Source organism: Rhizobium sp. RM, assembly GCF_013390595.1.
In the GTDB taxonomy this organism is placed as follows: Bacteria; Pseudomonadota; Alphaproteobacteria; order Rhizobiales; family Rhizobiaceae; genus Agrobacterium.
Window position 1 is genome coordinate 1 of sequence record NZ_JACAWV010000026.1, and the last position, 57,365, is coordinate 57,365.

Sequence of the window (57,365 nt, forward strand, 5' to 3'; positions counted from 1 at the left end):
AAATCTTCTCATCACATAAGGGCCTCAAGCCCATAACAGAGGCCGCACATCGCGGCCTTTTTTGTTATAATATCAACTTCTCAGCAGACAAATCTGCTGAATGAGACTTCGCCAAAGGCAAAGTCATTGCGATATTTTGCCGTCGGCAAAAATCGGAGAACGCAAACACATCGTGTTTGCTCTGTCGCGACAAATCCTCTGGATTTGCGCTGGTTCGGACGACGCAAGCGTCGCCTAGATAACGCGGGGTGGAGCAGCCCGGTAGCTCGTCAGGCTCATAACCTGAAGGCCGCAGGTTCAAATCCTGCCCCCGCAACCAATATCCCCACAAAGCACAAAATACCCTCCCAGAATAACTACAAACAAAACGTCTCGAAAGCACCCGCAAGGGGACTCCAATAACGCGGGATCAGCCTTCGATTAATGTAGAAATATAGGTTTTGGGCCGAACGGCAGAGGGCGGCAACGCCAAGTCCAAGGCGCCGGAGTGCTCACATCCTCAGATATGACGATGGCGAGCGCCCGATACAGCCTCGGTTCTGCGGCCTGACGGGTCTCGGTGTTGCCGTTTTGGCAATTCAAATCACGAATTATTGTTCTTTATTAGAACGCATGTTTCGGTCAACATCCCCTTAATCAAAATAGAAATGACGATCGTCATTCAATAAGGGGAACTACCATGCCGGATTTTACGATGAGCCGTCGCTCATTCATGAAGAATACCGCCATCGTCGGCGGCCTTGCTTCAACATCGAGCTTTATTGACATCAGAGCCGGGAAAGCTTCGGATATTGCCGAGGTCCGTATGCAATTGGGTTGGCTCGCCTCCAACGGACTTCTCGGAGAGATTGTCGCCAGGAAGAAGGGTTTCTTTCAGGAGCAGGGTATCGAACTAACCGTTGTTCCAGGTGGTCCGAGTGTTGACGGCGTGACCGGGGTTGCCGCAGGCCAATCCCTCATCGGACAGACGTCCTCAAGCCCATCGGTCATGCTGGCGCGAGGTGCAGGTGCGCCGATTAAGGCATTCCTGGCCGGTTATCACAAACACCCCTTCACCTACTATTCTCTCAACAAGTCTCCGATCCGAGACCCGAAGGATATGATCGGCAAGACGATCGCCACCCAGCCGACGGCGTTCATTCTCCTGCGCGCGCTTCTCGCCAAGAATGGCATTCCGGAGGACCAGGTAAAAATGGTCAACATGGGGTCGGACATGAACCAGCTTCTGACCGGGCAGGCGGACGCCGTAACGGGCTGGTCCACAAATGTGAACGCCCTGAAGGTTCTGGGTGCCGATCGCGTTGATCTGATGCTCTGGGACGCAGGTTTGCAGCTTTACGCAAACGTCTATTACGCCACCGACAAGGCACTGGGCGAACAGGCGGATGTTCTCACGCGTTTCACAAATGCAGCGGCGAAAGGCTGGGGCTATGTGAAGGATAATCCGCAGGAAGCCGTCGATATCCTTGTGGAGGAATACCCCAATTTCGACAAGGCGAGCGAACTTGAGGCGGTCAAACCAGCGATCGAATTCTCGTTCGGAGATGCGACCAGGCAAAACGGCTGGGGCGGGATGACCCGTGAGAACTGGGAAGCTCAGATCAAGGCCTATGCCGATCTCGGACAATTCAAAGACAAGGTTCCGACCGTCGACGAAGTCGTTTCCTTCGACATTCTTGAGGCCAGCGCTGCTGCTCGCAAACAGGTTGGATAACGGTCATGATCAGCGCAGCAAAAATTTTGCCGCCGGACCCGCTTGAAAGCGGGGCCGAGGCTGCGGTTTCCATCAAGAACCTCGATATCCGATTTGGAGACAGGAACAACGAATTTACAGCCCTTTCGAACGTTACACTCGACATTCCTGAAGGGTCATTCGTAACGATGCTCGGTCCGTCAGGGTGTGGAAAATCCACTCTTCTGCGCTGCATTGCAGACCTTGTGCACATCAGTTCCGGGTCGATATCGGTTTTCGGCCGCACCCCTAAAGAGGCACGTGAAAACCGCGATTTCGCCTTCGTGTTTCAGGACGCAACGCTGCTTCCCTGGCGCAACGCGATCGACAATGTCAGGCTGCCGATCGAGGTTGGGAAGCACGACAAATCGTCCTATGCCGACCCGGCCGAACTATTGGCACTGGTGGGTTTGAAAGGGCGTGAAAATGCCATGCCGCACGAGCTTTCCGGCGGAATGCGTCAGCGCGTCGCAATTGCCCGAGCACTTGTCACTCGCCCACGCATCCTGTTGATGGACGAGCCGTTTGGTGCGCTGGATGAAATCACGCGCGACAAGCTCAACGAAGAGCTTTTGCGGGTCTGGCAGGAAACCGGCACGACGGTCCTGTTCGTAACACACTCCATTCCTGAAGCAGCTTTCCTGGGCCAGAAAGTCCTGATGCTTCAGGCGCATCCGGGCCGCGTCAAGGAATTCATCAACATCGACATTCCATATCCTCGTTCGCTGGCGATGCGCGACACAGTGGAGTTCATCAAGGTCACAGCGCATTTGCGTGCAATGCTGGAGGAGTGCCTATGAGCGACGTAGCCCAGTCTCAAAGACAAGACCGCGCATCTGCCTCCCAGCGGCGTCTGGCCGTTCTAGATGGAGTGGCTGACGGAATTTCTTCCCGTTTGCCGGCCATTCTTGCGGGCGCGGCCTGCATCGCGGTCTGGCAACTTGTCGTCTGGTTTTTCGAAGTACCGACGTTCATGGCTCCAAGCCCGGTCGACGTGTTTCACGCCTTCGGTGAAAACGCACCGATCCTGATGAAAAATCTGTTGCCGACACTGATGGAAGCCTTGCTGGGCTTCATCTTCGGCAACCTGGTCGCGGTTCTGCTTGCCATTTGGTTCGTGCACAGCTCGATGGCCGAAAAGGCGTTTTACCCGATCGCGGTCTTCATCAAGGCTATTCCGATCATCGCGCTTGCACCGATCCTCGTTCTGATCTTCGGAAACGGCATCGCGCCCAAGATCATCATTGCAGGTTTGATCTGCTTCTTCCCTACACTGGTCAACATGGTGCAGGGTTTGAGGTCCGCAAGTCCTGCGATGCTGGATCTGATGCGGGTTTTGTCAGCGAGCAATACGGAAATTCTCTGGAAGGTTCGTATTCCAAGTTCGCTGCCGTTTCTGTTTGCTGCCCTCAAGATTGCCGCCACAAGCAGCGTGATGGGAGCGATCGTTGCAGAGTGGATCGGCTCAACATTCGGCCTCGGCGCGCTGATCATCGAGGCGACCTATAATTTCCGCTCGCCGTTGCTCTACGCCACGGTCGTGATCGCTGCTTTGCTCGCAGTTGTCCTGTTTTCTATCGTCTCGGTGATTGAGGCGAAAGTCATCCGTTGGAAACCGGCCGGACAGCACTAGGCTTTTCAAAAAAGGAAAATGATTATGAACCAGGTCATTAACGTGCCTGCGCGCACGATAGCCGTTGTCGATCGTTCGGACGTTGTCGTGGTTGGTGGCGGGCCTGCCGGCATTTCCGCAGCCGTCTCGGCTGCACGCAATGGCGCCACAGTCACGCTCATTGAACGTTATCCCTATCTTGGTGGGCTCGCATCTGGCGGCATGGTGCTGGTGCTGGACGACATGGTCAACGAGCTTGAGATCACCGTCAAAGGTATCTGCTTCGAAATGATCGAGCGGATGAAACGTTGGGACCTCTGCGTTACGCCCACGGACCGGGACCGCCTGATTGAATTTCGTGATACACCGGAGGCATGGCAACGCTGGGCGCGCTGGGGTCTCTTTGATTTTCATACCCAGTCGATGCCGCATCCTATCTGCTATTCAGCAGCCTTCGATCCTGATGGGTTTAAACGTGCTGCCTATGACATGATGGCTGAGGCCAAGGTGAAGCTTCGCCTGCATAGCTGGTTTTCTTCCGCGATCGTCGAGGACGGCAAGATCACCGGGGTCGTTTGCCAGACCAAGGATGGCATGCAGGCCATCATGGGCGACGTCATCATCGATACGACGGGTGATCTCGACGTGGCAGCGAGTGCCGGGGCCTCACACGTCAAGTCCGACTTCATCCTCACGACGGTATCTCGTTGGGGTGGCGTTGACACAGATGCTGCCGAGCGTTTCGAGCAGGAAGACCCGGAGGCTTTCAAGCGTCTCGACCACGAGGCCAAGCGCCTGATTGGAGGATGCTGGTCCTTCTGGTGGCTGAAAACGCCACTGCCCGGTGTGATCTGGCTCAATTGCCCGCATATGCCCACACTCAGCGGCCTTAAAGTCGAAGACCTGACCAAGGCAGAAATAGAAGGCCGCAGCCGTATCGCAAGGCTCCTCGATTTTGCGCGCGAGAAAATGCCTGGCTTCGAAAATGCCTATGTAGTGGATTTCGCACCGCAGACCGGCGTGCGGCAGACCCGTCTCCTGGAAGGCTCCTATGTCGTGACGAAGGACGACGTCATGGATCGCCGCCACTTTTTCGATACGGTTTGCCGCGGTCGGGACTATTACACACCCTATCGGGCGATGCTTCCAAGGGAAGTGGACAATCTTATCGTCGCCGGGCGCCATTACTCAGCCACTCCACAGGCTCAGAAATCGAGCCGGGAAATCCCGCCTTGCATGGCAATGGGGGAGGCCGCCGGTGTCGCGGCAACCGTCGCCCTTAACGCCGGTGTCGTTGCGCGAAAGGCGGATATCGCCACCATTCAAAAAACACTACGTTCGCAGGGCGCTGATCCAGGTGACATCCCCTCCGCCAATGCAACCTATCTGGAGGCCGCAGAATGACAAGTCTTCCACTGGATGGCGTACGCGTCATCGACTTTACTCAGGTGATGCTCGGACCCTGCTGCACGCAGATGCTGGCTGATTACGGTGCTGATGTCATCAAGATCGAAAAAACCAGGATTGGCGATCTTTCGCGCTGGTCCGTCGGTTCTGACCCCGACGGCCTCAATAATCCGGTATTTACCTCACTCAATCGCAACAAGCGTAGCCTGGCTCTTGATCTGAAGGACAAGGATGCGTGCAGCGCGGTGCGGGAACTTCTGCGCAATGCCGATGTCGTCGTCAACAATTTCCGCCCCGGCGTGATGGAGCGCATGGGCTTCGGTTATGAGGACCTCAAAAAAATCAACCCGCGCATCATCTATGCTGTCGGAACGGGGTTCGGTGTTGAGGGTCCTTATCGCCACAAGGGGGGCCAAGATACACTCGCGCAAGCGATGACCGGTGTGATGCAAAGAAAATCCGACTACACGCATCCAACGGCAATCTATTCCACAACGATAGCCGACTACTCCGCCGGCATGCATCTGGTCCAGGGTATCCTTCTGGCACTGCTGCATCGCCAGAAGACGGGGGAAGGACAGGAAGTTGCTGTCAGTCTGTACAGTTCCCTGATCGCCGCCCAGATGCAGGAAGGCACCATGCATATGATGCGTGGCAAGGAGCTGAACTGGTCATCCTTCCCGCTGAGCGGGGTGTTTGACACGTCTGATGGCGCACTGGTCATGGTAGGGGCCTTCAAGGCAAACCCGCTGCGGGACATCTGCACCGCCCTTGAGATTGAAGACCTTTCAGCAAAGGCGGAACATGCAGACTTCGACGCTCAGGCTACCACCCGGCCGCAACTCCATGCCATCTTCCGGGCTCGTTACCTCACGAATACCACGGCATACTGGTTGGGACGTCTGGAGGAGGTGGACATCCTGTGCGCACCTGTCCGCTCGTTGCCCGAAGCGCTGGAAGATGAGCAGACGATCATCAACAATCTCATACTTGATGCAGGTGAAACGCCTGCCGGCCCGGTCCGTGTCATCGGATCGCCGATCGAGATGTCGAGGGCTCCTGTTTCGGTTCGTCTGAAGCCTCCGACGCTTGGTCAGCACAACGAAGAGATATTGCGGTCGATTGCCGAGTTGCAGGGAGATGCGGCGTGACCGTTCTATTCTCTGTCGAAAACCGTGTCGCGCGGATCACCCTCAACAGGCCCGACCGGTTGAACGCGGTCGATGCCGAGACAGAAAGTACCCTCGACGCCATCTGGTCGGATATTGAGCGGAGGGACGACATCAGTTGTGTTGTCGTCACGGGGGCAGGTGAAAAGGCATTTTGTGCCGGCGCCGATCTCAAAGGCGGAAGTGGGGCCTCCGGACTGGAATATTGGGCCCAAACCCGAACAAACGGGTTTGGTGGCCTGGCGTTTCGAAAGACACTTGATGTCCCTGTTATCGCAAGGGTGAATGGTTATGCACTGGGCGGTGGTTTCGAAATGGTGCTTGGCTGCGATATCGTCATTGCAGCTGAGACGGCCAGTTTCGGTCTGCCCGAGGCGCGGGTCGGACGTATGCCGCTCGACGGGGGTATGGTGCTGTTACAGCGCAAGATCCCTTTCAATCAGGCCATGGGCGTCATGCTGACGGGACGCCGATTCAGTGCTGCCGAGATGCAGAATTTCGGTATCGTCAATGAGATCGTCCCGGCCGCGGAACTCGATGCTGCCGTCGATCGCTGGGTGGCGGAAATCGTCGCCTGCGCCCCGCTGTCTCTTAAGGCGATCAAGCAGACGGTCAACCGGACCGGACATCTCAATGTCGCGGAAGCACAGGCACTCCGCACCCCGGCGCTTATCCGGGCATTGCAGAGCGAGGATGCGCAGGAAGGTGTCGTCGCTTTCCGAGAAAAGCGTGCTCCTGTTTGGCAGGGCCGTTGACCGTGCTATGCCATCAGCATTGACCGGATCAATGGCTGGAGGTGCGGTGTGCATGCAAATATTCTGAGGTATTTCACCGAAGTCGCGCGTTATGGCTCTATCCGTCGTGCCTCGGAAGAGCTGCATGTCGCGACCTCTGCTGTCAGCCGTCAGATCAAGAAGCTCGAAGACGAACTCGGGACGCCGCTTTTCGAGAGGTTTTCGAATGGATTGCGGCTCACTCCGTCCGGTGAGATCGTGCTGCGCCATGCCGTGGGCACGCTGCAACAGTTCGAGATCATGCGATCGGATATCGGGGATCTGAAAGGCAAGAGCATTGGCCGGGTCCACATAGCGATGCTTGACAGCCTGTCGATCCAGTTCATGCCGGATTTCGTGATGGGCTTTCACAGGAAGCATCCCGGCGTCGATTTCCGCATCCGCAACGACAGCTACACCAATATTTTCCGGCTTCTCAACGATGGCGACGTCGATGTCGGTATCACCTTCGATCTGTCGCGACCGCATGACATCAGGCTGGTCTCCGGCATTCACATGCCGCTGATGGCGATCGTCGCTGGCAGCCATCCACTGGCACGCCAGAAATCGGTCACGCTTCAGGAATGCGCCCAGTTCAACCTGTTGCTGCAACTGGACAATGAAGTGATCAGCTCGATGATTGCCGTCGAGCTCGCTGCTCTGAACAAATTTGCCCGAACCATGGTTGCCACGAACAACCAGATGATGCTGAAGCCGCTGATCATGGCAGGCGAAGGCGTGGCCTTCTTCACGCCGCTTGGTCTGGTCCGCGAACTGGAATCTGGAGAAATCGCTGCAATCCCTCTGGCGGGCTCGCAGCTCCAGAACCTTCAGGTTGGCATCGTGGTGCCGCGATATCGCAAATTGACGCGCGCCACGGAAGTCGTCGTTGAGGCACTGGTATCGGACTTGCAGCGCTTCGAGGAAAAAATCCGCTCTATCCTGGACAGGTGACAGAGGATATCAAGCCTCCCAACGTATGGAGTGCTCTAATCTGGTCGCGGCCCGCTTTCGCAGGCTGCGAGAAGCGGTGATGTATCAGGCCGCAGCGACCGAGACGGGCGCAACGTCTTTCAACTGTGTCTGGCGGTGTTTATCGGTAATCGCCAGATTTGGTGCGAGAACCCGGTTCCAGCGCTCATTTCCAGATCGCAGACCAACGAGATATTTTACAGCCGAGATCAATGGATGGGCGGTTATGGCGCTCCTCAGGCGAGTGACATGCGCAAGAGCCGCCGCATCCTCCTGATGGTTCCAAAGGTGTTGGGAGGCGGCTGGATCGATGTTGACGGTCGCGGAGATACACCCAGCGAAATTGTCGCGTGCGGCGTCGGCAAGAGAGGCCTCGTTGCTCGGAAATACGGCGAAATTATCAATATGCGCCAGTTGGCGAGCATAGGCGAGGTTGCCGCTGCTGTCCTTGGCCCCCTTGATGCGGTCGGGAAAAGCTTCAATCAGCCGTTTGGCCAGCGCCGGCGAGAATTCGATGCCGGTGAGTTGGGGGAAGTTATAAAGGTAAATCGCGATCGGGCTTGCAGCGGTCCGCGTGACAACCTGTTCAAAATAGGCAAACAACCCGTCCTCCTCGACCGGCTTGTAATAAAACGGCGGAAGGACAAGAGCTGCAGCATAACCGAGAGAATGAGCGAGTGTCGTCAGTCGTACGGTTGTCTCGATATCTGGCGTACCCGTTCCCACCATCAGCTTGTTTGGATCAAGGCGGCTTGCCGCCTGCTGCATGAGGGTGACGCGCTCATCGGCTGAGAACCCGTTCGCTTCCCCTGTCGTCCCCAGGACATTGAGGAAATCGCAGCCGTTCGACAGACAGAACGTGCAATGCTCAACGAAAGCATCGAGATCGATTTCCCCATTAACATTCAAGGGTGTCGGAACGGCGGCTATGACGCCATAGATATCTGTGCTTTTCATTGGTTCCTCCCGTTGTTGATCGGCATTCACGACGGCATCTTCTGATAGGCAGCCACATAGGGGTGGTCGTTTGCCAAGCTCTGCGACTTGTCCCATCCACCCGGCGAACCGAGCCCGGTTACCGCAACGCCAAAAAAGTCGCGGTTGACAGCGAGATACGAAGACTTTTCATCGGGCACTTCCTGATCCCACATGATGGCATCGACGGGACAGATCGACAGGCAAAGCCCGCAGTTGATGCACTCGTCAGGGTGAATGTAAAACATCCGGCCACCCTCGTAGATACAGTCAACCGGGCAGGCGACAGTGCAGGCGCCATCCTTAACATCGATGCAGGGATCGGTAATGATATAGGCCATCGGCGGTTTCCCGTGCTTGTTGACGGGACCATAATGTCTACGGCTGTTGTTCGAATAAAGTACCGATTTTCGCTTTATCAATTGCCGTTTTGGCAACGCTATAGGGGTCAAGTGGGTGGCAAGTTTGGCGGGAGTTTCCCAGATGGATGCGTGCGACCCCGCTTAAACTCAAGCCAAACCTTTATGCCCGCCACAGAGTTATGCAACCGGCCCTCTGGGAACATCTCCAGTGACGCGCCTGAAGACAGGTGAAATTAATTCGCCGCTGTTTTGTCAGTGTGAGAGCCTCGATCTGGCCCCACAAATAGCTTGGGATAGTTGCGATCAGACCAACGCCAGAACGCGTGCAGGCCCACCTGTTCCGCCACGGTGTTTCGGGGCGCCGACGATAATCGTTGCGCCCTTGACTGGCAGGGCTTCCAGATTGTTCAAACCTTCGATCCCGTAGCGGCCTGCGGGCAGCCAGGAATTATGGACTGCAAAATCGGCAGAGTTGCCCGGATCGAGGGACAGAGTATCGACACCGATCGCGACGGTATCAAGCTTGAGCAGCAAATCGGTCGCCGACTTCCCGAAACCGGGGAACGCAAATTTTCCGGCGTCGTCATTCCTGAAAGCCGGTTCTTTGACCTTCGTCGCCCAACCGGATCGCAGAGCGACCACCGCGCCTGCCGGAATATCGCCATTAGCACTGATCCAGCCTTCGATGTCGGCTGCTTCGATCGTTGCGTTTGCTTCATCTTTGGCGCGGTCCGTGATGTCGATGATAACAAGCGGTGCCACAAGTTTTTGCGGCTCGAGTTCGTCGACACTTGCCCCGTCGGCGCTGAAGTGGAGCGGCGCGTCGATATGGGTTCCCGTATGTTCAAAGATGGTCAGCTTATGAAGCTGATAGCCGTCCTTGGCGATTTCTGCCGCCCACTCGAATTCGATCCCGGGCTTGCCATCAAATGTTGGAAAGGTGGAATCGTAAGCGTGGGTAAGATCAACGACCTGTTTTGCCGTCTGGGCGAGAACGGGTGTCATCAAACCGCCGGCTGCCAACGCGACGCCTGCCGCAGCAGCGCCTTTGAACAACAGACGCCGAGAAAGCATATTGCGCTTGACGCCTTCCATCACGCAGTGATTGCACATGCCTGCTTTCCCTCCGTTGAAATCCCTCTCCCAACCGTAACCTAAAGCTGAAATCGCGCAAGTGCGTGCGGTGTATGACCGTCAACGGCTCGGGCGCTTCATTGCGTTATTCGGCCTCCTAGCAGGCTGTAGGAGGGAAGGGTACGATTTGCAAACACGCCACGGCGCAGGATCAGCCGGTCAGCGTGGGGGCGGGCGATGACCTGGTCGATGCTCCACGCCTCCAGGATCATCAGATCTGCCGGTCGTCCGAAGCCAATGATACCGGCCTCGATACCCATGATTCTTGCTGGTTCTGGCCCGGCAAGAGCTGCAGCGTCACCATAAGGGTGATCGAGATGCAGGATACGGACAGATTGACGCCATGTGTCCAGCATGTCGTGATCACCGTATGCAAAAAACGGGTCGCGACAGTTGTCTCCCGCCGTTGCAACGGTGATCCCTGCCGCCCGCAACTCCTTGACCGGTGTGACGCCGCGCCAGCGAGGTGTCCGTCCCGGTTCGCGGTCCTGCAGATACATATTGACCGTCGGCAATGTGATAATCGAAATACCTGCATCGGCGATCAACGCGATCCGGTCGCGCAGGACGTCGTCACTCAAAAGTGCGAGCGAGCAGCAATGGCCGCAGGTAACGCGCCCTTCGTATCCATGGCGGATCGTGGCACGTGCCACATGCGGCAAGGCGTCTGCTTGCGCCGCTTCATCGACATGAAGATCGATATCGAGCCCCCGTTCGCCGGCGAGAACGAACATCCGGTCAAGCAGTGCATCGATATCATCAAGACCGGAACCATGGGTGCCGCCAGAGGCACGGGTGACGCCTCCGAGAAGGCCACCGTGGCCGGCAATAATATCAGCGAGGCGTGTCCCGTGCTCTTCACGGTAGGCATCAAGCGGCACAAGGCCGGCGGCCTGCAGCGTGATGCGATCTTTCCAGCGTTCCCTCATTTGCGCGAAAGCGTTCCAGGTGATTTCCGCCTGTCCTTCGTGACTGTCGAGGTGGGTGCGGATAGCTGAAACACCATGGGCATCCGCCGTCGAAAGCGCGAACTCCATACGGCGCAAAAGGTCGTGCGTATTCCAGTGGGCAAGGCGATCGGCAGTTGTTGCCGCCCGGGCGCCCGGATGTGTACCCCCCGACTCCGGCGCGCGTCCCATCGTATGCCCCTTGTCGAGGTGAGCATGGGCGTCGACCAGCAGCGGCCACACGTGGCGCCCATCCAGCGAAATCGCATCGTCGTTCCTGCCTGACGAGGAAGGTGTGACAGCGGTGATCCTGCCGCCCTCGATCATGATATCGACAAGGACCGAACCGTCCCGGTCAATTTCGGCGAAAGCAGGCGTCTCGCTTCCCAGGAGTGATTGCGGTACGCGGGCCTCGGCTAGCGTAAATCGACCCGGTCTCGCCAGACGGGCGGCAAGGCCGTTTAACAGGGGGAAATCGTTCATGGATGATGGTCTCTGACGAATGGTCGGGATGAAGTCACTGCTCACCAAGTGAGGTAGCCAGACGCTCTTGTGCGAATTGCATGAAATGGCTTCCTGCAGGAGAAAGCGATCCGCGTGCGCGGTGGAGTATGTTGAGTTTCTGAAGCGAACCGGTGCCGGTCAGCGGGATGAAGACGAGATCACCGGTTGCCATTTCGCGGTCGATGTCCAGCCGATTGAGGAAGGTGATATGCGGCGCCGTTCGAGCAAGCCGCTTCATCAGTTCCATCGAGTTGGTTTCGACGACAGGGGAGAGTGTGGCGCGGGCCGGGACCGTTGCTTCGACCACCTCCCGAAGTGAAAGCGACCGGTCCGCCAGCACCAGAGGATAAAGCAGGCATTCCGACATTCGTACGCTCTTTCGAACGGAAAGCGGATGATCGGGCGCGACAACGGCTCCAAACACATGGCGGAATTCGGCTGCGCGCTGAAGGCGGGAATCATCAGGCAGATTGTAGGCGATAGCCATATCTGCCTGACCGAGGGCGACCATTTCGGTCACGCCCGCCCTGTCACCGACCATGATCCGCAGTCGCACCTGCGGGTGTTTTTCACGATAGGCGGAAACGATATCGGCAATGCAGCCGGCTGCAAGGGTTGCCATGGTTGCAAGCACAACCTCACCCCGATGCAAACCCTTCAGGGACTGGATCTGAGCCCGCATTCGCTGGTGTGCCTGCAGGGTTTCGCGAATGTGCTGGATCAGGATTTCGCCCGAGCTCGTCAGTTTCAGACCACGGGGCAGGCGCTCGAATATCGGCGCCTGAAATTCCTCTTCCAGCTCAAGTATGTAGCGGTTCACCGCGGAGGCGGCGACATGCAGTGTCTTCGCCGCCTTGCGGATGGAGCCCTGCCGGGCCACTTCGTCGATGTAGCGCAATGCGCGGCCATGAAGCATGATCGGTCCGTTGCCTGACGGGATTCGGGTTGTCGGTTCCAAATTGTCACCGCAGCGGACCATCTTCAACGTCACTTTTTGGCGAAGTTGGCGTTAATGCGGCGTGTGAGATACTCGCCGGCGGTGATCGCTTCATATTTTCCAAGCGGGCCTTGCATGACCGCGTCGCGGTTTGCCTGGCAAAAGAACGGCAGCGAAAGCCTGCGTCCCATATATTCGCCCGCGTTCGGCATGCGCACGCGGTGCAGCGTCGATTGTAACTGGTCGTCCGACCAGCGCATCAGCATGTCGCCAATGTTGCAGGTAATGTAACCGTTGCGCGGAGGAACATCGGTCCACTCCTTCAGGGCAGCATCCTTACCCGGGCAAACCTGGAGTCCGCCTTCACCTTCTTTCTGGTGGAGGATCGTCAGGCAATCAAAATCCGAATGGGCTCCGGCGCGCCAGGACTGGAAGTCTTCCGGTTTGGCATCTTCCATCGACATGTAGTGGATCAGTCGAAGTGTCGACTGATACTGATCTGAAGATGGATCATGGGCTGTTGTGAAGAAGTCTTCAGCAAACCCCATCTTCAAAGCGAAGCACGAAAGAATGCGCATGCCGAGTTCCCAGTTCTGCCGCTCGAACCGCAACATCTTCTCGCGAAAACCTGGGAGGTCTTCTTCGCTCGGCCAAAGATCAAGGCGGATCATGTCCGGACGGGTGATCTGGAAACTTTCCTTGTTATCCGGTGTACCGGTCGAGGGCCTTACCTGCGCCTTGAATTCCCAACCCGCATTGGTGCCCTTCGGCATCGGGGTTTTCGCTTTAACCTCGGCCGGAAGTTCGAAGAACGTCCAGGCCGTGTCGAATGCCGCGTCGATATCGTCCTGGGCGATACCGTGATTGTAGACTTGGAAAAAGCCGATATCGACAGAGGCCTGCCACAGCGCATCTGCAATCTCATGCTTGCGATTTTCGAAGTCGGACAGATCGATCACGGGGATTTCCCTGTCGACGGTTGTTCCCATACCACCGATCGTCGCTTCCTTGGCGAGTTCGGCAAGGTTATCTGCTTTCATATTCATTGGCATTCTCCTTGATGAAGGCCGGCTCACCGGCGGTTGAGGAGCAATGTCCGGGCTTGGCCCGACTGCTTCTACTCCGGAAGGGTTCTAGTGGTTTTTCGGCAGGCTCCAGGGAAACAGGAACCTCTGGGTCCAGACCACGATCTGGAAGAGCAGGAGGGACATGGCTGCGAGGACAAAAAGCCCCGCCCAGGCCTGCGGAAGCTTGAAGAGCGAGGTCGATAACTGAATGAAAAAGCCAACGCCCGCTTCAGAGGCGCAAAATTCCGCCACCACGGCCCCGATAACGGCCAGCGTGATCGAGATTTTCAATGCCGAGAAGATGTACGGGACGGCAAATGGCAGACGGATCTGGGTGATTTCCCGAAAGCCGGAGGCACGCAAGCTGCGTGACAGCTCGATCAGTTCCGGCGGCGTTGCCGCAAGCCCGGTGGCGGTTGATACCACGAGGGGAAAGAACGTGATGAGACAGGTGATGACGATACGTGGCGCATCGCCTGCACCCAGTACCACGATGATGATCGGTGCGATCGCCACCACCGGCGTTGACTGCACGACGATCAGCAAGGGATAGAGTGTTTTGGAGAGAAAGGGCGAGCGCATCATGACAACGGCGAGCGGAATGGCAATGACGATGGACAGGGCGTAACCGCTCAATGCCACCCGCAGTGTCGCAACGATATGCCCTGTCCAGCGCTCGAAACCGATAGAGGAAAACGATCCCAGGATCGCGCTGGGCGGCGGAAGAAGATAGGCCGGGATCGACAAAACCCGGGCGAACGCTTCCCAGACCAGCATTGCTCCAATCAAGGCCGCGGCCGTGGTGACGCCCGGTCTGCCAAGAGCCGCCTTGATACGGGAGACACCGGTGGAGGAGGCCATGGTCTTATGCCGCGTGGCGTTTGAGGAGGAGATCGCGGAGGTAGTCGGAGAGCTCATGGATCGCCTTGTCCTTTACAGTTTCGGGGTTGCGCGGGCGCCCGACGGGAACGTCAACTTCGGTCAAGATGGAGCCCGGCCTTCCGGTCATCACTAGGACGCGGTCGGACAGGATTGCCGCCTCGCTCACCGAGTGGGTGATGAACACGACGGTCTTGGGCCGTTCGGCAAAAATGCGGAGTAGATCAAAACCCATCACCTCGCGTGTCAGGGCATCAAGGGCTGAGAAAGGTTCGTCCATCAGCAGGATGTCCGGGTCCATCAGCAATGCACGTGCAATTCCGACGCGCTGCTGCATACCGCCGGACAGTTCGTCCGGCAGCCGTTGTTCAAAGCCTGAAAGCCCGACCATGGCCAGAAGCTCGCCTGCGCGTTCTCGCTCTTGGGCGGTTATGCGGCCGCTCTTATGGCGTGCGGGAAAAAGCACGTTGTCTAAAACGGTCGCCCACGGAAGCAGAGTCGGTTTTTGAAACACGATGCCGATGTCATCGCGAGGTCCCTCGACAGGCAGACCGAAGACGTCGACCGAGCCGGATGTCGGTTTCAGCAGACCTGCAATCATCCTGAGAAGGGTCGACTTTCCGCATCCTGACGGGCCAAGAATGGAGACGAATTCGTGCCGTCCGACTTCGAAACTGACATCGCGGAGGGCTTCGGTCCGTCCGGAAGCAGTTTCAAACACCTGGCCCAATCTCCTGAAACAGATTGCTGGCGTCGTCATGAAATTACTCCGTCACGGCGAAGGTACGGTTGACGATGGTTTCCGGATCGAGTTTCGCCGGATCAATTGCCTGCGCTTGTGAGACACGGCGCCAGGTTTCCGCCAGACGAGCCTTGTCAAAGACACCGAGACCATCCTTCTCCGTCACCTCGTTGAAGATCAGTGGCAGTGCGTCTTTCAGCGATCCCTCGACATCCTCGGCACCGAGTTCGGCCACCATGGCGGTTACGGCTGCTGCGGCTTTCTGCGGGTTCAGCCTGGAGAACTCCACGGACTTTCGGTAGGCGGCGACAAAGCGTGCGGCGACCTGGGGACGTTTGGCAAGGAAATCATCGCTTGCTATCAGCGACGCGGAGTAAAGCTCGAGACCGGCCGATGACCAGGGCAATGCAATGATGTCCTTGCCTGCTTCCTTGCCCTGGCTGCTGTAGCGCGTCAGGTCGGTCATCCAGGCGATGATCCCGTCGGCGTTGCCCGTCATCAGCATTGGACCGAGCGCACCAGGATCAGCTTTGACAAGTTTGATATCGGCCATATCGATACCGGCGTCCTTGAGGACGAGCGGAAGATAGACGTTGGATGATGTGAATGGCGAAGTCGCGATCGTTTTTCCCTTGACGTCGGCGACGCTTGCGATCGATCCGCCCTTGGCAACATAAAATGCATGTGGGCCCTTGTTGAAAAGGGACATGACAGCGGTCACCTTGACACCTTCGTTGGCACGGGCGGCCATCAGTGCGCCGATATCGGAAACCCCGATGTCTGACGATGCGGCCGCAAGGCGGGATATGGCGTCTGTAGAACCGCGGCCCGAGGCGATCTCGACCTCGATGCCAGCCTCAGAACAGAAGCCTTCCTGGACGCATACGTAAATCGGCGCCTTGTCTCCGCCTGGAAGCCAGTCGAGCTGAAAGACAACCTTGTCAGCGGCCGTTGCGGTGCCGGCGGCAAGGGCTGCGGAAAGCGCATAGATAGCAAGCTTGGTGCGGGACATGGGACTGCCTTTCACAACAGGTGTTCGGATTTTAAGGACGGATGGAGGAAGTCAATCGGGCCAGGTGCCAGTCCGCCTTCAGCGAGCCTGGCAAGAGCACAGGCGCGCTTTGAGACACTTTTCCCGATCAGGCACGCAAAGCATGGATGGTCGCGAAGCTGCTCGAGCTCATGATCAACTTGAATGGATGCTGGCGAATTATTGTGATTATTTCCCTGCACTTAGACGCCTCCCCGACAGAATTATCCGTCGAGCAATGTCCAGAACTCAGGGTTCAGACCGCTTCTACTCGGTGCTTTCTTGTCGCACGAGAAATTGCGTTCTTGCAAGTTTTTTAGTTCGAGAATGGGTGTGATGGAAAAACAGGCATCTGTAATGGCGGCGCACTGAGGTTTCTGAGGCTAAAGGTCTTAGTGCCATGATTTATAATAATAAAAGACTGAAGTTTTTGGGAGACGTGGCGCCTGAATTTTACGCGCTCTAATAATTAGAACGCCATATCCATAATTCTATGGCATTTGCGACGCGCACAGAGCGGGGTTTGGCCTGTGATGCGTGTTCAAATTCTGGTGTCGACATTCCCGGAAAATGGAAACGCTGCGTCCAGCTCCCATGGGCCATCGAGGTATTTCCAGAGATCAATGCCGGTGATCTCGATGCTGCACGGGCAAAAGCCGGCGCGCAAGTCCTTGTACAATGCGTCTGCGGCAGCCTTTGGTGCACGGTTCTGGATGGTGATGTGGGGGCGCCAGGGCTGCATGTCCTGCGAACCGAGCCACTGGATGAAGAGGGATTTGAGCTCGTTTCGGGCTGCCGCAAGCGGTGCGCTCTCCAACGAGAATGCGACACCGGCACCGAGATGTCGAACACCGGTTATGTCGGCAGTCATCGTGTGGTGTACTGCGGTGATGGTTTCGAGCGCAGCAAGAATGATGTCGCGATGCTCTCCGGGCAGACGATAAAACATCGTCAGGTGTGCATTCAGGAAGTTCCTGTCTGGCGGGAAATGTCGTTTTCGCAGGAGATCAAAGGGTTCGAGGTCGCTTTCCGCAATTCGTGCCGTGACGATCAGGGGAGAGCGTGTCTTCAAGTAAATGTCCTTTCATGCCCGACCCATAGGACGTGTTGCGGAGCCGGTGAATTTCGCCGTGCAGGTGTAACCGGCAAGGAAACTATAAAACGCACTGATCGGTTCGTCTCGCATCAAAAGATTGGCCGCACCTGATCGGTGCGGCCATGATGTCACGATTGCCGATGGGGAGGTTCTATCGTCAAAAATCGAACGATGCCGAGAGCATGAAGGTTCGCGGAGCTCCCGCAGCAAGGAAGCCGCGCGCAGACGAGGCCCAGTAATTCTCGTTGAAGACATTCTCGATGTTTGCCCGGATTTCAACGGCCTTGCCGTTTTCACGGGTGAACTTGTAGCGACCGCCAAGGTCGACACGCGTCCAGTCATCGATCTTTTGCGTGTTGGCCTGATCGTAGAGTGTGCTTCCGCTGTAGAGAACGCGACCTGTCATGGTAAGTCCCTCAACCCAGGGCAGGTCATATTCGCCGTAGAGGCTGATCATCGTTTTCGGAACACCCGGCACACGGTTGCCGTCAACTCTTGCTGTGCTTGTTCGGGCGAGTTCGGCATCGATGAAGGTCACACCGCCCAAAAGACGAAAGCCGTTGACCGGCTCGCCGAATACCGAGAGTTCAACACCGCGATTGATCTGCAAACCGTCAACCGCATAGGTGTTCGTTGCCGGGTTGGTGTAGGCGCTTTCCTGCCTGATCTCGAAAAGGGCCGCACTGACGGCAAAGGAGCCAAGATCATATTTGGCGCCGATCTCCTTCTGATCGTGGACGAAAGGAGGGAAGATTTCGTTGGCATTCGCCACGGTTGCGGGTGCGATCGCGCCCTCGGACAACGCTTCAACATAGTTGGCGTAGACCGATAGATTTTCCGTTACGCTGAAGTTGGCAGCGACAGCAGGGCTGAACCGCGACTCTTCGTAGAAGTAGTTCTGCTGACCGATCGGCGTCGCGCCGGGCCGTGTGTTGAAGCTGCGTGAGCGTACTTCCTGATAACGGCCACCGACCGTGAGGTCGAGGCGGTCGTCGAAGAAGGAAAGTGTATCGGAGATCGCCACGCTGGTAGAAAGAAGGTCGGCAAACAGCGGCAGGTTGTTGGAGCGCGGCAAAGCGCCGGTGTTGACTGAGCCATCAGGCAGGAAAACCGGATTGTAGATGTTGGTTGCATAAGAGCCCGGAAGACCGAGTGCGCCGGGAAGGAAGCCACCTCTATAGTTTTCGTTCAGGCTCTTCTGTAGCGAGACATTGAGCTGGTGGCCAACCGGGCCTGTATCAAACTCCGATCGGAAACCGATTTCACCCGAAAAGCCCTGGATCTGTTGTGGTTGTATCGCGAGTGTCGATTTCGCGTCGCCGTTCGAGTTCTCGATTGTATAGGATGAGGTCAGAAAGTCTTCGCGATAGCGGCTGGCGCCAGCGGCGGCATAGATCGTTGTATTGTCGAGGATATCGTACTCGATGCGGGCAGCCGCCATGTTGTGGGTGCTGTCATGATATTCGAACGGGCTGGCGGCATTGATCGTGCCGTCCGGCGCACTCGGTATAACGATTCCCGACTTTGCCGCGTTAAAGAGCGATGTTGGCGCATCGATATTCTGCGTCGAATGGTTGAGGTCGAGCGATGCTCGCACGTCTTCTCCGCGATAATCGATCCCGAGAGATGCGACACCCACCTTGATCTCATTGTGATCCATCCCGGTGTCGCCGAACCGGTAGGAACCATTGGCGCGGATGCCCCACTCGCCAGCCGGGCCGAAACGGCGACCGATATCGGCGTGGTTCCAGAGTTGACTATCGCTGATGTAGCTGGTGGTCAGTCGTGTCAGCGGTTCGTCGGCTGCGCGCTTTGGAATGAGGTTGATCGTACCGCCAACGCGGCCCATGCCGCCGTTCACGAACGCTGTCGGTCCTTTGAGAATCTCGACCCGCTCGATCCCTTCAAGGAAGCTACGACGCGGATTGGCGATATAGGGCAGGCCATCATAGAGGACGTCGAGATTGACCACCGAGAAGCCGCGAATGAAGAAGGAATCGCGTTCACTGTAAACAGGCGCATCCTGGCGCACGGAGGGATCGTTGAGTGTCAGATCGGCAACCGTTTTCGCCTGCTGATCGCGGATCAGCCTTGCCGTGTAGGCGGTGACGCTGAAGGGTGTTTTCATGATGGATCGATTGCCCAGTGCGCCAAGGCGTGCACCTTTCGCAACCTGGTTTCCGGCATAAGGCTCGGCGGGCTGGCCGATCGTGCCAGTCGCTGGCGGACGGCCCTCGGATGTACCGGTAACAACGATGGTTTCAAGCCTGGTATCGGAACCGTTAGCCGCTCGTGCGGTGCTGCCTGCTTCCTGGCCATGCGCGAGAACCGACGACATTGTCAGCATTGATACGCCCGACAGAATGGCCAGGCTGCGTCTACGCAAGCCCGTGTTGAAATTGCCCCTCAGCATATTTGGTATTAACCCCCTGTTAGATGGAATGGATCGTGTTGAGTTTCAGGATTGAGCGGATGCCTCTGTCAGCGATTGCCATCGCAAGGCATCGATGGCTTCTCGAAACGCGAACTGGATAAGATGTCGTTCGACCACCGACTTCGTTTCGCGCAGTTGCGCCTCGTCAGGCGACATGACGCTGATCCGCAGTTCGCGGTCGTCGGCGTCCAGGATGGCGGTCCCGCAGATGAAGCGGCATTCGCCGTGATTGCCATCAACAGAGACGTCGACCTTGTGAGCAAAATGCTTGCAAAGCTGCGTCAGGTACTTGGCCGCATGCTCCGTCTCAACAATTGCCAGTGCTTTTTTCATTGTTCCCCCGTTTCCGTTCAAAACGTCGCCCTGGCCGCGATCAGGAAGGAGCGTCCAGCTTCCAGAAGTGGCGTGACATTGCCGAATTCCTGGCCGTAGGTTGCGCGTTGTGCGTAGGTCTCATTGAAGAGGTTTCTGACCTCGGCCCGTAACGTGATGTTGTTCAGCTTTTCCGGCTTCCACTCGGCGAAGGCATTGACGACCGTATAGGCTGCGTAGGGCGTACGGACCCCTGCTGCATTTTCGACGACGTGATCGTATTCGGGGGCGATTTCTATATCCCCGCCGATCGTCAGGTTCAGCTCGTCAAAGGTGCGTGCTGCTGTGATCGTGACGATGTCGCCGACTGGGCTCGCAAGGTAGTTGCCACTGTCAGAGCTTGCAGGGCGTCCATCCACATCCACGTCGATATGGACGTATTTTGCCTTCACATAACCACTCGCCGTCTCGTAGCCGAGACCTATCTCGAAGCCCCGGGAGCGAAGGTCGCGCTGCCGCAGCGCCCCTCCAGTGGCAAGACTGTAGAGAGGTACGCGGGCATTGGAGATATCCGTTCCAAACAGGCTGGCCTCAGCGGTGAAACCGTCGTGCTGCGCCGAAAGGCCGACCATGTAGTTTCTGGACGTGACGGAGGCTGGCCCATCGCTGCCGTAATCCCATTTCGGGTTGATGATAAAATTTTCCGTCAATGGCACGCCGGCCGAAATGCGGGAAAACCCGGCTTTGGCGGTTATGATGTCGGTGAGATCATATTCGCCCGAGACATTCCCGCTGAGGCCCGTGGTGTTGAAACTGCGGCCATCGACACCGGTGAAACGCTGGCGGTCAACCCGACCTCCGATGGACAGTCTTGTGCTGTCGAATGGCTCAAGGCGAGCCTGGGTGTAGAGCCCTCTGTTAAAGGCCTTTTCTGCGCCACCCTCATAGGGGTCGTCGAGTTCTGCCTTGTCGCTGTAAAAATCGATGCCGGAAACGACATTGCCGAAATCGAATGAAAACCTGTTTTCGAACTTGCCGTTGAGGCTCGAGGTCTTGCCAGTGTCGTCATAAAGCCGGCCCGTTGCACCATAGATCGGGATGGTCACGTCGGTCGCGCCATAAGCCAGCAGCAGCTTCGGGTCCCACCATTCCTCCGGCGTCTCGTCGGTATAGGTCAGGACCGTATTTTGCCGGTCGAGCCGGTAGTCGCGCAGGCGCGGCTCCCAGGGGCGCGGAGTTGCAACAAAACCGGAATTGGCCCGGTATGGGCGCGGTGCATCATCGATGATGCGATCATGACTGAGTTCAATCCTATCGCCGCTTTCGAACTCGTAACCGATCTTGCCAAGGCCGCTCAAGAGATTGGTCTTTGTACCCTCGACCCGTTGTCCGTTGCCGTCATCGAACTCGTTGCCCCTGCCCAGAGTGACGTAGCCGAGGAAATCCAGCCTGTCCTTCCGGCCGTAGCCGGAGATCCCGGAGATCGTCGTTCGGCTGTTGAAGTCGTAAGTAGATGTTACAAGACCACCAAAACTCCTGCCGTCCTCGAGAAGATCAGACACTTTCTTGGTCTCGTAACGGATCGATCCGGCAAGTGCGCCGGGTCCCGCATCTGCAGGCGCGATACCGGAATCCACGTCAACTGCGCTCAGGATCGAAGGGTCGATGAGAGTGGTTGCGTTGTGGTGGAAGACCTTGTTGTTCTGGCGGGCACCGTCGATGCTGATTGCCAGATTGGTTTCCTCGATGCCGTTGACATAGACCTTCTGCGACATCGGCAGTGAGCTTCCCACCTGCACGCCGGCCTGCTGCCGAAATACGTCGGCAATGCTGATCGGATTGAGTTGCTCCAGTTGATCCGGACCAATCACGGTTTCAGCGACATCACCCTGTCCAATATTCTGAGATTGAACGACGATCGGCGCCAGAACATGACCTTCGTCGCCTGTCTCATTAAGACCGCTCTCTATGCCAATGATGGCGGTGCCGTTGGATATGCTGTAGGAAATCCCCGTGCCTTCGAGCAATTGACCCAAGGCGTCCTGCGGCGACATCAAACCGGAAACTGAACGTGATGTGACACCTTGCGAGGTGGTAGCAGCCAGCGTGACCTGAAGGCCGGATTGCCGTCCAAAAGCATTCAGAGCGGATGCGAGCGGTTGGGCGGCAATGTTGAAGCGGTGCTGCGTGGTCTGTGCCATAGTGGACGTCGGGGTGAAAAACGGGAGAGTGGCGATCGCCACCGATGCCAGCAGCCGAAGCGCGAATGCCTGTGCGCAAGCCGGGCCTTTCTGCCGTTTCCCATTCACCAGAAGCGTCATGACGCTCCAACTCCAATTCGTCTTAATCGACAGGCCGCTTGCCTGTGTTCAGGGGTAAAGACGATCAGGGTCGGAGCATTTTTCAGCGCAATGTGAAAATTTTTTTGAAAATGCGTTGGAACGCAAGCGGCCTAGAAAAGTGCAAGGACGCGCAGATAAGGCGAAACGCGGTGCACTTTGCCGCCAAAGGGGCTGACGAGCGCTTCAAGGGCACGATCAGGGTCTGAAAGATCGTAGAGGCCGGTCACACGTCGATCACCAAGCTCAAGGCTTGCGAGCTGGATCCAGGACTGGTGGTATCTCTGTAACTCGGCAATCACGGCAGATATCGGAACGTCCTGCACAAAGAGCTTGCGGTCGCGCCAGGACGCTATGGCATCCACGTCAACAGTCGCACGCTTGAGGCGTCGGCTTGAGCGATCAAGCGTTACGGTGTCGCCGGCCGCCATTCTGAGGGTCTCCGTGCCATTGACGTCGGACAGATTGACCGCTCCGTGCGCGAGCTGCACCGTCTCAGTTTCAGACGTGATATTGACGTCGAACGCTGTGCCAACAACCGTTACATCAAGTTCGTCGGTCTTGACTGTGAAAGGGCGACTGGCATCGGGACGAACATCGAAAAAGGCCTGTCCTGAAAGAAGCCTGACCTGACGTCTTCCCGACGAAAAATCCACAGCCAGAGCACTCGCAGCCGAAAGCTCGACCGTCGATCCGTCTTCGAGCGTGATCTTTCGGACCTCTGCCGTCGCCGTCGTGTAATCGGCATTGCTTCGTGTCAGGATCTCGGGTGCCGTCACAACCGCAACAAGACAGGCGGCGAGCGCTGCGACTGCGATTGAAATGTTTCGTGCGCGCGCTGTTTTGCGCACGCGTCCGGTGTCGGGCGAGCGGCGGCGCTCAAAGGCAGGCGCGTTCTGCATGAGCGATGGGTGGGACGGTGCGGTGGCACCCATGACCTCCCAAGTCCTGATGGCCTTTGCCCAGGCCTGCCGGTTCTCAGCAGAGCCGCTCAGCCAGAGGGCGAAAGCTTTTTCGTCATCAGCGGTGCGTACAGGTTCGTTGAGGCGCAGGAACCAATCCATCGCCTCTTCCAGCCGCTCTTCACTTGTCTGCTCTTCCCGCGTCACATCATACCTGCTTCGAATGTCGAGAGGTTTTAACCGAATTTTCCTGCTGACAGTAGAAACGATTAGCGCGGGGATATTTTTCGTTGAGAATGGGCAGTTCAGGCATTTTTTCTATCGAGCGCGATCGCAATTTTTACCATCGCTGTTTTGACGTGCCGGTGTGCCGTGGCAACAGACACACCGAGATGCTGGGCGACCACTTCCAAAGTCTGTCCGCCATGACGGTGCATTTCGACGGCAATCTGGATGTCTTCGGGCAGGGAGGCGAGCACGTCCTGGGCAATGCGCACTTCATCACAGAACATCGTCGTCTGCTCCGGCGTTTCGGATGGACGCGGAATGATCCAGAATGGTGGATCTTGCGATTGTGCACGCTGTTCGATCTTGCGGCGTTTGACAATGTCGAGGGAAAGATTACGAACGATCCGGTAGAGATAGGTCAATCCCTGACGCGCCGTTTCACCTGCAGAAACCTCGGGCGCGAAGCGCAGATAGGCTTCCTGAACCACATCTTCTGCGGCATCCCTCGATCCAAGTATCCGCGCAGAATAGCTTATCAGTGCGGCTCGATGCCCCCGGAACAATTTTTCAGCTTCGAGGCTCATGTCGAGGCGTTCCTGTTGCTCCGGCTGTCTATCGTGCACGCTGTCTTCCGAAAGCTTTCCGATTGAACTGCATTGATTTGGATAGGTATTTGCAAGGTCGGCTTATCTAACAGCAAAAACATGACTTAGAAAGTCATATTCAGCTTGCCTGCAGCAATTGTGAAGTCCTCTCCTGTTGTACTGTTCGAAAAGCCTGGCGTCGGCGTCTGTCGACGCCAGGCTCTGCCAGCGTGGTTGTGACACCGAGGCGGCGTTGTTGCCGCCTCGTTTCTGGGAAATGCCTTAAAACGTTTTGGTGATCGACAGTTTGAAGTAACGGCCAGGCTCGGAATAATAAGACCGGTTTGTCGAGGTTACCGAAGTGACATCCTTGGTTTCCAGCGCGTCGTAATATTCCTTGTCGAAGAGATTGTAGACGCCGGCCTGAATGCGCAAGCCGTTCAGCTTTTCAGGTGCCCACCATCCGGTGAGATTAAAGATGCCGTAGCCGGGAGCCTTGAAGTTCGCCGTCGAGTTTTCCGAAACGCCCTTGACGCCGATCCAGTCGAGATTGGTGCCCCATGTTTCCTGCGAATATCCGACACCGATGATGGCTTTGAGCGGTGCTACCGAGGCGAGTTGTTCACCGGTTTCGAGATCTTCACCCTTGGCGTAAGCGATCGATGAATGAATCTCAAAACCATTGTCGAAAGCCTTGTGGCCACGTGCTTCGAGGCCGTAGATCCTCACCCGGTCGCGATTGTAATAGCGGTAGGTTCCAATCCTGTAGCCAGTTTCCGAAACCGTTTCTGTGTCGATGAAATTGCGGTATTTGTTGTAGAAACCGGTGATCCTGCCGCCGAGGCTCTCGTCGCCGAGATTTGCGCCAATCTCGAAGCCGTTGCCGAACTCCGATTCGAGATCTGCGTTACCGACCTGTCGGTAGAGAGGGGCATTATCATAGTTGCCATAAAGCTGGTCGGTCGTCGGAGCCTTGAAGCTCATCGCCCACTGCGCAAACAGGGTCACCTGTGGCTGGATTTCCCATTCTGCCCGCAGCTTTGGAGAGAACGCGGAATCACTGACGGTATCAGGTAATCCGTCATACCCGGAATTTGCCTCATACTGCGGCGAAGATTGCGGTTTGTAATTGAAGTAGTCGAAGCGAATGCCGGGCGTCAACGAAACGTTGCTGTTGCCGATCTCGATGCGGTCATCGATGAAAACACCGAACTTCGTGCCATCGACATCGGGCGTGTTGGCCTGATTGGTGTGGTAGTAGGCGCATGCGGACACGTAGGTCGTCGCGCAGCTATCGACGCCGTTGAGGTATTGTTCCGTCGAGAATACGGAAATATCGGTACCGAGCGTTACCTCGTGTTTCAGCGCGCCGGTATCGAAGTTGCCGGTGATTGCGCCGACGAACCCGACAGAATTGTTGGTCGTTTCACTGATGCGGCTGTAATCGCCAAGCGGTGCTGTCGTGCTGCGGTAGGCGTTGTAGCCTTCGAGGCGTTCCAGTTTCTGATAATAAAGTGACGCCCATGCGCTTTGGACAAGGGCGTCTTCAGCAATGGCGTCATATTTGTAGTCAAGCGAGATGCGGTTGCGCCTCGTCTCGGCCAGCGTGTCATATCTCGTGTAGTTGCTGGTATAGGAGCTCTTGGCATCAGTGTCCTTGTCGGTGGTGAAGCGCTCCGCCGTTATGCCGATCTGGTGCCCGCCTTCCAGTTCGTGGCGCAGTTTGAAGAGAAGATTGGTGTTGTGGTAGTCCGCCGGATCGGCGACCGTGCGCGCGCTACCCGTGACATTGTTTGAGCCGTTGGTTTCCTTCTCGTGGCCTTTCTTGTAGCTGCCCTGGAAAAGAACTGACGTGTTGCCGATCTTGCGGGCGACGCCGAGCGAGCCGATGATCGAGTTGTCGGAACCGTCATAAATCGTTTTGGCGAAGCCTCCCCAGTCTTTCCCGGGCTCGATCAGGTCTTCGGGCTCCAGTGTGCGCAGCAGGACTGCGCCGCCCATTGCCCCCGAACCGGCACGGCTGGAATCAGAGCCACGCAGGATGGAGACGGAGGCGAGGGAGGTGAAGTCATAGCTGTCTGCCGCTCCTCCATAGGCACTCCAGACGAAGTCTGAGAGATATGGAATGGCGATGCCATCGATCGTGGTAAGGACGCGATCGTCTTCCAGTCCTCTGATGTTGACGCTCTTGGATGCAGACACAAGGCTGACGCCCGGTTCTGTTGTATCGCCCAGGTTATCGAGGTTCTGGATATCTTTTTTCGCGATGGTCGCTTTGTCCGTTTCTGTCGCAAGCGGCGTATCAGCGACGGTGCCTTTCACCCGCTTGCCTTTGACCACGATCTTTTCGAGCGTGGTCGCATTGTCTGGGGTTGCCGGCTCCTGCGCACCGGCTGTTCCAACGACAGCAAGCAGTGCAATTGCAGTGCACGCCTGCAAACGGGAGCGGTATTTGGGAATGGCCATTTTATTCCTTTCGAGCGTCTGGGCCTGAAATTTTTCAGAGGCTTCATTTGCGACGCCGGCACATTCCGGGAATGCGGAGACGGTCGAGAATGCTCGCCTGCCGCACACCTATTAAAATCTGAGTAATTCACTCAAGATAGATTTTTCACGAGAAAAATTAGGAAATATTTCTCTGATCAACCTGTTGCGATGCAGCAACAGCCTGTCCATCAGGATCGATATTGGCCGGTTTTATGAAGCATCGTTTCGAGAATGCTCGGTCTACAAAGGGACAAAGAAAAAGCCGCGATGTGTGATCGCGGCGTTTTTTGGTATCCGGATTTGGCATGTGGGAGTCAGGCTCGCCTCACCTTCGCGCGGAAATTCAGCCGTTCCCAACGAGCGCGCAGTATGATCAGCGGATTTTGTCAGGAGGCCCAATAAGGCTGGAGAGGATTGCAGTCCTCCGACGACCTCAGGACTTTGCCAATGTGCCGTATCCGGGGCGCTTATATAGGGCGTCTTCGTTCGCGGCGATCTCTGGTGAGTAGACGTCGGCGTCCCAGTCTGCTGGCTGAACTTCAGTGATGGCAATCGACAGGGACGCATCACTTGAGCCGAACACCGTCTTGGCGGCTTCAACCACCTTTGCAGCGAACTCCTGTTTCTGTTCCTCTGTCCGGCCAGGAAACATTTTTACGGCGATATGCGGCATTTTGATTCCAATCGTCTGGTGCTTGGTGACTGAGTGATTGAATACGCAAGAACGGGGTCATCGACAATCGACGTCAACGTAGACCTGGACCCGCAGTGATAAGATGGCAAGTGGCGTGCTCCGGCGGTCTTCAGCCGATGTGGAAGACCTCGGCATTGTCCTGGTGTTCCCGCAACCCCTTGTAGGATGCATGGCGAAGTTTTCCGTCTTCAGTCCAGGCCCGGAACTCGATCTCGGCGATCAGCGTCGGCTCGACCCAGATGATGTCTGTCTCTTCGGACAAGGCCACAGGCGGCTGCTTGCCTTTCCAGCGCAGGATATCGAGCATCTTGCGCAGTTTGACGGCCTGCGCCTGGTTGAAGCCTGTTCCGACATTGCCGACGTAAACGAGTTCATCGTCACGGTAGGCCGCAAGTGCCAGCGACGCAAAGCCGGCAGGGGAGGCTGCCGAAGCCTGATAGCCGATGATGAAAAATGCTTCGCTCTCGATACACTTGAGCTTTATCCAATCACCGGTCCGGCCAGAGCGATAGGGCTGATCGTTACGCTTGCCGACAATGCCTTCAAGCCCGAGGCGACCGGCATGTTCGAGCAGTGCGACAGGATCGGCGTCGATGGTTTCTGAAAGGCGGACGGCACCATCGTGACCTTTCAAAGCTTCTTCCAGCAGATGCCTGCGCGAGCGATATTCCATGTTTCGCAGGTCATGGCCGTCGAGATAGAGCAGATCGAAGACGTAAAGAGTGGCGTTGGAAGCGCGGTTGCCGGGCCGTTTGCCCGAGGCGCCAAGCGACTGCTGCAACAGGCCGAAGTCTGAGCGCCCGTCATCGTCCAGGAGAACCGCCTCGCCATCAATGATCATTGATGCCGGTCCAAGCGCCTTTGCCGCTTCTTGAATAGCTGGAAAACGGTGCGTCCAGTCATGGCCATTGCGTGTCAGGATCCGTACACGCCGCGCATCGATATGGACCATCAGGCGATAGCCGTCCCATTTCACTTCCCACGACCATTCTGATCCTTTGGGAGGGCGATCTTTCAACTGCGCAAGCGCCGGCTCAACGCGATCAGGCATTGGTTCGAAAGGAAACTGGGATTGGGCTGGATTGCGCTTCTTGCGCGGCCGTGAACGGACCGAGGCGTCGGTATCACGAAGGAGCGGTTTGGATCTCGGAGACTTCGTCATGCGGTGATTTCAACAGACAAATCTTAAGAACAATGTGACACTTCGCAATTTACCCTTTTTTTCAGCCATGCACATCAAAGAACCAGCTTAGGCGCTAGGTTTTCCTTTTTGGGAGACTATCGCAGGTGCCGCGCGGGACCCTCAATCCACCCTTGTTCAGCTTCCGTTTTTTGCTTCGGAACCAAATGTGTGGATCTGCGTTCATTTTGCAGCCAAGCAATTCCCCCGTCCCCCTCAGATGCTTGGCTGAGAAAGAGGCACGGCTTTGTAAACGCCGTGCCTCTTTACGTTTTGGCCAATTTCATTCGCGTGGCGGCTGTGGGAGGGAGTGAATCATCCATACAAAGTCTGTATCAGTCCAACTGGCGCTCGAAGTCCCGCCGTTGCCTCGGCAGACATCTCTTGCCTTCGCAACGCGAACCATGAGAGGTTCGCGCCCATGATTTTGACCATTGCCATTGCGGGTTATCGTTCGCTTCGCAATCTCATCTTGCCGCTCGAAAAGCTGACCGTCGTGACGGGTGCCAATGGTTCGGGCAAGTCGAGTTTCTATCGTGCACTGAAATTGCTTGCCGATGTTGCACAGGGCAGGGCGATTGCGTCGCTTGCTGCAGAAGGCGGGCTGCAATCAACGCTCTGGGCCGGGCCGGAGGTATTTTCCCGCGGCATGAAGGATGGCAGCGTGCCCCTGCAGGGAACGGTCCGGAAAAATCCTGTCGCCCTGAAACTCGGGTTTGCTTCTGACGACTACGGTTATGCGATCGATCTTGGGTTGCCGGTGCCGCCACCGCCGCCGAGCTATTTTTCACTCGATCCTGCCATAAAGGCGGAGGCGGTCTGGGCAGGGGAGGTTTTAAGCCGTCGGAATGTTTTCGCCGAACGTACAGGGCCGGTTGTTTCTGTGCTTTCAACGCGTGGCAAGCGCCAGGTGCTGTTGCACGATCTCTCTTCATTCGAAAGCATGATGACGCAGTCAGCAGACCCGAAGAACCTTCCTGAGCTGCTTTACCTGCGTGCCAGGATGAGTGGCTGGCGTTTTTATGACCATTTTCGCACCGATCCGCATGCGCCCGTCCGGCAAATGCAGGTTGGAACCAGAACCTCTGTTCTGTCATCCGACGGAGCCGATCTGGCTGCTGCCGTTGCCACAATCCTGGAGATCGGGGATGCGCAAGGCTTCCATGCCGCGATTGAAGACGCATTTCCCGGTAGCTCGATCGAGATCAAAGAAGAGCGCGGGCGCTTCGAGCTCATGATGGGGCAGCGAGGTTTGTTGCGGCCATTGTCGACTGCCGAACTGTCAGACGGCACTTTGAGATATCTCTTGCTCGTTGCTGCGCTCATGACACCGCGCCCGCCGACATTGATGGTGCTGAACGAGCCTGAAACCAGCCTGCATCCAAGCCTGCTTGCGCCGCTTGCCCGCCTGATTATGCTCGCGTGTCAGCGGTCGCAGATCGTTGTCGTATCCCACGCTGACGAACTGGTGTCGCAACTCGGTGATGAGGGGGATGCCTCAATAATAAGGCTGACCAAGGTGCTTGGTGAAACGGTGGCAGTGGATGTCGAGGCGCCGGCCTGGGCATGGCCGGCGCGCTGAGGACCTGTCCATGTCACGCCCGTAATTGTGGTCCGGAAAAAACGATCCTTCGGCGCGAGCACCAAATCTCAACGTGGGCCGGCTGCGATTGACCGGCCCAACATTTTGAAAGAGACGATTTAGTTGGCTGTCGCCTCGATCTCGACCTTGTCGAGAAGGACCATGGGATCCTGAGATGCTGCAACAAGGTCAAACACGCCAAGGCCATTGGGGCCCTTCGCGCGGGCTGTCATGTTCAGGGTTCCAGGGGTGCCGATGAAGCGCAGAACGGCCTCGGTAACACCCTGCAGGTTTGGTCGCTCGCTTGCAGCTTGCTGCAATCCTATCGTGGCGACCATCGTCAGGGCTCCCCGCGCCTGTTCTTCCGTCATGCCATTTTCTGCAGCAAAGAGCTTGATACCCTTGGCAATCAGCCCTTCATCCTTGACAGTCAACTTTGCCTCGCGACCGGCGAGACCGAAAAGAGCTGCCTGAATGCGGTTGGTATCAAGCGAGAAAAACTCCTCGGTAAAACCGCTGACCAGCCCGGAAAAATTGACGCTGCCGATATCCTTGCCATCAAGAGATATTTCCCGGATCACCAGGTTTTTGTTCGCTTCGTCCCAGCTTGCGGAGAGCGCGTAGGAAAGGGTCAGCGTTTCCAGGCCGAGTTTGCGTAACTGGACAAATGCCTCATCCGTTGTGTCTTCGGGAATGGGGAGAGTGAGATCTTCCTGCTTGATCAGAATGTCGCTTGGAATACCATTATGAGGTTTGGTCAGTGCCATCTCATAGTTCTTGAGCGTGAATTTAACGCGCTCGGGAACGGCGACCGTGGCTTCATCTCCCTCTGTTTTCGGAGTGGTGAAATCTGCGTCAATGCCTGCAACGCGAATAGTGCCCAGCTCGGGCATCAGTTCGTTGTAGGGAAAATTTTCGATCTCCTGTTCATTGAGGCCGACGAGTTTGTACAGACCCTCAACTGTTGAACTCCAATCGAAGCCGCTAAGACTTGCCTCGGCGATCTCGAGTTTGTCTTCGCCAGTCCCTAACGACATGCCGTTCGAGACGATGTTCAGCTTGCGGCCGTCCGTTTGTAACACCGTGCGTGCAATGGAATATTGGGCTCTTTTGCCGGCTTCCTGTTTATCAGGGCCGTCAACCTTGAAACCGACTAGCTCGATATCGTTTTTGACAAACATATCGATGACGGATTGGCCCTTGGCGAAGATTGCCTGACGCTCCCGCGGAGGCAGCTCTTTAAGACTTGTTGTTTCTGGCAACGACTTTAGCATGTCTTCAAGCGGTTCGGACGGCATACGCATAGTCAAGCCGTTGCTGCGTATTTCGTCATAGCTGATTTGGTTTTCACCGTCCGAGACCTCAATTTTCTTGACGGAGAGCGCGCCCCAGACACGTTTCGCCACGTCATCAGTTCCGGCTTTTTCCGTGCGTATCCGAGCAATATAGGCAAAATCGAAATCATTGCCCAATATCGTGCCCGTCGAGACGGACAAGCGCTTTGTCTTTGCTGCATCATTGTCTGTCGGGATGTTTGTCGATGTGTCGAAACTTACGCTATCGGCCGAGTATTGTGCAATCTTGCCATTGGCGATGTCAGAGAGAACGACATTCTTGTATAAGGCGTTCTCGATTGGCGGGTTGTTGAACCCTGCAATGATCATCTCGGGAGCAGAGATGCTTTTTGCTTCAAAGCTTTCCATACGCTTTGAAATCGGGACGGCGCTATCGGTTAGACGTGCATGATCAAAACTTGCTTCTTCTACCCGCACTTGAGGCATCGACACGGAGATGAACGGTTTCAAGATTTCTACGCCCTTCAGCTCCAGCTCGCTTTTCAGGAAGGGGATTTTGTGCTGGCCATCGACCGCTGCAATACGAATAACGGTGTGATCGGGAAGCGAAAACTTTAGGTTGCGCAGATGAACTCTTCCAAGGAAATCAACCTCGACGGAATCGGCTCTGCCGCCATTGAGGGCAACAAATTCGCTGACCTTGCTTTCGTAGATGGTCTTTGCTCCGACAACGCCCGCAGCAGCGATCGCGACGACTGCGACGGCTGCCCATAGTGCCTTGCGCCGGCGCTTGCCGGCCTGGTTGTTTACCTGTTCCACGCAACTGCCCTTTTTCGACGTGAATTGAGACTGTGCGTCTTTTAGGCACGCCCAGGTTGCTTCGCAAGCCTGTTGGACGGCGAAAGTTGGATTACATTCTACCGTGGGAAAACGGTTGTTTTTCAACCAGTTTCGTCAGCCGGGTGCCGGCCTGACAAGAGCGATGCTGACAGCCGCTGACGCTGCGGAATAAAAGTCTCCGTACATGTGTTGACTGCACGCTGGTGGGTCAATCGCAGGCGAGGCTGCGGTTTTGCGTCAACGCACAAAACCGCAGGAAGCTTTCAGGCCGAAAACTTGACGGTCACGCCGCGCTGACGGAAATACGCCTGCATCAGCTTGCGTCCAGAGCGATTGTTATGGGCGAGCCTTGCCGGGTCGAAGATGGCTTCCTTGGCGCCTTCGCGTGCCAGTGCCACCTTGAGGGCCGCAATATGTTCATCGATGCCGGCATTGTCCGATTGGATCGATGCGTAAATTTTCTCAACTGTTTCGGCGACGGTTGGTTCGCTCACGGTGGTATCCTCTCTTTGTTCAAACTGGCCGGATATCACAAATTTTCCCATTGGTATGCCTGCATTTGATCCGCCTGCTTTAAGGTATAACCGGGATGCTTTTTTATAACTCATCCCGGGTGGTGTTCGTGGGTTATAGACAAAAGTGTCTATAACTCATCGGCGGGAACGGACCGCGCGTCGATTGGCCGGACGTAAGTCAAGACGACGTGAGCTTGGGGCCGGGCACAGCGACAGAGCTGTTGGCTATCAGATGCAATGTCGTGTGTTTTGTTTACGCTCAAGGCAATCTCAACGTCCCGACGCCCAGACAACGCCGTTGTGGGTAAGCATCGGCTTCCCAATGACATTGCCGCCCGATTGGCGTATCGGAGGCTTTGGCAAATACTTTCGTACGATTCACGCCTCAGAGCTTGCGCTGAGGGGTTGGTGACCTGCGCTTCGGTATGGCCAATTATCTTATCTTCCGATCCGGACATGATCATAAAAAGCTTCGGGCGGACAAACATCAGGGGGTAGACACATGAGCGAGACGGGCGGGTATTTTCCGCGGTGGCGGCTGAAGACGGAAGGGCGCATCCTGCCTGATGAGCGTTTGCCAGCAGGACAGACCATTGTGCTGGGTTTGCAGCATGTCGTCGCGATGTTCGGCTCGACCGTTCTGGCGCCGATCCTGATGGGCTTTGACCCGAATGTATCGATCCTGTTTTCCGGCATCGCCACGCTGATCTTCTTCGTTGCTGTCGGCGGCCGTGTACCGAGCTATCTCGGTTCGTCTTTCGGCTTTATCGGTCCCGTTCTCGTGGCGACGGGCGCTGCGGTTGGCGTTGCCAATCCCAACATCGGAGTGGCGCTTGGAGGGATCATTGCGGCCGGGGCGCTCTACGCGCTGATCGGTGTGATCGTCATGGTTGCCGGCCATCGCTGGATCGAACGGCTGATGCCGCCGGTGCTGACAGGCGCGATCGTCGCGGCCATCGGTCTGGTGCTTGCGCCGATCGCCATTTCCAGCGCATCGGGTGTGGGGCCGGCAACGCCTGATGGCAATCAGTTCTCGCGCTGGATCGCCATCATCACTTTCGCAGCAGTGGGTCTCGTCGCCGTCTATGCGCCGGGCATGACACGCCGCTTGCCGATCCTGATTGGCGGCGCGATCGGTTACATTGCCTACCTGGTGTTTGCAAACGGCATGGGATATGGCGCAGCGGTTGATTTTTCAGGTGTTGCGGCGGCCTCATGGTTCGGCATGCCGACATTCACCGCACCGGTCTTCACCGCTTCGGCGATCACGCTGATCGCTCCTGTTGTCATCATTCTCGTTGCGGAAAACCTCGGTCATATCAAGGCGATTGGCGCCATGACAGGTCGCAATCTTGATCCCTATCTCGGTCGGGCCTTTATTGGTGATGGTGTCGCGACCATGGTGTCAGGCGCATTCGGTGCAACCGGTATGACGACCTATGCGGAGAACATGGGTGTGATGGCCGTCACCCGCATTTTCTCGACGCTCGTTTTCCTGGTGGCCGCGGCTGTTGCCATCCTGCTTGGTTTTTCGCCGAAGTTCGGTGCGCTGATCCAGACCATTCCTGGCCCAGTCCTCGGTGGTCTTTCCATCGTCGTTTTCGGCCTTATCGCCGCAACTGCTGGCCGTATCTGGGTGGAAAACAAGGTTGATTTTGCAGAGCCTCGCAACCTCATCACCGTTGGCGTTGCGCTGGTCCTTGGTGCGGGCAATTTCAAGCTCGATATTGCAGGCTTTACGCTCGATGGCATTGGTACGGCAACGATTGGCGCGATCGTTCTTTACCATGCACTTGGTTTTGCCGGTTCGCGCGACAGCGACCGTATTGCCTGATTGAGCAATGCGCACTCCCTGTTGATATGCCGGGGAGTGCGGTTTTACATCGGCCCGGGAAAGCCTTGCGACCTTTCCGGTCGGGTATGGTCGCCCGCTCTTAGATCATCGCCGTTTCGAGCTGGAAACGGCGATGATGATGGCGCATTGCGCTTTTTCAACTTTCCGTCAATCGCCCACATTACAAATCAGCTCTTGATTGCTACGATACTTGGATAACTCAAACATAAACATTGATGCGCTTGGGGGACGACATGCGAAATCATTTGGTTCGTGCAGAGTTGCTGAGGGTGCCGAGGACTGTTCTGGAGGAAGCGGCAGTCTTTAGCTGGATTGTGCAGGAAAACCGTTTTTGCGGTGACGAGAACTTTGCGAAGATATTCGGTATGGACAAGGCAAAGGTGGCTGCCGGACTACCGATCGAGGAGTTCCTTGATCGCGTCAATCCCGCTGAACGACCGCGTGTAGCCAAATCAGTCCACCACTCGCTGGTGACGAGTGAACCATGTGCTCAAGACTATGAGATATGGCGAAAGGACGGGTCCAGGGTTGAGGTTTCTGCGGTGGCGCGGTGTTTCCGTGACGAAACGGGAGAACCGGTTGAATATATCGGGTGTATGTACCCGCACCGGGACAGCTTCTCAGACTACGAAACTCTCAAACTTCAATGCCTGGATCTTATTGACCTCTCTCAGTCTCTTGGCGATCACCTGTTAAAGAAGGACGCGCTCAGGCTGACGCTTGCGGCTGTTGAAGAGGTATTCCCAGAAGATTCGGATCGAAAGATTTTGCATTGAAAACAAGAGCGATTGGGCTCTGATTTTTGACATGGAGCCGGATAGTGCGCGCTGAAAATGGCCAGGGCCCCGGGAGTTCGCTCCCAAACGTACCGGGATCACTTGGGACGCGTTTCGCCTTGCGAGTATCCGCTGCCGCGTAATCAGTTCGCCTGCTTCAGTCGTGCGGATGTTTGTGAATGGGATCGACCCAGTAGACGGTTTCCGGTTTTTCAACCGGGTCGATATCCGTGATGTTTACGACGACGGCTTCGTTGTCAGACCGTACCAGAACGCATTCCAGAATATTCTCCGGATCGGCGTTGATTTCCTGATGTGGAACATAGGGCGGCACAAAGATGAAATCCCCGGGGCCTGCTTCTGCCGTGAATTCGAGCTTCTCGCCCCAGCGCATCCTTGCCTTGCCGCGCACAACGAAGATGACGCTTTCCAACGCGCCGTGGTGATGAACACCTGTCTTGGCGTTGGGCTCAATGGCCACCGTGCCCGCCCATATCTTTTGCGCGCCAACCCGGGCATGGTTGATGGCGGCCTGGCGAAACATGCCCGGTGTCTGGGCGGTGTTCGGGTCCAGCCGATCGCCTTTGATGACCTGAACTCCATCATGTTTCCAGCGCGGTTCATCGTGGTGGTGGTCATGATCATGATCATGATCATGGTGATCGGTCATCGTCGTTGCTCCTCCGCATCAATGGTTCAAGAGACTGTCACGAAAATGCCCGTGCTCATATGTCTTTCGAACGATACCATGCTTTTTAAGTTCCAATATCTCGGCTGTTCCATTCATCGATCAAACGGTTCTCCGAGCGATGCAACCCCATTCAGTTTGAGAAGGCGCCGGTCTGCCGAGATGATGCCGAGCACGATAATTGTGACGAGATAGGGCAGGCTGGAAAGGAGTTGTGAAGGCAGATCCACACCGGTCGCCTGTGCGGCCAGTCCTGTCAACGAGACAGCGCCGAAGAGGCATGCGCCGAGGAAGACCCGCCCGGTCAGCCACGTGCCGAACACGACAAGTGCAATCGCGATCCAGCCGCGGCCGGCAATCATTCCGTCGGCCCAGAGAGGGGTATAGACGATCGCAGCGTAGGCACCGGCAAAACCTGCCATCAGACCCCCGAAGACGATTGCTGCAAGACGCACAGAGATGACGGAGTAACCGATTGCATGTGCGGCTTTGGGATTTTCGCCGACTGCACGGATCACGAGCCCGGCTTTCGTTTTTGAAAGCACAAACCAGACGCCCAAGGTTGCCAGCAATGCTGCCCAGACGGCAATGTCCTGGACAAAAAGTCCACCGATGACAGGAAGGTCCGAAAGCCCCGGGAACGCAAGCTTGGGCAGGCCCCTGACGGTCAGGCTTTCGTAGCTTTTGCCAAACAGGGCTGAAAGACCCTGACCGAGAATGCCGATAGCAAGGCCCGTCGCTACCTGATTGGCCCGGATGCCAAGTACGACAAAGGCAAAGATGAGCGACAGGAGGGCTGCGCCCAGCCCACCGGCTATAAAGCCAAGCAGATGCCCGCCGCCATGATAGACGACGATGAATGCGATCACGGCGCCGAGTGCCATCAATCCTTCGACGCCGAGATTGAGCACGCCGGCGCGTTCAACGACGAGTTCGCCAAGTGCTGCGAGGAGAAACGGTGTTGCTGCCGCCAGCATGCCGGCCACAATGAATTCGATACCGTTCATGATGGTCTCCAGGTCATGAGGCTCTCCGACGGGTCGGGTGAGGCCATTCCAGCCGGTAGCGGACAAAGGCAACGGCGATCAGATAGGCAAGCAATAAAGACCCCTGAAAGACGCGGACGGCCGCGACAGGCAGATCTGCGGAAACCATGGCGTTGTCACCGCCGATATAAAGGGCTGCCATGAAGAGCGAGGAGAAGATGATGCCGATTGGATGGAGGCCACCGAGATAGGCGACAATAATCGCTGCGTAACCGTACCCGGTTGCAATCGAGCGCTGGAGCTGGCCAATCGGCCCCGCAACTTCTGCCGCGCCTGCAAGGCCCGCCGCAAACCCGCCAATCAGTAGTGACAGCCAGATTGCGCGCTTTTCGGAAAAGCCGGCGTATCCTGCCGCCCGTGGGGCAAGTCCCCCAACCTGCAGCTTGAACCCCATGAAACTCTTTTGCATGAAGATCCAGGCGGCAAGCGAGAGCGCCAGTGCAATGATCAAGGAGACGTTGACACGCGTTCCCTCGATCAGAGTTGGAACCATGGCGTCGTACTGGAACATCACCGATTGCGGGAAATTGAAGCCGTTCGGGTCTTTCCACGGCCCAAGCAGCAAATAATAGAGCAATTGTGCTGCGACGAGGCTCAGCATCAGCGACACCAGAATCTCGTTCGCATTCAGCCTCGCGCGCCAGAATGCCGTGATCGACGCCCAAAGCGCGCCGCCGATTGCGCCGCAAAGAAGCATCGTCGGCCAGATCCAGACGCCTTCCGCATCCGGATACCAGATCGGGATTGCGGACGCGAAGATTGCGCCGAGGATGAACTGTCCCTCAGCACCGATATTAAAGACCTTGGCGCGAAAGCCGATGGCTAGCCCCTGCGCGATGAACAGAAGCGGTCCCATTTTCAAGAGAACTTCAGAGAACGAGGACCACGAAATAAAGGGTTCCAGCAACATGGCGTGCATGACGGCAACGGGGTCTCGCCCCATCGTTACGTAAAGCCCGATGTTCAACACGATCGCGGTTGCAAGTGCGATGACTGGAGAAAGGACGGTCGCCGTGAGGGAAGCACGCTCGCGACGAACGAAAGAGGGGAGAAGCTGGAAAGCCGATTTGCTCATGAGGCGATTTTTTCGGAGGGAGTTTGCGCGCCGATCATGTAGCGACCGATTTCCTCGGGTTTGGTCTCGCTGGTGACGAGCGGTGGACTAAGGGTTCCGTGATGGAGAACCTGGATCTTGTCGGACAGTTCGAAGAGTTCTTCCAGTTCCTCTGAAATTACCAGGATTGCCATGCCTTCATTGCGAAGACGGACGAGCTTCTGGCGAATGGCGGATGCGGCACCAATATCGACACCCCAGGTAGGCTGGGCGACGAAAAGCACTTTTGGTGTCAGCATGATTTCGCGGCCGACGATGAATTTTTGTAGGTTGCCTCCAGACAATGCGCCGGCTTCAGCCCCCGGTCCGGAGGTTCTGACGTCGTAGTCGCGAATGCAGGTCTCTGCAAACGCCTTGGCGTTTTTTCTGACAACGAGCCCGTTACGAAGTAGTTTCAGTGGGTGGGCCGTCAGAAGCCCGTTTGAGGTCAGGGACATTTCCGGGACTGCTCCGCGGCCGAGGCGGTCTTCCGGGACAAATGCAAAGCCAAGTTTGCGGCGCGCAGCGGCGCCAAGCTGGCCGACATCCCGACCCATCATGAAGATCCGGTCGTGATCATGCCTGCCAAGCCGTGTCTCACCGGAGATCAGGGCTGCAAGTTCGCTTTGACCATTTCCGGAAATCCCGGCAATGCCGAGAATTTCTCCTGCGCGAAGGCTAAGGCTTATTTTCGAAAGCGGGACGGCGAAGGGATCGTCGGGCGTGTAATCGAGCCCGATCAACTCCAGGCGTGTCTCGCCAACCGAGTTGGGCGCGGCAGGCGTCGGTTCCGGCATGTCGCGCCCGATCATCATGAGGGCTAACTCATGGGCATCGTACTGGCGCGGATCGACATTGCCGGTGACCTCGCCGGCTCGCAGGATTGTCGCCCGGTCGCAAAGCGAGCGGATTTCTTCAAGTTTGTGGGAGATGAAGAGGATTGAAACGCCTCGGTCGCGCAGGCGGCGCAGGGTTTCGAAGAGTTTTTCAACCGCCTGCGGGGGCAGCACCGAGGTCGGCTCATCAAGGATCAGGAGCTTCGGGTCGGTCATCAGGCAGCGAATGATTTCGACGCGTTGCCGCTCTCCAACCGACAGCGCGTGCACATGCGCCAGAGGATCGACCTCCAGCCCGAAATCGCGGCCGAGTTCGCGCATACGCTCGGCAAGGTCTGCTTTTTTCCCGGGCATGACGAGCTGGATATTTTCCACCACCGTCAGCGTTTCAAACAGCGAAAAATGCTGGAAGACCATGCCGATGCCACGGCGTCTTGCTTCAGCCGGCGAGGCAATCGTGATTGTCTCGCCGTTCCATGAAATGCTCCCGTCGTCCGGCTGCTCGACGCCATAGATCAGTTTCATCAAAGTCGATTTGCCAGCCCCGTTTTCACCGAGGATTGCGTGGATCGACTGGGGAGCGACGTCGAGATCAATCCCCTTGTTGGCTTTGATCTGTCCGTAGCTCTTCGATACGCTGCGTAGCGACAGGAGTGGTGTTGTCATTGCATCACTTCGGAAGCGGCGTGGTAACGCCCTTGACGTGCCAGTTCATCGCAACGATCTCGCCATCCGACAGTGTCGTGCCGGCTTTGACGCCCTCGCTGCCATCGGCCTTGGTGATCGGGCCGGTGAAGGGCGAGAAGCTGCCATCGGCGATCTTTGTTTCGAGTTCCTTGATCTTGGCCATCGTGTCGGTAGGGATATCCGGGTTCCAGTCCACCACCTCGACAACCTTGTCGGCAACGCCGAGGAACGCATTTGCACCCTTGAATGTCCCGGCAAAATGGGCTTCGACCGACGCCTTGAAGAACGGCGACCAGTCGGTTGCGACACAGCCGAGATATGTTTTCGGCGCGTATTTCTTCATCGAGGAATTGAGGTTGAAGGAATAGACGCCCGCTTCTTCGCAGGCGGCAACCACAGACGGCGTATCCTGGGCATTGGAGAAGATCACATCACATTTTTGCGCCATCAGCGCTTTCGCTGCTTCCTGCTCCTTGGCCGGGTCGAACCATGAATTGACCCAGACAACCGATACCTCAATGTCCGGCTTGACCGCCTGGGCGCCTAGGGTGAAGGCGTTGATCGACGTGATCAGCTCCGGAATGGCGAAGGCCGAGACAGAACCGATCTTGCCGGTTTTGGAGACTGCGGCTGCCGCCATGCCGAGGAGATAGGTCCCCTGGAAATACTTGGCTGCAAACGGCGAGAAGTTCGGCGCAACCTGGAAGCCGGACGCATGCAGAACGGTGACTTTCTTATCACGCCGTGCGACCTGCAACGCTCCATTCTGATAACCAAAGGAACCGGCGATCAGGAACTTGTTCCCGTCGGCCACAGTCTTGGTCATGATGCGATCGGCATCCGGGCCTTCGGCGATGTTTTCGATGACGGTGACTTTCACCTTGTCGCCAAACGCAGTTTTGACTGGCTCGAGGCCGGCTGCAAGAGCGTGGCCCCAGCCGACATCGCCGACCGGAGAGGGGACGACGAGTGTAATGCCGAGCGGCTCGTCAGCCGCAAATGCGGCGCGGCCGCCGAAAGCGCCAGCCAGACCAGTGGCGGCGGCAGCCTGCATCAGGTTTCTGCGGGTCAAAGTGGTCATTCTGTTTTTCCCTCTTTTGGTTCTTAGAATTCGATGGTGGCAAGTGCCGCTTCGGCATCCGCCGACAGTTTTTGTTCGTCGAGACCGATAAATTCGCCTTTTTGCCAGACGATCTTGCCGTTGATCATCGTCATGTCCGTGGTCGAGCCGATGCCGACACGCGGAATGAGGCTGAGCGGGTCATGTCGTGTGCCGACATAATCCAGGCGGCGGGTGTCGAGGGCAAAAAGATCGGCAGCCATTCCAGGGGCCAGGCGACCGATGTCCTTGCGGCCAAGCAGGCTCGCGCCCCCTGTCGTGCCGTATCCAAGAAAATCGACAGGCGCCGGGACCGGATGCTGGCGCGTTGATGAGACGAGGCACTGCAGCATGTAGGCGGAGTGCAGGCAGTGCATCAGGTTTGAATTGTCGTTGGATGCGGCACCATCGCAGCCAAGTCCGACACGCAGGCCGAACGCTGCCATTGCGGGAATGTCGGTCACTTCTGCACCCACGAGATAGACGGGTTCAGGGCAATGGGCGACACCCGTGCCGCTTGCCGCCATTGTCTTCAGCTCATCATGGGTAAGCTCCCAGCAATGGGCGTAGAAGGCATCGGGGCCGGCGAAGCCGATTTTCTCGAGATAATCGACGGTGCGCAGTCCGTGGCGGGCCTTGATGACTTCGCTTTCGCCTTCACCGACATGGGTGTGAAGAAAAACGCCGCGATCGCGCGCAAGTGCGACCGATTCCACAAAGGTCTCGCGATAGGAGTTGACTGGCTGGCATGGGGATACGACCACCTGACGCATGCTGAATGGATTGGCGTCGTGATAGGTGTCGATCAACCGTGCGCAATCACCAATGAATTCGTCGGTCGTTTCAAGCATCTCGTCGGGAATGGTCGAGCCTTCCGACTTTGGCAGGGTATTACCGCCACGGCCGGCATGAAACCGCATGCCGAACAGATCCGCTGCTTCGAATTGCCGATCAATGAGCCGCCGGCCGGCGTGGCGTGGGAAGTTGTACTGGTGATCGAACGCCGTTGTGCAGCCGTGCTTGATCAGCTCGGCCATTGCCGTCACAGAAGAATGATAGAAGCAGTCTTCTGTCAGGCGGGAAAAGACAGGATAGATGCGGTCGAGCCATTCGATGACCGAGAGTTTCGTCCAATCGAGATCGGCACGGTTGCGAACGAAGCACTGGAAGAAGTGGTGATGCGTGTTAATGAGCCCCGGGTAGACGAACCAACCTGTGGCGTCCTGAATGAGCGTGTCTTCGGGGAGGTCCTTGAGCCCGAGGTTCGGACCAATCGCTTTGATAGCTGGTCCTTCGGTCAAAAGATCGACATCGCGGTGCACGACCGGGCCAGTTCCGTCATCAACGACGACGGCTGCGCAATTCTTGAAAAGATATCCGGCCATATTACGCCGTCTCCGACTGGATTTCCGGCTCTGGCTTCAGTTCATGCAGCCGGTGAATGCCAGGCATTTCAATAAATCCGGGAAGTGAGCGGAGCGCGCGCGACCAGAGCCGGATCGTGGGGTAGGGATCGAGTGACACATTGCCGTCTGGTGCGAGCGCCACGTAAGGAAAACAGGCGATGTCGGCGATCGTCGGCCGATCACCAGCAAGAAAGCGATGGCCCCGGATGGCCTGTTCGGCAAGCCCGGCCTCAAGCTCGCGAAGGGCTTTGATCCCTGCCTTCTGTAAGGCATCGATGTTGCCGGGAACGAGGAGCATCTGATGAAGGCGCGCGCCACCAAGGCTCGATGTCAGCCTGGCGGAAAATGCGAGCCATTGCTGGGTACGCGCAGTCTCTTCTGCACTGCCGTTACCCAACCATTCCGGTGCAGCAGATGCGGCAATGTAGGCAAGCATGGCGGACGATTCCGTCAAAAGCAGATCATCGTCTGCAAGGATCGGGATCGTGCCGGCTGGATTGATCGCCAGCATTGCCGGGCTGCGGTGCTCGGCGCCCGGATGAAAGTCCACCGGACTGATGTCGAGTTTGACACCAGCAAGTGCCGCCATCAGGCGGACCTTGTAGCAGCTTGGAGAAAGAATGTAGTCGTAAAGCTTCATTGCGCCACCAATTGCGCGCCGTAGGTATAGTTGTGGCGCTTCAACCAGCGCCGATAGGCGACCGAAGTAAGGTCGGCCCGTGTCGGGATTTCCTTACCTGGATCAAGCGGCAGCAGGGTTGGGATCTGATTTTCGAGGATTGACCGGTCCTGCAGGAAGATGGTCTGCTGGAAGTGGATGAGATCTGTCATCGGAGTATCGTCATCAAAGAGCGCCATCCACGGCCAGACGTCGCAGACATCCTCTGCAAGCGGCTGTACGAAAAGTGTAATGACGTCCCACTCCGTCGGTCGTGGTGGACAGGTCTTATAAAGGACCGAGCAGGTTGGTGCAGGTACACGGTACATGTATTCAGTGGTGATGCCACCGCTTGCTGATTTCGCGGCCTGCGGCTGGTAGAACTTCACCTGTGTCGCCCACACCTCGTCTTCATCTTCACGGATTTCGACCTTGTAGTTCTCGACCTCTGTATGGGGTTCCGAACCGAGGATGTCAGTGTGGACGAAGGGAAAGTGGGCGATGTCGAGAAAGTTTTCGACCGCGCGAAGCGGCGAACAGCGTACACGCACGACACCGACCTCCACCAACCGTCGGCCGGGCTGGTCTGCCTCGGGGATTGGAAACAAATCATGGGAGGGTTGTCCAAGCGATGCCCAGACATGGCCATAGCGGACACAGACCCGCAGGTTGCGGCCTGTACTGTCCGTCACAAGAGCATCCCCTTTTGCGTCAAGCGCAACAGTGATTGGTTCGCCCATCAGCATTGTGGAGCGGCCACCGGTGGTCGTTTGACTGAAAAGGCCTACGGGATACCATTCGTCGAGCATACCCATTTTTGTCATGCTGCAACTCCCTGGTTGGCCAGCCCTTCGGCCTGACGGCGCAGAGCTTCGGCAGCGCGTGACGCGTCTATTCGCTTGGTAGGGCAAGCGTCGTCAGCGACCAGCACATGCATAAGCGTTTCGCCATTGCCCTGGTCGGAGAGCAATAGACACAGGCTGCCATCTTGCGTGGAAAGCACGCCGTCTGCATCAATCTTCGCTCCAGTTGCTGTCCGTATCGCCTCGAGGTCGGCGGCGACAGAGATCGAACGGAGCGGGACGAGGCCCTGAAGACGCGGTGGATCAGCCGGAGGCTTTACGGTTGCGGCCCAGATGACACCATCCTGCTCTGTCACCGTGAAGGTCGCAACCCGTATGCTGTCAGGTGGTGCGAGGCCTGGATGAGCCGGAATCTTGAGACAGTTTCCTTCCTGACCGTAACTCCAGCCGTGATAGATGCAGGATAAAGATTCCCCACGGACGAAACCGTGAGACAGGCGCATGCCGCGATGAGGACATCGATCCGCAGATGCCGATACACTGCCGGACGCGCTGCGCCATAGGGCAACTGTTTCTGTCCCAAGTCGGGCCGGCATGACGGCGAGGGGAGGAAGGTCGGAAGACAGGGCGACCGGCGTCCAACAGCCTGTCGTATCGCAAGACATGATCAAACTTTCTCAGATAGGTCAGTAATTTATCGGTGTTCCCGAAGACCTCGCACTTCGGGCAGGATGTGTCATAGAGACGAGGTTTGCACAAATATTGCTCAATGGCAATATTGGGTCAAATAAGATGCACAGGTGTTTTGTCCTGCCAGTTACGGATGAGGCCATGTCAGGGCAGGTGCCGGCGCTCGATTGTCTCGACCCAGACGTCAATCGGGCCGAGGGAGCAGCCCATTTCCATCATATCGATGAGCTCTTCCGGGCCGGAGAGGTCCATGACAATCTGCTCATCGGAGGCGTGAGATACCGTTTTATCGAGGCCGAGTTTGGCGGCGTGGCGATCGATCCAGGGCAGAAATGCTGCTGGTACGAGATCGCCCGATATCGTCATTCGCTCGGTCGCGTGTTTTTGCTGTTCGTGTGACATCTGTCGTCTGCATTTGCTTGTTGCATCGCATCCTAACCAAAGGCCGGCGTGAAGTCAGCGCCCTCTGCCGGAGATTTTTCAACGACGTTAATGCGTCACGTTCATCCTGCGGAAATCGACCGTGTTCCAGGCCATGCGGTAAGTGCGATATCGACGAGTGCCTTCAGCCTTTCCCTGCATGCACCGTCACAGGCCTGCGCCGACATGCCTTGGATGACCGCTCCGTAAAAACGCGCCAGCGTATCGGTATCTGTGTGTATGGGTAGTTCGCCGTCTCTTACAGCGCGATCAAATCGTGCCTTGAGAGTTTGCATTGACACCTCACGCAGGGATGCGGTCATGCGCGCCACGGACGCATTTTCGTCCGAGTGCTGAAGTACTGCGGTCGAGACGATGCACCCGCGCGGTTTGTCCGGCTGCGTATCGCCATCGGCGATATCGTAGAGATGTGCCTTCAGCGCCTCAAAAGCCGGAGTATCTGCTTCAAGCCGCTTCATGCGACCTTCGTTGGCCTGCTGGATGGCGTGGTTGAGCGCCATGCCGAACAGTTCCTCTTTCGAACCGAAGGTTGCGTAAAGCGAGGGTGGTGTGATCCCCATCGCCTGCGTTAGGTCTGAAATCGACGTTCCTTCGTAACCCCGCTCCCAGAAAAGCCGTGCAGCCACATCAAGGCCTGCCTGCCGGTCAAGCAGGCGTGGTCGTCCTCGCTTCCGCGTCGTTGTCTCATTCATTATTGTATCGATCACTATAAAAATGTTGACAGGTGGTGCTCGGCTTTTATTATATCGATCGCTAGTTAAATCGCAACGGAGTGATCCATGTCTTCCAGACTGACAAATAAAGTCGCCCTGATTACGGGAAGTTCCCGCGGTATCGGCCGCGCCGCAGCCCTTGCCTTTGCCAAAGAAGGGGCGGATCTTATCGGCGTCCATTACGCTGCAAACACCGAGGCGGCGCAGGCGACGGTCCGCGAAATCGAGGCGCTTGGAACGAAGGCAGTCGCCATCAACGCAGATCTTCGAAGAGGTAAGGACGCGGCAGACAGCCTATGGGGGGAGTTTCGCGAGGCAGCTCAATCGTTTGCAGGCTCACCTTCGCTTGATATTCTCGTCAACAACGCGGGTATTGCTCCGGCAACACCGTTGGGGGACATGAGTGAGGTGGCCTTCGACGAGTTGATGACGATCAATTTCAAGGCACCGTTCTTCCTCATCCAGGCGGTTGCGGATCATATCCGGGACAACGGCCGTATCATCAATATCTCGACCGGGTTCACACGTGTCGCTGCGCCAACACATCCAGCTTATGCAGCGTCAAAGGGTGCCCTTGAAACGCTGACACTGGCGCTCGCCCCGCAATTCGGCCCACGCGGGATCACCGTCAATTCGGTGCTGCCGGGTGTGACGGAGACGGATATGAACGCCGAATGGCTTTCTGTTCCTGAGGCACGTTCGGGTGCCGAGGCAATGTCTGTCTTTAATCGCGTCGGTCGTGCCGACGATGTTGCCGATGTCATAACCTTCATCGCGTCGAATGACGCGCGCTGGACAACAGGGCAAAGAATTGATGCGACAGGTGGCGCGCGGCTCTGAAAGGACAGCAGCAATCTTTAACCCCGATGGGCGGCTTGCAGGGGCCCTGCAAGCCGCTGAAGCGCGGGTTCCTCCGGGCAATGAACGCAGCAAATTCATTCCACTCGATCGTAGTGGAAAAATCTCGGGAACAATTTTAAGGGCAAAGCGTTATGCAGCACGCATCGGCCAAAGCGGATATGGTCGAATGACGCCCAAATCCGCAAAGCTGCAGATTCCGAGCCCCACGTGACCCAGACAGAGCTATCGAATGCGAGCGGATCTTCAAACCAGAGTGAGGCGCGCTACCGTGCATTGTTCGAGGCTGTCGATGACGGATTTTGCATCATCGAGTTTCAGGACGGCCCCCTTGGTCCATTGAGCGATTACCTGCATGTCGAAGCCAACAGCGGTTATGAGCGGCATACGGGTATTCCCGATATTGTTGGCAAGTCTGTCTACGAGATTGCTGCCAGCGAGGCGAAGGAATGGGTCGATCTCTACGGCAAGGTTCTCACAACGGGCCAGTCCATTCATTTCGAACGCGAGTTCAAGGACGCCGGACGCCACATCGAGGTTTCCGCGTCGAGGATCGAACCGGCGACGCTCAATCAGGTCGCGGTCCTTTTTCGTGATATTACCGGGCGCAAGTGCGCCGAGGCGGCACTGCGCAAAAGCGAGGCCGTTGCGCGGGAGAATGGTGAACGCGTCCAGTTGGCGCTTTCTGCAGGAGCAATCATTGGGACATGGTTCTGGGACCTGCCCAACGATCGCTTCACCATTGATGATGCATTTGCAAATGCGTTCGGGCTTGACCCAGCCCTCGAACGCAGCAATTTGCGCCTCACGCAGATCGTCGAAACCGTTCATCCTGACGATCAGGCCCGACTTGCTGCGGTCATCGATCAGGCCATAAAGGTTGGCGGGCCTTTTGCGCATCAGTACCGGACAAAGCGCGCTGACGGCAAATACTACTGGCTCGAGGCAAATGGCCGCGTTGATATTGCGGCGGACGGAACACCACTGAGTTTCCCGGGCGTGCTGATCGATATCGAAGGCCGTCGTGCGATCGAGGCGGAGCGCGACCGGGTTACATCCATGCTGCGCGAACTGAACGAGACCCTGGAAACGAGGGTAGCTGAGCAGACCGCTGAACTGATGGCCAAGGAAGAGGCGCTTCGGCAATCCCAGAAGATGGAGGCTGTGGGGCAACTGACCGGTGGTCTTGCCCATGACTTCAACAACCTGCTTGCGGGCGTTTCCGGTTCGCTCGACATGATAAGAACACGGCTTCAGCAAGGCCGTATCGGCGAGCTGGATCGTTATTTGGAGGGCGCGCAGGGGGCGGTAAAGCGAGCTGCCGCATTGACCCATCGTCTGCTTGCCTTTTCGAGGCGTCAGACCCTTGATCCCAAGCCTACCAATGTCGATCGTCTGGTGGCGGGGATGCAGGAACTTATCCAGCGCACGGTAGGTCCGCAAATCTATGTTGAAACGCGCATCGGCAAGGAACTCTGGCCGACGCTTGTTGATCCGAACCAGCTCGAAAATGCACTGCTCAATCTCTGTCTGAACGCCCGCGACGCGATGCCCGATGGCGGGCGGATCACGATTGAGACGCACAACCGGCATATTGGCCAAGCCGATGCGGTCGAACTTGGGCTTGTCGTCGGCGACTACGTGGTGATGCAGGTGTCAGATACAGGGACCGGAATGACGCCGGACGTGCTTGAGAAGGCGTTTGACCCATTTTTCACGACAAAGCCGATCGGTGTCGGCACTGGTCTCGGGCTGTCGATGATTTATGGCTTTACCCGCCAGTCCGGCGGCCAGGTAAAGATACAGTCGCAGTTCGGACATGGCGCCAGGGTCAGCGTGTTCCTGCCGCGGCACGATGAGCGTGAAGAATTAGAGAGCGTTTGCGAACTCGATCCTGTGCCCGCGATGGCGACGCAAAAACGAGTTCTGGTCGTCGACGACGAACCGCTTGTGAGAATGCTGGTCGTTGATGCCGTCGAGGATCTTGGGCTTCAGTCGCTCGAGGCCGGTGACGGACCGCAGGCACTCGAGGTTCTTCGTTCGCCGACGCCGATCGATCTTTTGATTACCGATGTGGGCCTGCCGAACGGCATGAATGGTCGCCAGGTCGCGGATGCTGCCAGGGAGTTGAGACCGGGATTGAAAGTCATGTTCATCACCGGTTATGCGGAAAATGCCGTCCTTGCTCCGGACCAGTTGGGTGCCGGAATGCAGGTGCTGACAAAGCCTTTCGATATGTCCGTGCTGGGACGACGCATCCAGTCGCTCTTGGAAGAATAACAGCCATATGGATGTCCTGTCCGCTATCATGAGAGAGCGGACAGCATCGCTAAGACGTTCACTTGCTGGTCATCTGTCAGTCGTCATCGCCGTCGATCCACACTTGCTCCCCGGTCTGCGGATTGAATCCGATTTCAATCTTTCGACCATCTCTGTTGCGGGCTTCCACCTCATAGCAACCGTCATCGATGTCGACATTGCGGATTTCGAGGCCAAGCGGTGCGATCCGGTTGCGAAGCTCGGTCTCGCTCATCCAGTCGGCGATCGGGACATTGCCGCAGCGGCGGTGATCATTGTCGGCGTGAGCGACACTCGACAGTCCTGTCAGGGCGAGCAGGGATGTTGCGAGTATAATGTTCTTCATGTCAGGTTCCTTTCAAATTCATTCGACCGGGGAGAAACGCGATTGCCGGGTCGATGGCAGAACCTTACGAAACCAATGCTGATCGATAACTGACAGCCTTTGTCAGCTAAATTTCAGAAAGAGCATGCTATGGGGAGGGATGATTAAGCGCCTTCTGCCACTCCTTCTTGTTTCTGTCGCAACGCTTGGTGTGTTTCCTGTAATTGCCGGAGATGGTGACCTCGATCGGCTGCGCGATGCTGTCCGGCGCGGCGAGGTCATTCCGCTTTCGCAGTTGCAGGCAAGTGTCAGAAAGGCATTTCCCGGCGAAATCATTGGCGTCAAGCTTGACGAGGATGACGGCCGCTTCATCTATGAGTTCAAGGTCTTGAAGACCAATGGTCGCCTTGTCGAGATAGAGGTGGATGCTGGAGACGGTCGGGTTCTTGATGTTGATGACGACGATGATGATGATTGATCGCGATGCGCATTCTCCTGATTGAAGATGACCCGCTGATTGCCCGCGACGTGACACGAAATCTCCAGCAGGGTGGTTATATCGTCGAGCACGAACGTGACGGCGAAAGTGGCTGGTATCGGGGTGACAGCGAGATTTTTGCGGCCGTCGTTCTTGATCTGGGGCTTCCGGAGCTTGACGGCCTGTCCGTGCTCAGACGCTGGCGGCAGGCCGACAGGGAGATGCCGGTCCTGATTCTTACGGCGCGCGGCAACTGGGAGGAGCGCGTCGAGGGCATTGATGCGGGAGCCGATGACTATCTGGCAAAACCGTTCCAGATGCCTGAGCTCCTGGCTCGTCTCAGGGCGATCATCCGGCGTTCACAAGGCAAGGCGGCTCCGGCGATGACCGCTGGACGAATGAAACTTGACCCGCGCACCAGAAGCGTTTCCCTTGATGGGGAGCCAGCAGAACTCACGCCGCTTGAATACAGATGCCTGCACTATCTTCTGGCAAATCCTGAGCGGCACGTGTCGCAAATGGAGTTGACCGAACAGCTCTATTCGCAGGATTTCGAACGGGAGAGCAATTCGGTAGAGGTGCTCGTCGGACGGCTGCGCAAGAAATTTGGCAAGGACATCATCGTCACCCGTCGAGGTTATGGTTACAGGATCGGCTCGGCATGACGGAGGGCTTACCGAAGAGGGGACCTGAAGGGCGTCCGCTTTCTATCAGAGTCCGGTTTTTGCTGGTTTCGCTGGTGACGGTGCCTCTGGCGCTTTCGCTTGCGTCTCTCTTCATGATTTCTCTCTTCAAGGCCAATCTCGAACGACGGCTTGATGCCGAACTGAGCGGACATCTCAACAACATCGCCGCTTCATTGCAGTTTTCAGCCGAAGGTCACGTTGAGCGTCCGTCCGGTTTTTTCGACAAGCGCTTTACCGAGGCTTACGGCGGTCTTTACTGGCAAATCAGTGAAGGTGGCGCTTCCACAGCGATGCGTTCGCAATCGCTTTGGGATTTCACGCTTGCCGTGCCGGTCGAAACGGCTGGCGATGGCTCCGTCCAGCGATTTTCTATCCCCGGCCCGGATAACACGATGCTGACAGCACAGCAGCGGCAGATTTTCGTGCCTTCGCCTGGCGGGCTGCGAAGCTTGCTGATTACTGTTGCAGCCGACCGCCAGCCGCTTGAAGACGCAAGCCGGCGTTTCTCGTTCGATATTTTGCCTTACATCGCCGGTCTCGCAATCTTTCTGATCGGTGCATCCGTGGCGCAGGTCGTATTCGGATTGAAACCGCTGGCAACGCTGACCACAAGGCTGGACCGCATCCGCGAGCGGCGCAGTGGTCGTCTTGACGGCGTGTTACCGGTAGAATTCGAGCCGGTGGAAAAAGCCGTTGACCGGTTGCTGGATGTCCAGGCGCAGTCGCTTGCAAAAGCACGCGCGAGGGCTGGCGACCTCGCTCACGGTCTGAAGACGCCGCTGACGGTACTCGCCAATGACGCTCTCACCCTCCGACAAAAGGGTGAAAGTGAAATTGCGGATGAGATTGAACGCCTGGTAATCTTGATGCGCGGCCATGTCGATGCCGAACTTGCCAGAAGCCGTATTGTCATCGACGCCGAAATGCGCCAGTCAGACGCAGATATCGGCAAGATTGTCGGGCAGGTCGTGCGGACATTGAAACGTACTCCCGCGGGGGAAACGCTCGACTGGAGGATATCTGTCGAGGAAAGCTCGGTTGAGGTTCCGGTCGATCCTCACGATCTACGCGAGCTGATCGGCAATATCCTTGAAAATGCTGTAAAATGGGCATCGGCTACTGTTGTGGTGGCATGGTCTGATCGCCGCCTGACCGTGGCAGATGACGGTCCTGGCGTCCCGCCTGACAGGATACGCCAGATGACAGAGCGCGGTGTGCGGCTGGATACTGACGTCCCTGGGAGCGGGTTCGGGCTGTCGATCGTCAAGGAAATCTGCTCGGTCTATGGCCTGACGCTGTCGATTGAAAACTGCCAGGGCTCCGGCCTTCAGGTGACTGTCGGTTTCTAAGGATCGATACCAGAAAAGCTCCGAGCGGGAGAGGTTACGTGAGCAGCGATCACTGCCAGTACGTCGCAGCCATCGTGTCAGGCAGGTTTTCTCGTCGCCTTCGCCGCCAGGACCATGCCTGCAGTCACCAGGACAAGGCCGAGAACAAAGGGTGGCGTAATGCTGCTACCCAGGATTGCGATGGAAGACAAAATTCCGATCAGGGGAACTCCAAGGGTGAAATTTGACATCGCAAAGGCTGTTATCCTGCGTCCGTATTCAGCCGAAATGACGAAGCAGGCAGAGGTCGCGACAGGGCCGATGAAGAACAGCAGTTCGATGAGGCGGCGATCAAGTGCGATACCGGTCGGGGCACCTTCCAGAAAATAGGCAAACGCACTGAGTGGAACTGCCGCGATCAGCATCTGCCAGGGGGCAAGCGAAAGAGGTGATGCGGTCCATGAATGGCGCCTGATGTGGAGGATCACGACCGACCAGCAAACAGCACCTGTCAGAAGAAACGCACTCCCAATGATCGTTTTCGAATTGGTCCAGTCGAGTTCGAGTGGGGAACAGACAATCACAACTCCGGCAAGGCCAACACCGAGAGCGGTCAACTGGCGCCGAGATGGCGCCTGCTTGAAAAGGAGCCACCCCAGTAAGACCGCCCAGAGCGGTGTTGTATAAGCCAACAGGACGGCACGGCTCGTGTCTGTATGTGTCATTGCGATCATACCCAGACCTGTGAAAGCCATCATCTGCAGAAAGCCCATGCTTGCAACGATAGGCCAGTCTTTTTTTGGTGGGAACCGCAGCATTCCGCGAAACGCAACGAAAACGAAAAGGCATATGCCGGCACTTCCGAACCTGAGGGAGGCGAGCCACAGCGGTGGAACTGTGCCGAGAGCCAGCTTGGTTGCCGGCCAACTCAGACCCCAGAGGAGAACCATCACACCCAGCCATAGATAGGTTGCTGTATGCCCTCCAAACCTGTTTTCCAGGGCTCGGGTGATCACAGTTCTCTGGCTCGGGCTCATCTCGGCAACCTCTTCAATGCTGCCGAAATTTATCCCGGTTTATGGCGGAATATCTCTTCTCATTTGGCGTTATATCAGGGTAAATCGGATAGGTTTACCTGTTTTAGTCGCTATGTAGGTTAAATATGTCTACTGGAAGCATAGTGCTGGATGAGGCCACTTTGCGCATTCTGGATGAACTCCAGCGCAACTCCGAGATCAGCAACGCGGAGCTTGCCGACAAGGTCGGACTATCGGCGTCACCTTGCTGGCGGCGTGTGTCCGAAATGCGCTCGGCCGGTGTCATTCGTGGAGCTGTTGCGCTGGTCGACCCGTTGAAGCTCGGGCTCGCCGTCAACGTTTTCGTTCATGTCTCGCTGACGAAGCAGGACAAGGATTCCTTGGAGACCTTCACCAACGCTGTCAGTGGAAGGCCGGAGGTAATGGAATGCTACCTCATGACGGGGGAAGCGGATTTCCTGTTGAGGGTGGTTATCGAGGATCTCCTGAAGTACCAGACCTTCGTGCTTGAATGCCTGACGCAGATCCCCGGTGTTTCAAGCATCCGGTCAAGCTTTGCTCTCAATCAGGTCAAGTACACGACGGCACTCCCGACAGGACACTTGCGTGAAGGTGCAACGCAGCATGCAGCGTTGCGTGGAAAATCTGCTTGAAAGACGCGTCCCGTGTCCGAGGACACGGGACAGTTTATCGAATCCTTCCCGGCTCCCAGCTCTCGATGACGTTCGTCTTGCGCTGGCCAACCGGATTGGGAACGTAGGCCCTGATGGTCAATTGTGCCGTCTGGAACCGCCCCAAAGTGACTTCAGGCGGCGATGGTCATACCATCGTTCCGGTCAAGGAAGGCGATCAGATCCTCGATCGTCACGACGAGCAGACCGTGCTTGTCGGCAAAGATTTCCAGTTGAGGCAGGCGAGCCATCGTGCCGTCGTCGTTGGCAACTTCGCAGATCACGCCGGCTGGCTCGCGCCCCGCGAGGCGGGCAAGCTCGACAGCGGCCTCCGTGTGGCCCGGACGCGCACGAACACCCTGTGGATGTGCACGTAGCGGGAAAACATGGCCCGGGCGGGCGAAGTCATCGGGTCTCGCATCGCCCTGTGCAAGTGCCCGCACGGTTGCTGCACGGTCGGCAGCCGAAATGCCGGTGGTCGTGCCCGGGATGTAATCTACCGAAACTGTGAAAGCAGTCTTCAGCGATTCCGTGTTGCGTGCCACCATCAGCGGAATGTCGAGCGTATCCAGCCGCTCCCCTTCCATCGCCGCGCAGATCAGACCACGGGCATTGTTCATCATGAAGGCGATGTCTTTTGGCGTAGCAGCATCGGCTGCAATCACGACGTCGCCTTCGTTTTCCCGATCCTGATCATCCACGACCACAACCATTTCACCGCGGCGAATGGCTTCAATCGCATCTTCAATTTTCGAAACTGTCATTTCCATGCCTTTCAAGGGTTATGCCAGTTGGCATCAAACTCACGACTGTCCGAAAACAGGCGCAAACATCCCTTGGGCGAACAAGCGCCACACACCCCGTGAAGGGGTGTCTGTCACGTTGCTCTCTTCCATCCGGACTATACCGTCGGCTCCGGCCTTTCACCGGATCTGCTGACCTCCCGGTTACCCGGGAGCGCTCGCGGGCTCCGGAAGTGCTTCCGATACCGCCGGTGGGGAATTACACCCCGCCCTGAGAACACTTCGAGTATAGGTTTGCGCCGCAGCAAAAGGCAAGCCTGTATGCAGGCAATGTTATTCCAAAATACGCGGGCGAGGCGCGCAAAAATTCCCTTTGAAAACGCGATCTGCCGGATGAGGCATCGGTCCACTGTTGCGGCTGCTAGTGCGTTCTGATGCACCAAACCTATAGATCAATTCAGCGCGACAGAATTGAACCGGGACCATGCATGATCGGGAATTGGATCATTCATAGAGGCGACGATACGGCGCAGTCTCTCTGAACTGGTTGTGCCGAGGATTGCCGATACGACTGACGCGTTCTGGAGGGGAAACTGCAGCGCGGCACTTTCGAGGCTGATTTTTTCCTCTTGTGCGATACCTTGCGCCAGCTTTGCATAGGGTGCGATCGGGTCCTGCTCATGATCAGGCAGGTTTTGTTCCAGCAAAGTCCCGCCGTTAAAGATGCCACCGATGATCAGCGGGGTCGAGGTTCTCTCGCATATGTCGAGCAGCCGTGTTCCGGCAGTGCGGTCAATCAGGGTGTATTTCCCGGAAAGCATGACGCAGTCGAGTTTCACGCGATGCATGATGTCAAGGCAAACGCCAACGTCGTTCACGCCGATGCCGAACCCGGTGATGTTGCCATTGGCTTTAAGTTCCTCAAGCGCCCTAATTCCGCCCTCAAGGAAACGTGGCAAATGCCGGCGATACTCTGCGATGCCGAGCGTCGAGACCTCGATATCGTCAGCAAGGAGCAGATCGATCGAGGACAGCCCCAGCCGTGCGAGGCTGAATTCGAAGGACCGCATTACTCCGTCATATGAATAATCATAAGAGATTTCGAACGGCATCACGTCTGGCGGACAGCCCTGCACAGGTTTCAGGATTTTGCCGATTTTTGTCGAAAGCACATAGGATTGGCGATCCTTCCTGCGCAGGAAGTCGCCCACGCATCGTTCGGATAACCCGAAGCCGTAGCCAGGAGCCGTATCGAAATAGCGGATATCCGAGCCCCAGGCAGCTTCAAGAGCAGAATTGTAGTCCGGCAAACGGAGAGGATCGCGGATACGGGCGGTACCATATCCGACGCGAGAAAGGCTGATCGGTAGGGCGCCGAGTTGACGATATTCCATGCACTAGAGATCCAGGGTCGTTATCGAAGCAATCAACTTAATGTTGTTTTCCAGAATCCTGAAGCCGAAGGCGAAATCAAGGGTGAATTCAATCCTGTTGACGACCACTCCGACGGTAGCACCTCATCTTTGGGGGTGACCGTCTTCTTGATTGATGGTTGTAAAAAATGGACAGAAGCGCACGAGAGTGCGAAAAAGTGGTCCCGCTTGCGCATGGAGGAAAACCAGGCATGAAAAAGCTTATCAACGATCCGTCCACTGTTGTCCGTGACATGCTGGAGGGGGTGGTAGCGCTTAGTCCTTCTTCTACTCTGCTTGCTGATGAGAACGTCGTCATACGATCTGGCCTTCCCGAGGCAAACGGGCGGAAAGTTGCCGTTCTTTCCGGGGGAGGAAGTGGCCACGAGCCCGCTCATGCGGGGTATGTCGGTGCCGGAATGCTGACCGCCGCCGTGGCCGGTGATGTCTTTACGTCACCCAGTACAGATGCCGTTCTCGCTGGAATCAAGGCGGTCGCCGGACCGGCAGGCGCCCTGATCATTGTCAAAAACTATACGGGCGACAGACTGAACTTTGGTCTTGCAGTCGAACTTGCACGTGCGGATGGTATTCCTGTCGAGATCGTGGTCGTTGCCGATGATGTTGCGCTGAAAGACACGGTACCCGCAGATCGCAGGCGCGGGATCGCCGGAACTGTTCTGGTTCACAAGATTGCGGGGGCTGCTGCGGAGCAGGGACTTGGTCTCGCCGACGTTGCCAGTATCGCGCGTGCTGCGGCGGGCAACCTTTCCTCGATGGGGGTCTCACTTGGCTCCTGCACGCTGCCTGCAGTCGGAAAGCCAGGATTTTTTCTCGCAGACACGGAAATCGAGATTGGTCTCGGCATTCATGGAGAGCAGGGTGTTCGCAGAATGCCGATCGGTACCGCAGACGAATTGACAGCTCTCGTCCTGGAAACGGTCAAGGCGGATGGTCGACTGAAGACAGGTGACCGCGTAGCACTTCTGGTCAACGGTCTGGGTGCAACTCCGCCAATGGAACTGGCAATCGTTGCCCGATCAGCCATCGCTTTTCTGGAAAGGGACGGCGTTGTGGTGGAAAGAGCATGGGCGGGAACATTCCTTTCCGCGCTTGATATGCCGGGCTTTTCTCTCTCCCTCGTGCAGGTGGACGACGCTACTCTTGCCCTCATCGATGAGCCGACGGACGCCAGCGCCTGGCCACGTGGCGGTAAGGTGAACCGCCAAAGGGTGATGCCTTCAGTGAAAATTGAAGAGCAGATCGTCGTCTCCTCTGATCGTACTGCCGCAGGTGAGCTGCTGTGGAAGACTTCCCGATCGGTCGCAGAGGCATTGATTGCGGCAGAGCCGAGTTTGACGGAACTCGACAGCGTTACCGGCGATGGAGACCTCGGCGCGAGCATGGTTCGCGGCGGACAGGCGGTACTAGATCTTGACGCTCAAAGCTTCGCGAATGTTTCTGGTGGATTGCAGGCCATGGGCAACGCCATGCGCAAAGCCATCGGAGGAAGCTCCGGGCCCTTCTATGCAACCGGCCTTTTGTGCGCGTCGCGCAACCTTGCCGGTTTTGATGAACCGACGGCCAGGCAGATGGCTGATGCCTTCGTGGCGGCAGTGCAGGCGATATCGGATCTCGGTGGTGCAAAGCCTGGTGACAGGACGATGATCGATGCACTCTACCCGGCGGCTAAGACCTTCAGCGACAGAGTTGCTGCCGGTGCCTCGGTTGCAGAAGCATGGAGTTCCGCAGTCGATGCCGGACTTCGGGGAGTGGAGGCTACGAAATCAATGAAGCCGAGACTTGGCCGTGCAAGCTACCTGGGGGATCGGGCCCTGGGGCATCCGGACGCTGGCGCAGCCGCCGTTGGTGTCTGGCTTGAAGCGATCAGGGCGGATATGCCCTGACATCAGGGACAGTTCCGTGCGCTCGATGGAGAGGTCGACGGTAGCGCTGACTTGTCGTTGATCGGGAACAAACCTCGTCGAGCTCACGTTCAGGCTTCACG

General features: G+C 56.8%; 53 protein-coding genes, 1 tRNA gene and 1 riboswitch. Of the genes, 19 read left to right on the top strand and 35 right to left on the bottom strand.

Annotation, left to right across the window (positions count from 1 at the left end; translation table 11 throughout):
• The first annotated feature begins 242 nt into the window (after positions 1-242).
• From HWX89_RS25640 to HWX89_RS25675, 8 genes are all read left to right on the top strand, one after another.
• Positions 243-319 (top strand) — tRNA-Met (locus HWX89_RS25640).
• Positions 320-679: 360 nt separating this feature from the next.
• Entirely contained in the window at positions 680-1,714 is a 1,035-nt protein-coding gene (locus tag HWX89_RS25645; protein ID WP_138791574.1) for an ABC transporter substrate-binding protein, read from the top strand.
• A gap of 5 nt (positions 1,715-1,719) precedes the next feature.
• Positions 1,720-2,532, top strand: coding sequence for an ABC transporter ATP-binding protein (locus HWX89_RS25650; RefSeq protein ID WP_138791575.1), 813 nt, complete (start codon positions 1,720-1,722; stop codon positions 2,530-2,532).
• Entirely contained in the window at positions 2,529-3,365 is an 837-nt protein-coding gene (locus tag HWX89_RS25655) for an ABC transporter permease (protein ID WP_138791576.1), read from the top strand. Before HWX89_RS25650 ends, HWX89_RS25655 begins: the two co-directional genes overlap by 4 nt.
• A gap of 24 nt (positions 3,366-3,389) precedes the next feature.
• Positions 3,390-4,748 (top strand): FAD-dependent oxidoreductase, encoded by a 1,359-nt coding sequence (locus tag HWX89_RS25660; protein ID WP_138791577.1) that lies wholly within the window; start codon positions 3,390-3,392, stop codon positions 4,746-4,748.
• Positions 4,745-5,902, top strand: coding sequence for a CaiB/BaiF CoA transferase family protein (locus HWX89_RS25665; RefSeq protein WP_138791578.1), 1,158 nt, complete (start codon positions 4,745-4,747; stop codon positions 5,900-5,902). The genes HWX89_RS25660 and HWX89_RS25665 overlap by 4 nt, the downstream gene beginning before the upstream one ends.
• On the top strand, positions 5,899-6,675 hold the full coding sequence (locus HWX89_RS25670; RefSeq protein WP_138791579.1) for an enoyl-CoA hydratase-related protein: 777 nt from the start codon (positions 5,899-5,901) through the stop codon (positions 6,673-6,675). The genes HWX89_RS25665 and HWX89_RS25670 overlap by 4 nt, the downstream gene beginning before the upstream one ends.
• Before the next feature lie 48 nt (positions 6,676-6,723).
• Positions 6,724-7,647 (top strand): LysR family transcriptional regulator, encoded by a 924-nt coding sequence (locus HWX89_RS25675; protein WP_138791580.1) that lies wholly within the window; start codon positions 6,724-6,726, stop codon positions 7,645-7,647.
• Positions 7,648-7,731: 84 nt separating this feature from the next.
• On the opposite strand, the gene HWX89_RS25680 is transcribed toward HWX89_RS25675, so the two are convergent.
• The 18 genes from HWX89_RS25680 to ligD form a co-directional block, all read right to left on the bottom strand.
• Positions 7,732-8,622 (bottom strand): dihydrodipicolinate synthase family protein, encoded by an 891-nt coding sequence (locus HWX89_RS25680; RefSeq protein ID WP_138791581.1) that lies wholly within the window; start codon positions 8,620-8,622, stop codon positions 7,732-7,734.
• Positions 8,623-8,648: 26 nt separating this feature from the next.
• Positions 8,649-8,981, bottom strand: coding sequence for a ferredoxin (fdxA, locus tag HWX89_RS25685; protein WP_138791582.1), 333 nt, complete (start codon positions 8,979-8,981; stop codon positions 8,649-8,651).
• A 324-nt stretch (positions 8,982-9,305) separates the two neighbouring features.
• Complete coding sequence (locus HWX89_RS25690; protein ID WP_138791583.1) at positions 9,306-10,115, bottom strand: cyclase family protein; 810 nt, start codon at positions 10,113-10,115, stop codon at positions 9,306-9,308.
• A gap of 98 nt (positions 10,116-10,213) precedes the next feature.
• Positions 10,214-11,566: a cytosine deaminase gene (locus HWX89_RS25695; protein ID WP_138791584.1), complete on the bottom strand. Its 1,353-nt coding sequence runs from the start codon at positions 11,564-11,566 to the stop codon at positions 10,214-10,216.
• 34 nt (positions 11,567-11,600) lie between these two features.
• Positions 11,601-12,572: a LysR family transcriptional regulator gene (locus HWX89_RS25700; RefSeq protein WP_138791585.1), complete on the bottom strand. Its 972-nt coding sequence runs from the start codon at positions 12,570-12,572 to the stop codon at positions 11,601-11,603.
• Positions 12,573-12,574: 2 nt separating this feature from the next.
• Positions 12,575-13,570, bottom strand: a complete 996-nt coding sequence (locus HWX89_RS25705) for an isopenicillin N synthase family dioxygenase (protein ID WP_138791586.1) — start codon at positions 13,568-13,570, stop codon at positions 12,575-12,577.
• A gap of 87 nt (positions 13,571-13,657) precedes the next feature.
• Positions 13,658-14,452, bottom strand: a complete 795-nt coding sequence (locus HWX89_RS25710; RefSeq protein WP_138791587.1) for an ABC transporter permease — start codon at positions 14,450-14,452, stop codon at positions 13,658-13,660.
• A gap of 4 nt (positions 14,453-14,456) precedes the next feature.
• Complete coding sequence (locus HWX89_RS25715; RefSeq protein WP_138791588.1) at positions 14,457-15,230, bottom strand: ABC transporter ATP-binding protein; 774 nt, start codon at positions 15,228-15,230, stop codon at positions 14,457-14,459.
• Between the two features lie 4 nt (positions 15,231-15,234).
• A complete protein-coding gene (locus tag HWX89_RS25720; protein WP_138791589.1) occupies positions 15,235-16,224 on the bottom strand; it encodes an ABC transporter substrate-binding protein in 990 nt (329 codons plus the stop codon).
• 559 nt (positions 16,225-16,783) lie between these two features.
• Entirely contained in the window at positions 16,784-17,314 is a 531-nt protein-coding gene (locus HWX89_RS25725; protein WP_246705313.1) for a 2'-5' RNA ligase family protein, read from the bottom strand.
• A gap of 181 nt (positions 17,315-17,495) precedes the next feature.
• Positions 17,496-19,676 carry a TonB-dependent receptor gene (locus HWX89_RS25730; protein WP_502707622.1) on the bottom strand — a complete coding sequence of 727 codons (2,181 nt, stop codon included), beginning with the start codon at positions 19,674-19,676 and terminating at the stop codon, positions 17,496-17,498.
• A gap of 120 nt (positions 19,677-19,796) precedes the next feature.
• Positions 19,797-20,105, bottom strand: coding sequence for a DUF2218 domain-containing protein (locus HWX89_RS25735; RefSeq protein ID WP_138791591.1), 309 nt, complete (start codon positions 20,103-20,105; stop codon positions 19,797-19,799).
• A gap of 17 nt (positions 20,106-20,122) precedes the next feature.
• Positions 20,123-22,405: a TonB-dependent receptor gene (locus HWX89_RS25740; RefSeq protein ID WP_138791592.1), complete on the bottom strand. Its 2,283-nt coding sequence runs from the start codon at positions 22,403-22,405 to the stop codon at positions 20,123-20,125.
• Between the two features lie 131 nt (positions 22,406-22,536).
• Positions 22,537-23,532 (bottom strand): FecR family protein, encoded by a 996-nt coding sequence (locus tag HWX89_RS25745; RefSeq protein WP_138791593.1) that lies wholly within the window; start codon positions 23,530-23,532, stop codon positions 22,537-22,539.
• Between the two features lie 98 nt (positions 23,533-23,630).
• A complete protein-coding gene (locus HWX89_RS25750; protein WP_353505733.1) occupies positions 23,631-24,176 on the bottom strand; it encodes an RNA polymerase sigma factor in 546 nt (181 codons plus the stop codon).
• 243 nt (positions 24,177-24,419) lie between these two features.
• Positions 24,420-26,603 carry a TonB-dependent hemoglobin/transferrin/lactoferrin family receptor gene (locus HWX89_RS25755; RefSeq protein ID WP_138791594.1) on the bottom strand — a complete coding sequence of 728 codons (2,184 nt, stop codon included), beginning with the start codon at positions 26,601-26,603 and terminating at the stop codon, positions 24,420-24,422.
• 454 nt (positions 26,604-27,057) lie between these two features.
• A complete protein-coding gene (locus HWX89_RS25760; protein ID WP_138791595.1) occupies positions 27,058-27,297 on the bottom strand; it encodes a tautomerase family protein in 240 nt (79 codons plus the stop codon).
• 130 nt (positions 27,298-27,427) lie between these two features.
• Positions 27,428-28,480: a non-homologous end-joining DNA ligase gene (gene ligD / locus HWX89_RS25765; RefSeq protein ID WP_138791596.1), complete on the bottom strand. Its 1,053-nt coding sequence runs from the start codon at positions 28,478-28,480 to the stop codon at positions 27,428-27,430.
• A 439-nt stretch (positions 28,481-28,919) separates the two neighbouring features.
• On the opposite strand from ligD, the gene HWX89_RS25770 reads away from it, so the two are divergent.
• Complete coding sequence (locus tag HWX89_RS25770; protein ID WP_138791597.1) at positions 28,920-30,080, top strand: AAA family ATPase; 1,161 nt, start codon at positions 28,920-28,922, stop codon at positions 30,078-30,080.
• 119 nt (positions 30,081-30,199) lie between these two features.
• On the opposite strand, the gene HWX89_RS25775 is transcribed toward HWX89_RS25770, so the two are convergent.
• Both HWX89_RS25775 and HWX89_RS25780 read right to left on the bottom strand, forming a co-directional pair.
• On the bottom strand, positions 30,200-32,194 hold the full coding sequence (locus HWX89_RS25775; protein WP_138791598.1) for an aq_1923 C-terminal domain: 1,995 nt from the start codon (positions 32,192-32,194) through the stop codon (positions 30,200-30,202).
• A 284-nt stretch (positions 32,195-32,478) separates the two neighbouring features.
• Complete coding sequence (locus HWX89_RS25780) at positions 32,479-32,760, bottom strand: hypothetical protein (protein WP_138791678.1); 282 nt, start codon at positions 32,758-32,760, stop codon at positions 32,479-32,481.
• A 472-nt stretch (positions 32,761-33,232) separates the two neighbouring features.
• On the opposite strand from HWX89_RS25780, the gene HWX89_RS25785 reads away from it, so the two are divergent.
• Positions 33,233-34,564: a solute carrier family 23 protein gene (locus HWX89_RS25785; protein ID WP_138791599.1), complete on the top strand. Its 1,332-nt coding sequence runs from the start codon at positions 33,233-33,235 to the stop codon at positions 34,562-34,564.
• A gap of 254 nt (positions 34,565-34,818) precedes the next feature.
• Entirely contained in the window at positions 34,819-35,361 is a 543-nt protein-coding gene (locus tag HWX89_RS25790; RefSeq protein WP_178340937.1) for a PAS domain-containing protein, read from the top strand.
• 157 nt (positions 35,362-35,518) lie between these two features.
• Here the strand turns inward: HWX89_RS25790 and HWX89_RS25795 are convergent, their stop codons facing one another.
• The 11 genes from HWX89_RS25795 to HWX89_RS25845 form a co-directional block, all read right to left on the bottom strand.
• Positions 35,519-36,031, bottom strand: coding sequence for a cupin domain-containing protein (locus tag HWX89_RS25795; RefSeq protein ID WP_138791601.1), 513 nt, complete (start codon positions 36,029-36,031; stop codon positions 35,519-35,521).
• A 113-nt stretch (positions 36,032-36,144) separates the two neighbouring features.
• Complete coding sequence (locus tag HWX89_RS25800) at positions 36,145-37,056, bottom strand: ABC transporter permease (RefSeq protein WP_138791602.1); 912 nt, start codon at positions 37,054-37,056, stop codon at positions 36,145-36,147.
• 13 nt (positions 37,057-37,069) lie between these two features.
• Positions 37,070-38,170 (bottom strand): ABC transporter permease, encoded by a 1,101-nt coding sequence (locus tag HWX89_RS25805; protein ID WP_138791603.1) that lies wholly within the window; start codon positions 38,168-38,170, stop codon positions 37,070-37,072.
• Positions 38,167-39,690, bottom strand: coding sequence for an ABC transporter ATP-binding protein (locus HWX89_RS25810; RefSeq protein ID WP_138791604.1), 1,524 nt, complete (start codon positions 39,688-39,690; stop codon positions 38,167-38,169). The genes HWX89_RS25805 and HWX89_RS25810 overlap by 4 nt, the downstream gene beginning before the upstream one ends.
• A 4-nt stretch (positions 39,691-39,694) precedes the next feature.
• A complete protein-coding gene (locus tag HWX89_RS25815; RefSeq protein WP_138791605.1) occupies positions 39,695-40,792 on the bottom strand; it encodes a BMP family ABC transporter substrate-binding protein in 1,098 nt (365 codons plus the stop codon).
• A gap of 23 nt (positions 40,793-40,815) precedes the next feature.
• The gene (locus HWX89_RS25820; RefSeq protein WP_138791606.1) at positions 40,816-42,195 is read right to left on the bottom strand and encodes an amidohydrolase; all 1,380 of its coding nucleotides are present in this window, start codon (positions 42,193-42,195) and stop codon (positions 40,816-40,818) included.
• A gap of 1 nt (position 42,196) precedes the next feature.
• Complete coding sequence (locus HWX89_RS25825; protein WP_138791607.1) at positions 42,197-42,856, bottom strand: glutathione S-transferase family protein; 660 nt, start codon at positions 42,854-42,856, stop codon at positions 42,197-42,199.
• The gene (locus HWX89_RS25830) at positions 42,853-43,698 is read right to left on the bottom strand and encodes an aromatic ring-hydroxylating oxygenase subunit alpha (protein WP_138791608.1); all 846 of its coding nucleotides are present in this window, start codon (positions 43,696-43,698) and stop codon (positions 42,853-42,855) included. Before HWX89_RS25830 ends, HWX89_RS25825 begins: the two co-directional genes overlap by 4 nt.
• Positions 43,695-44,342, bottom strand: a complete 648-nt coding sequence (locus tag HWX89_RS25835; RefSeq protein WP_138791609.1) for a Rieske 2Fe-2S domain-containing protein — start codon at positions 44,340-44,342, stop codon at positions 43,695-43,697. Before HWX89_RS25835 ends, HWX89_RS25830 begins: the two co-directional genes overlap by 4 nt.
• A gap of 169 nt (positions 44,343-44,511) precedes the next feature.
• Complete coding sequence (locus HWX89_RS25840) at positions 44,512-44,769, bottom strand: acylphosphatase (RefSeq protein WP_138791610.1); 258 nt, start codon at positions 44,767-44,769, stop codon at positions 44,512-44,514.
• 101 nt (positions 44,770-44,870) lie between these two features.
• A complete protein-coding gene (locus tag HWX89_RS25845; protein ID WP_138791611.1) occupies positions 44,871-45,500 on the bottom strand; it encodes a TetR/AcrR family transcriptional regulator in 630 nt (209 codons plus the stop codon).
• 87 nt (positions 45,501-45,587) lie between these two features.
• Here HWX89_RS25845 and HWX89_RS25850 point away from each other — a divergent pair, with 87 nt between their 5' ends.
• Positions 45,588-46,361 (top strand): SDR family oxidoreductase, encoded by a 774-nt coding sequence (locus HWX89_RS25850; protein WP_138791612.1) that lies wholly within the window; start codon positions 45,588-45,590, stop codon positions 46,359-46,361.
• A 228-nt stretch (positions 46,362-46,589) separates the two neighbouring features.
• Positions 46,590-48,659, top strand: a complete 2,070-nt coding sequence (locus HWX89_RS25855; RefSeq protein ID WP_138791613.1) for an ATP-binding protein — start codon at positions 46,590-46,592, stop codon at positions 48,657-48,659.
• 76 nt (positions 48,660-48,735) lie between these two features.
• Here the strand turns inward: HWX89_RS25855 and HWX89_RS25860 are convergent, their stop codons facing one another.
• Positions 48,736-49,023 (bottom strand): PepSY domain-containing protein, encoded by a 288-nt coding sequence (locus HWX89_RS25860; RefSeq protein WP_138791614.1) that lies wholly within the window; start codon positions 49,021-49,023, stop codon positions 48,736-48,738.
• A gap of 139 nt (positions 49,024-49,162) precedes the next feature.
• Between HWX89_RS25860 and HWX89_RS25865 the strand changes: the two genes are divergently transcribed.
• From HWX89_RS25865 to HWX89_RS25875, 3 genes are read left to right on the top strand one after another with little or no spacing between them, the layout of a single operon-like run.
• Entirely contained in the window at positions 49,163-49,480 is a 318-nt protein-coding gene (locus HWX89_RS25865; protein WP_138791615.1) for a PepSY domain-containing protein, read from the top strand.
• A 5-nt stretch (positions 49,481-49,485) separates the two neighbouring features.
• Entirely contained in the window at positions 49,486-50,145 is a 660-nt protein-coding gene (locus HWX89_RS25870) for a response regulator transcription factor (RefSeq protein ID WP_138791616.1), read from the top strand.
• Positions 50,142-51,515: a sensor histidine kinase gene (locus HWX89_RS25875; RefSeq protein ID WP_138791617.1), complete on the top strand. Its 1,374-nt coding sequence runs from the start codon at positions 50,142-50,144 to the stop codon at positions 51,513-51,515. Before HWX89_RS25870 ends, HWX89_RS25875 begins: the two co-directional genes overlap by 4 nt.
• A 77-nt stretch (positions 51,516-51,592) precedes the next feature.
• On the opposite strand, the gene HWX89_RS25880 is transcribed toward HWX89_RS25875, so the two are convergent.
• The gene (locus tag HWX89_RS25880; RefSeq protein WP_138791618.1) at positions 51,593-52,531 is read right to left on the bottom strand and encodes a DMT family transporter; all 939 of its coding nucleotides are present in this window, start codon (positions 52,529-52,531) and stop codon (positions 51,593-51,595) included.
• A gap of 125 nt (positions 52,532-52,656) precedes the next feature.
• Between HWX89_RS25880 and HWX89_RS25885 the strand changes: the two genes are divergently transcribed.
• Entirely contained in the window at positions 52,657-53,184 is a 528-nt protein-coding gene (locus HWX89_RS25885) for an Lrp/AsnC family transcriptional regulator (protein WP_138791619.1), read from the top strand.
• Positions 53,185-53,336: 152 nt separating this feature from the next.
• On the opposite strand, the gene ribB is transcribed toward HWX89_RS25885, so the two are convergent.
• Together ribB and HWX89_RS25895 are read right to left on the bottom strand one after the other, a co-directional pair.
• Complete coding sequence (gene ribB, locus HWX89_RS25890) at positions 53,337-53,966, bottom strand: 3,4-dihydroxy-2-butanone-4-phosphate synthase (protein WP_138791620.1); 630 nt, start codon at positions 53,964-53,966, stop codon at positions 53,337-53,339.
• A gap of 116 nt (positions 53,967-54,082) precedes the next feature.
• Positions 54,083-54,228: riboswitch (FMN riboswitch) on the bottom strand.
• A 169-nt stretch (positions 54,229-54,397) separates the two neighbouring features.
• Positions 54,398-55,339: an aldo/keto reductase gene (locus HWX89_RS25895; protein WP_138791621.1), complete on the bottom strand. Its 942-nt coding sequence runs from the start codon at positions 55,337-55,339 to the stop codon at positions 54,398-54,400.
• Between HWX89_RS25895 and HWX89_RS25900 the strand changes: the two genes are divergently transcribed.
• Together HWX89_RS25900 and HWX89_RS25905 are read left to right on the top strand one after the other, a co-directional pair.
• Positions 55,325-55,573 carry a hypothetical protein gene (locus tag HWX89_RS25900; RefSeq protein WP_138791622.1) on the top strand — a complete coding sequence of 83 codons (249 nt, stop codon included), beginning with the start codon at positions 55,325-55,327 and terminating at the stop codon, positions 55,571-55,573. The genes HWX89_RS25895 and HWX89_RS25900 overlap by 15 nt on opposite strands.
• A complete protein-coding gene (locus HWX89_RS25905) occupies positions 55,570-57,264 on the top strand; it encodes a dihydroxyacetone kinase family protein (RefSeq protein WP_138791623.1) in 1,695 nt (564 codons plus the stop codon). Before HWX89_RS25900 ends, HWX89_RS25905 begins: the two co-directional genes overlap by 4 nt.
• The last annotated feature ends 101 nt before the right edge of the window (positions 57,265-57,365 follow it).

Excerpts from the sequence above, each read along its gene's own strand:
- HWX89_RS25830 (WP_138791608.1), bottom strand. The coding sequence starts at position 43,698 with ATGACAAAAATGGGTATGCTCGACGAATGGTATCCCGTAGGCCTTTTC.
- HWX89_RS25820 (WP_138791606.1), bottom strand. The coding sequence starts at position 42,195 with ATGGCCGGATATCTTTTCAAGAATTGCGCAGCCGTCGTCGTTGATGAC.
- HWX89_RS25780 (WP_138791678.1), bottom strand. The coding sequence starts at position 32,760 with ATGGGAAAATTTGTGATATCCGGCCAGTTTGAACAAAGAGAGGATACC.
- HWX89_RS25760 (WP_138791595.1), bottom strand. The coding sequence starts at position 27,297 with ATGCCGCATATCGCCGTAAAAATGTTTCCTGGCCGGACAGAGGAACAG.
- HWX89_RS25860 (WP_138791614.1), bottom strand. The coding sequence starts at position 49,023 with ATGAAGAACATTATACTCGCAACATCCCTGCTCGCCCTGACAGGACTG.
- HWX89_RS25755 (WP_138791594.1), bottom strand. The coding sequence starts at position 26,603 with ATGGCCATTCCCAAATACCGCTCCCGTTTGCAGGCGTGCACTGCAATT.
- HWX89_RS25770 (WP_138791597.1), top strand. The coding sequence starts at position 28,920 with ATGATTTTGACCATTGCCATTGCGGGTTATCGTTCGCTTCGCAATCTC.
- HWX89_RS25665 (WP_138791578.1), top strand. The coding sequence starts at position 4,745 with ATGACAAGTCTTCCACTGGATGGCGTACGCGTCATCGACTTTACTCAG.
- HWX89_RS25645 (WP_138791574.1), top strand. The coding sequence starts at position 680 with ATGCCGGATTTTACGATGAGCCGTCGCTCATTCATGAAGAATACCGCC.
- HWX89_RS25710 (WP_138791587.1), bottom strand. The coding sequence starts at position 14,452 with ATGGCCTCCTCCACCGGTGTCTCCCGTATCAAGGCGGCTCTTGGCAGA.
- HWX89_RS25680 (WP_138791581.1), bottom strand. The coding sequence starts at position 8,622 with ATGAAAAGCACAGATATCTATGGCGTCATAGCCGCCGTTCCGACACCC.
- HWX89_RS25840 (WP_138791610.1), bottom strand. The coding sequence starts at position 44,769 with ATGTCACACGAACAGCAAAAACACGCGACCGAGCGAATGACGATATCG.
- HWX89_RS25895 (WP_138791621.1), bottom strand. The coding sequence starts at position 55,339 with ATGGAATATCGTCAACTCGGCGCCCTACCGATCAGCCTTTCTCGCGTC.
- HWX89_RS25655 (WP_138791576.1), top strand. The coding sequence starts at position 2,529 with ATGAGCGACGTAGCCCAGTCTCAAAGACAAGACCGCGCATCTGCCTCC.
- HWX89_RS25810 (WP_138791604.1), bottom strand. The coding sequence starts at position 39,690 with ATGACAACACCACTCCTGTCGCTACGCAGCGTATCGAAGAGCTACGGA.
- HWX89_RS25805 (WP_138791603.1), bottom strand. The coding sequence starts at position 38,170 with ATGAGCAAATCGGCTTTCCAGCTTCTCCCCTCTTTCGTTCGTCGCGAG.
- HWX89_RS25740 (WP_138791592.1), bottom strand. The coding sequence starts at position 22,405 with ATGACGCTTCTGGTGAATGGGAAACGGCAGAAAGGCCCGGCTTGCGCA.
- HWX89_RS25650 (WP_138791575.1), top strand. The coding sequence starts at position 1,720 with ATGATCAGCGCAGCAAAAATTTTGCCGCCGGACCCGCTTGAAAGCGGG.
- HWX89_RS25850 (WP_138791612.1), top strand. The coding sequence starts at position 45,588 with ATGTCTTCCAGACTGACAAATAAAGTCGCCCTGATTACGGGAAGTTCC.
- HWX89_RS25865 (WP_138791615.1), top strand. The coding sequence starts at position 49,163 with ATGATTAAGCGCCTTCTGCCACTCCTTCTTGTTTCTGTCGCAACGCTT.
- HWX89_RS25800 (WP_138791602.1), bottom strand. The coding sequence starts at position 37,056 with ATGAACGGTATCGAATTCATTGTGGCCGGCATGCTGGCGGCAGCAACA.
- HWX89_RS25730 (WP_502707622.1), bottom strand. The coding sequence starts at position 19,676 with ATGTCGTCGGTTCTCGCGCATGGCCAGGAAGCAGGCAGCACCGCACGA.
- HWX89_RS25875 (WP_138791617.1), top strand. The coding sequence starts at position 50,142 with ATGACGGAGGGCTTACCGAAGAGGGGACCTGAAGGGCGTCCGCTTTCT.
- HWX89_RS25695 (WP_138791584.1), bottom strand. The coding sequence starts at position 11,566 with ATGAACGATTTCCCCCTGTTAAACGGCCTTGCCGCCCGTCTGGCGAGA.
- HWX89_RS25705 (WP_138791586.1), bottom strand. The coding sequence starts at position 13,570 with ATGAATATGAAAGCAGATAACCTTGCCGAACTCGCCAAGGAAGCGACG.
- HWX89_RS25845 (WP_138791611.1), bottom strand. The coding sequence starts at position 45,500 with ATGAATGAGACAACGACGCGGAAGCGAGGACGACCACGCCTGCTTGAC.
- HWX89_RS25690 (WP_138791583.1), bottom strand. The coding sequence starts at position 10,115 with ATGTGCAATCACTGCGTGATGGAAGGCGTCAAGCGCAATATGCTTTCT.
- HWX89_RS25715 (WP_138791588.1), bottom strand. The coding sequence starts at position 15,230 with ATGACGACGCCAGCAATCTGTTTCAGGAGATTGGGCCAGGTGTTTGAA.
- HWX89_RS25835 (WP_138791609.1), bottom strand. The coding sequence starts at position 44,342 with ATGTCTTGCGATACGACAGGCTGTTGGACGCCGGTCGCCCTGTCTTCC.
- HWX89_RS25905 (WP_138791623.1), top strand. The coding sequence starts at position 55,570 with ATGAAAAAGCTTATCAACGATCCGTCCACTGTTGTCCGTGACATGCTG.
- HWX89_RS25720 (WP_138791589.1), bottom strand. The coding sequence starts at position 16,224 with ATGTCCCGCACCAAGCTTGCTATCTATGCGCTTTCCGCAGCCCTTGCC.
- HWX89_RS25795 (WP_138791601.1), bottom strand. The coding sequence starts at position 36,031 with ATGACCGATCACCATGATCATGATCATGATCATGACCACCACCACGAT.
- HWX89_RS25880 (WP_138791618.1), bottom strand. The coding sequence starts at position 52,531 with ATGAGCCCGAGCCAGAGAACTGTGATCACCCGAGCCCTGGAAAACAGG.
- fdxA (WP_138791582.1), bottom strand. The coding sequence starts at position 8,981 with ATGGCCTATATCATTACCGATCCCTGCATCGATGTTAAGGATGGCGCC.
- HWX89_RS25885 (WP_138791619.1), top strand. The coding sequence starts at position 52,657 with ATGTCTACTGGAAGCATAGTGCTGGATGAGGCCACTTTGCGCATTCTG.
- HWX89_RS25815 (WP_138791605.1), bottom strand. The coding sequence starts at position 40,792 with ATGACCACTTTGACCCGCAGAAACCTGATGCAGGCTGCCGCCGCCACT.
- HWX89_RS25785 (WP_138791599.1), top strand. The coding sequence starts at position 33,233 with ATGAGCGAGACGGGCGGGTATTTTCCGCGGTGGCGGCTGAAGACGGAA.
- HWX89_RS25870 (WP_138791616.1), top strand. The coding sequence starts at position 49,486 with ATGCGCATTCTCCTGATTGAAGATGACCCGCTGATTGCCCGCGACGTG.
- ribB (WP_138791620.1), bottom strand. The coding sequence starts at position 53,966 with ATGACAGTTTCGAAAATTGAAGATGCGATTGAAGCCATTCGCCGCGGT.
- HWX89_RS25825 (WP_138791607.1), bottom strand. The coding sequence starts at position 42,856 with ATGAAGCTTTACGACTACATTCTTTCTCCAAGCTGCTACAAGGTCCGC.
- HWX89_RS25790 (WP_178340937.1), top strand. The coding sequence starts at position 34,819 with ATGCGAAATCATTTGGTTCGTGCAGAGTTGCTGAGGGTGCCGAGGACT.
- ligD (WP_138791596.1), bottom strand. The coding sequence starts at position 28,480 with ATGACGAAGTCTCCGAGATCCAAACCGCTCCTTCGTGATACCGACGCC.
- HWX89_RS25660 (WP_138791577.1), top strand. The coding sequence starts at position 3,390 with ATGAACCAGGTCATTAACGTGCCTGCGCGCACGATAGCCGTTGTCGAT.
- HWX89_RS25735 (WP_138791591.1), bottom strand. The coding sequence starts at position 20,105 with ATGAAAAAAGCACTGGCAATTGTTGAGACGGAGCATGCGGCCAAGTAC.